Genomic DNA, 52,454 nt, shown 5'->3' with positions numbered 1-52,454 from the left:
GCAGCCTGCGTGTGGTGATCACCGCCACAGGTGGCGATGTGAAGATCGGTAACCTGAGTGGGGCTACTCAAATTCAAATTGGCTTCGATTACGCGACAACCGGCGGCGATGAGATCTGTATTGAAGGTACACAGGCACAGATCAATGCGGCACTGAAAACCTTGCAGACCAAGATCACCAGCGGTAACGAGAAGGTCGATATCTCGATTGATGTTCAGCCGGGTGGCATGGTTTACAACCCTGAGAATGACCATTTCTATGAGTACGTCGCGAGCTCAGGTATCACCTGGGATAACGCTAAAGCGGCGGCTGAAGGTCGAACATTCGAGGGTATGACAGGGTATCTGGCCACTCCAACTAGTGCGAATGAAAATGCGTTTATCGCGTCAAAAGTGAGTGCGCAAGCCTGGATTGGCGCCAGTGACGTGGCTAGTGAGGGCGTTTGGAAGTGGATGACCGGTCCTGAGGCTGGGACTCAATTTTGGCAAGGCGCCTCAGGCGGTTCAGCAGTCAATGGCGAGTACGCGAACTGGGCGAGTGGTGAACCGAACGATTCAGGTGGCGAGGACCATGCACACTACCTGAGCAGTGGGATGTGGAACGATTTCCGCTTTAACAATAGCTCAATTCAGGGCTACATGGTTGAATACGGCGGTATGCCAAACGACGTCCCGACCGTTAAAGCAGGTGTTAAAACACTGACCGTTTATGCCACCGAAGCACTCGGCAACGTCTCTATGACCGTTTCAGACTTCGAGCAAGCGGGCGTAACCGGCGTGACGACTGACAATCTAGCCTCTATCAACCAGGTGTTGAGTGGTAAGTCAGCAGCAGACGTAGATACCAACCCAGAGCTGCAGTCTGTGGTGAATGGTGTCATCTCCGCGATCGCGAAGATCGAAGATTTCAATAACGGCGCTAATGGTGTCACAACACTTGATGTGGCTGACTATGAAGCTGCGGGTATCGTGGGCGTTGCAGCCGGCAACAAAGATGCGTTTAACAGCGCTATCCAGGCTCTGAACACGGGTGGCGCGAACACGACCGCTGAAATTCAGGCTGCCGTGGCACAGGTGCGTATTGAAACCTATGCCGATGCGACTGACGCCACTGGCCTGGAAGTACCTACAGTTGCGGATTACCACGCGCTGGGCATCTATGCCGTAGATGCATCTAACCTTGCGTGGGTGAATAGCTTCGCCCTTGATGCAGCATCGGACCTTGCAGACAACACCGCTGAGATCGAGCTACTGGTACAAGAAGCGCTTGAGATGAAACCGTACTTCGATGCGGTCGCTAAGATCAGTGCTTACGCTGACTCTGACGGTAATGGCACGGTACCGACACTTGAAGATTACGTGGCGGCACAAGTTAAGGGTGTCAACGAGTACAACCTCGGCATGGCGAACGCACTCTTTGCTGATAGCGCAGTGGGTACTGGCGACACAACGCTGGCAGGCACTCAGTCTGAGCAGCAGTCGGTGATTAACGCCGCATCCACAGAGCTCTCGTCTTACGCGAAGATTGTCTCTTACGCAGCCAATAATGGTGGCGAAATTCCAACGGCGACTGACTACAGCAATATTGGCCTGGCAGCATTCCCGTCCGAGTATGTGGCTAAACTCAATGCGCTACTTCTCACTCAGCCAATTGGCCGTGCCGAAGTAGATGAGCTGTCTGAGATCGAGGCCTTGGCGTCTCGCATCAAGATTACCGAATACGCTAACGCCAATGGTTTTGCCATTGATGGTACAACCGACCTGGCTGGCGACTTCGTACCTTCTATTACCGATTACGAAAATCTGGGGATTACTCAGATATTCAACGGTACTCAGATGGTCGATATCGATGCCAATAACCTCGAGCAGGTCAACGACGTGATGCGTATGCGCTACGTTGGTGACGGCGCTCGTGTCGATGTGATCGACAACGCTACCGATGCTGCGAGCAACGAAACCAACCTGGCGTACGCAAATACTGTTGATACTGCAGCAGAGATTGAGGATGCCATCCGTCTAGCGATGGGTGAGACGGTCGATTCTGGCAACAGCAGTTTCGGCTTGCGTGCGGCGGCACTCGATAAGATCGCTGCATTCGCAGAAACGGTCAGCAACCTTGCTGATCAAGCGGCTTACGATGCCTATGTGGCTGACAGCGGTAATGCTGCCAGCATTCCATCAGCCGATGACTACAACAATGCCGGTGTACTAGGTATTACCAACAGTACCGCCGAAATCAATGAATCGCTCGCAGCAGCAATTAACACCAAACTCTTTACTGGTGGTGCCAACGGCACGGTGAACACGGTCGTTGAATTGCAGCCGTTTGTCGATTCTGCTAATGAGATCGTCAACAAAATTGGCGCTTGGGCTGAGCCTGACTTGTCTGGAATTATGGGCACGGTTCAGAACTTTATCTCTCTAATACCTGAATTTGAAAACGCAGGCTTTGATACTGTCTCGGGTAATGATATCAATGGTTGGACAACCTATATCGGAGAGGTGAACCTTGGTGTAACTGTTTTGGCAGGTTTTGTGTCACCTGTGGAGTCGAATGTTGGGGCAGATACAACTGCGATAGGTAAAAATGGCACTAACTACCTGACTGATTTGCCTTATGACTGGAACCAAGACGGTCCTGCGACGGTAAGCGTTGTAGATGATCCGGATGCCTCGGGTCGCGGTAATGTCTTGTCAGTAGATACTGGTGTACAGTCCTTGGGTACCAGCTTGGTTAGAAGCGGCTATGTAGGCTCGACACAATACACGACGGGCACGAACGGAAATTATCCTTACGGAATTATTCACGGCCCAGCGATCTACAGTAATGAAGCAATTGAGCTTACTGCAGGTGCGACAATATCGGTAGATTGGAAGGCGACTGCTGCAGGTGATGCCGCGGACGTTTTGGGTTATTTGGTGAACGTTAACGATGGTTCAACTATCAAGCTGCTTGATTACACCAGCCCGAACGATACGACTGAAACATCTTGGCAAACCAAAACTGTTACTGTTCCTGCTGATGCAACTGGTAGCTACAAGTTTGTGTTTGTTGGTGGTTCTTTCGACTACTCTGGAGGCCAAGGCGTAGGCGCAGAATTCCTTATTGATAACATTGATGTTCGTTACATCACCTCACCCTACGAATTTAATGGCCTGGTAAATTCAAACGGTGCAGATGATTGGCAGGCAGCACAGGCGCTATTCGATAAGCTGGCTTACAGTGATAACTCGGATGCACTTGTATATTCATCATCAGTAGATCCAAGCCAGGATAACCCGCTGCAGGTGGGTTGGTATGACATGGGTGATATGGGTGTTGAGCCATCAGTACTCGATCACTTCATAATTCATGCAGCGAACACTACGGGTGATTACAGCAAACTGCCTGCTGATTTCGATATTATGGGTTGGGATAACAACGCTGGTGAATGGGAAGTTATTAAGACCTTCAGCAGTGATCTGACCTCAGCGACGCAAACAACCGTAGGTAGCCTGTCTGCTGCCGAAATACAGCAGATTGTATTGCCCGCACTTAAAGCAAACACGATCTACGACCTGAATGTGGGCGGCGTTACGCTATCGATCACATCAGATACTGATCCGACCGTTGCTGAAATAGCTGCGGCGTTCAATAGCGCGGCGACTTCTGCCTCAGCGGCCTTTACGGTAACTGAGTCAGCGTCTGGAACAGGCTTAGATATCACATGGACAGCAGCAGGTGTCGTTACAGATACCGCACGCTTCATGATGTCTGCTGATAACTACGAAGCTTCAAATGGATCATCACTGACATTTGATGTTTCAGATGTCGACGCCAAGGCTTATACGGGCTTTAAGATCAATGTTCGAGAGGCCTTCGGTGGTGCTGGCATTGAGATGACCGAGCTAGAGTTGAAGGCTGCGGCGATAGACTATGCGGATCTTCCGTCTGGTTCTGAACCCACTTATCAGGACTATAACGCCATCGGCTTCACCGAGGTGGATGCTAATAATGTTGCCGATATCAACGCACTGGTCTTTGCCAAAGAGAGCGCGGCCGATGTGTCTACCTTGCCGCAGATCAAGCCGGTCATTGATACCTACTTGGATGCCATGGGCCGCATTGAGGCTTTCGCGAATGGCGATGGTGCAGCCGACACAGATGGCGATTTCACTGCTGATACAGGTGAAACAGGCGTACCGACCGTAGCGGATTATCAGGCTATTGGTATGCGCTTCGTTGTGAACAGCGATGGCCTCAATGTGCCAATCTCAAACGACAATATAGCAGCCATCAATGAGGTCATCGCTGGTGCGAGCTACGGCGACGATTCTGGCGATACCGCCATCACAACAGCTGCCGAACTGCGTGCCGTATTGAATTCAGGTGCTATTGCTGCTCGCTTAGCTGCGATTGCAAAAATCTCTGAGTTGGCGACGGTTATCCCTAACAGTGTTACCCTCGCAGACGACACGACTACACCAACTGTGGGCAATACTGATACGGTAAATCTGACGCTCACGGGTCCTTATGGGGCAGCCCAAGTTCTGACGGCAACGATGACCTCTGAGAGTGGCTGGGGTGGCATAGCTGCCGAGCTATCGGCAGACCTTGGTGCCAACTCAGGTTTTGTCATCACTGCTGCAGCAACCGGAGGTCTTACGATTACCCGGGCTGACGGCGCAACCTTCAGTGTTGCTGTCAACGACGGTACAGGCGATTGGTCGCTCAGTGACGGTAATTCGAACACGTTGAGTCTGTCCTCAGGCACGGCTGCGGGTATTGTTACGGTCAACGGCGATGGGTCGGCTCCGTCAGTAGCGGACTTCACTGCTGCTGGTGTCACAACTGTAAGCATTGCGAATATTGCTGAAGTTGTTGAATACATAGTTGCTGGTAGTGCTGATAGTGAGTTTGATACATCGAAGGAGATCAGCTCAGTTGTCACTGCACTTGATGCATTAAAACTCATTACTGATTACGCCGAAGCAGACGGCACAGGTACCGCACCAGATGCGAATGACTTCGCCTCTATAGGTGTTTCCAGCTATGACTCTGCCGGTACGGCTAAAACTATTGATGCTAGCAACATTGACGCGATCAGAGAGTTACTCAAAGAGACGTCAGTGGGTACGCAGGGATCGGATACTTATACTCTGACTGACGCAGCCAGCATTCAGTCAATGCTTAATTCTGCATCGATTGTCGCGAGGCTGGATGCCATCGCTAAGATCGCGGCCTATGCCGAGGATAGTATTACTAACGCAATCCCAGATGTGGCGGATTATGCAGCCTTGGGTATTACTTTGGATAGCAATGCGCTTAATTCTGCTAATGCTAGCATTGAAGTAGCGACCGCTGCGACGGCAGATACCTTGGCTGAAATCAGTGCGTTGATGCCGGCAGTCCCCTACATCGGAATGATCGGGAGTTTTGTTGACCCTAGCGAGACCGTAACGTTGAACGTTGGCGACAGCATTGAGTTCGTTGTCATGACTACAACACCGCTTGATCACACTGCAGGTGGTGTTGTGCAAGCAACACTAGACAACGGTGCGACTGTTTTGATGCGTCCCGAATACGACCAAGAATTCGGTAGGACAGCTCTATTTGGCGTTTACACAGTAGCGGTAGGTGATGGCACATCTACTGATCTTGATATTACTGGGTTTAGTGCTGTTAACGGACAATCACTCCCTGTCTCAAGTAATGGCACGCCGTTGGAGCTCGCTATTCCAGCAGGGGTTGCATCTCTTGCAAGCCGATTTGATATCGTTGTAACTGACTACGAGCCACCAAGAATTGAATCGCTCAGTTTCGCTTCAGATACAGGTCTGTTTAATGACGACCTTGTGACTGCAACGGCGTATCAAAGCGACACAACGAACGGCGCGCTCACGGGTAGCTTCAGCCCTGTATTGGACGCTGCGAATAAATTCGTAGCCATAAGTACAGTTTTCGACGGGCAGACGGTTTACGATGCTGACTCGAGTTTTAAGAACTCTCTAAGCGCGTTGGATAATGGAGATGATCAGCTTTTCTCGGATCCGCTGTTAGGGCAGTGGTTGTCCGACAGTAGCAGTTTTCAGATTGTTGTAGACAACGAGAATGCAACTATTGCTGACGGGACATATAGTCTGACATTCAGTGTTGGATCGGGTACGTCTCAAACTCTGTCCTACACTTCTTCTAGTGGCACTGTTGGCGACTTATTGGATGGTCTATTCGTAACCAATAATACGTTGAATACAGTCGGGTTTGAGACTACTCGTGGAAGTAGTGGCTTTAATGTTCAGCGCTTCTCTGGTGAAGACTTTACCGTGAGCCTGTCTCAAGACTTGCTTAATTTGGGGGTTTTGAAACAACGTGAGTTTGTTCAAAACACTGGTGAAGTTGACACACTGATTACTGGTTCAGTCTCGGTAACTAATGGAGCAACGGACTACAATGCGTCATTTACCACAGAGGTCAAACAAGGGGCATTGGCGACTGTGACCCAACATGGCGACGGCAGCAACCCGGAAATTCAAACAGTCAACTTCCAGGTTGACATTGGGGGGGATGGACGACGCCAGTTTACGGGGGACCTTCGTTTTGGTTCCACTATTGTGGAGCTGGCATGGGGATTCAATTCTACAAGCACAGATAGCGATATTGTCTCCGCGTTGCAAGGTTCACTGGATACAGCTTTTGGTGCTAACAATCCAGATCGACCTACGTTGACACTTGGGTCAATAGGGGCTGCTGATTCGAACGGTCATGCTTTGGTTGATATGACATTTACTTGGAATCATAACAGTAATGCAAACGTCGGCTATCAGCTGCTAGTTGACGATGGTAGATCAGAAGTGGTCGTTGAACAGAGCTTTGATTTCACCCTTGATCAAACTGCTGCTAATTCACCAGTTCTTAGTGGTGCGAGTTCAAATGCTTTGACAGCCAGCGAAGGCACAAGTATCGATATTACCGGCGTTGAAACCGGCGAATATCTGTACTTCATTGAGGCGAATGCATATGCAGGGCTCACTGATGTTTCAACAAACTCAGACCAACACATGCAAGACATATTTGCGCTTTCTTCAGAGAAGTGGACGCGTGTTCTAGTGGGTGAAAACGTCACGACAACTGATACGGTAAGCTTTACAGTGGATGGATTAATGGACGGTAGTTATAAGCTAGTTGCGATGGATCTGGCGGGTAATTTCAGTGCTGTATCGTCAGATACATTAACTGTCACTGGAAGCTCCGCTGTGAATACTGACCTTGATGTTGCTATGAACGCCATTACTGACACTAGTGATGGTGACGGCTCAACCGTCGAGCTATTGCTCGATATCAACGAAGCTGTCGCTGGTGATACTGTCGAGATATGGATCGATGGTGTTAAGGTTGACGAGCATGAATTGACAGCAGCAGAAGTGACCGTTGGATCAGCAAGCGTTGCTATTGATGTCGATGCTAACGGCGCTGATACAGGTACATTGAATGATGTTAATGTACAGATTGCAGTTCGACACGGTAGTTTTGATACACAAACTGAAACAGAGGACTCGACTGTTAATTACACTTGGAGTTGATGAGAAAAGACGGAGCTCTCGGATTAAAAGCCCACCTGAAAAGGTGGGCTTTTTTATTTATATCAATGACTTGATGGTAGTAATGGCGTTTTGATTACCGCGTGACAATCTGTCAAAATAATCTGTGACATATTTGACACAAATGACAAAAAGGAGTATTTTTTGTCACAATCGTGTCAATTTATATTGACTCAGTTAAACCCGCTTCGGCGGCCTAAACCGAGTGTTGGATATGTTTTTTAGAACTGTTTTGTCAGGTGTAACAGCGTCGCTGCTTTTGGTTGGTGCAACCCATGTCTCGGCGCAGACAATGGATGAGTTGCTCGCCGAACTGCGTTCATGCTCGCCGGAGCTGATTTCGAGAGATGCAGCGGTGAGTGTTGCTGCCGGTAATGTCGAGGCGGAAAAAGCTAAACGTCTGCCCAGTTTCTCGCTCTCCGCTAACGGCAAATACTTGGCTGACAGCTCCAATGACAACAGTTTGGATGCGTCAGCGCGCTACACGCTGATGTCTTTTGGTAAGTTTGAAGCGAACGAGGCTTTTGCCGAGCGTAAGTTGCAGGTTGAGCAGCTAAATAGCTATGAGACGGGTCTGCAGAAACTTGCAGAGCTGCTGCAACGCAAGTCCAGTTTCAACCGACTCTCGAACGATATATCTACGCTACAAACCATCGTCGGTATGCAGCAAGAGGTGTTAGATAGGGTAGAGCGTCGCTCCAACGTGGCACTCTCATCTGAGAGCGATAAGAATGCGGTGTTCTCCAAGGTTTGGCAGAACAAAAACCGAATCAATGAGAATCGTCTGCAGCAGCAGTTGGTAAAAACTGAACTGGATCTGCTGGCCTGCACCGAGAATCTGCAGCTGCTAACGCTGGATGTACTGCCCATGGAAGACGGGCTGGCAGACCCGTTGACGCAAGAGTTTGTAAACAGCTCTATCGCCGCGCTGGACGCTCGTTTAGAGAGCAAAGTAGCTGAGCTGGAAGCCAATAAACTGTCGCTACGACCCGACGTGGATCTCGTTGGGTCAGTACCTGTTGATGATACTGCCAAGGACAATTCCAGCCTCGGTATTGAGATGAATGTCTCATACGGCAACATGGGGCGGGTAGAAGCCGCACGTGCTGTGGCGTTGGAAGCGGAAGTGGAGGCGTTGCGCTTTGAACGTGAGGTGAGTAACGCACGTCGTATCCGCAACCTTGTAAGCCTAGAGCAGCGTATTATGGCGTTGCGTGACGAGGTCATCCCGAATCAGCAACTCGCGATTGATACCGTCGGCATGAAACTCGCCTCAAAAGAGCGTCTTTTCAAAGCGGGGCGTGTCTCCCTGTTTGAGTTGCTATCGGCCTATGATGAGCTGCTAAGCGCCCAGCTCGATCTCAATAAATTCCAAGCAGAGCTGCAGCAGGCGCAGATTGATCGTGCCAGCTCGCTGGACTTCATCTACCGCTAGGGTCTGATATGAAGCGCCTCTCTGCTCGCCTCAACCTTCTGCTAGCACTGCTGTTTTCAGCAGTGCCAAGTGCTGTGTGGGCACTGGAGCAGGGCTTTGCCGTAGAGGCGAACTCAGAGGTGCGTCTGAGTGTGAATGGCGAAACGCTGAGCGTTGAGCAACTCTCTGATATGTTCTCGATTGAGCGCGTCGGTGACTTTGATAAATATCTTGCCCTGGAGGGAGCCTTTAATGGCTCTGAAGTGCTCGAACTCCAGGCCTTTGCAGTTGACGCCGCCGGTAACCGATCTGCAGAGCCGTCTCGATTAGAGTTAGCCTCGCTAGACACCACAGCTCCGGAAGCGCCTGAAATCGCACAGATCGCAAACAACTTCTCTGAACGATACACCAACGGTTTTGAACTGCCGGCTGGTTCAGTACCGATTCTCAGTGTTAATGGACTTCTGGTTGAGCAGCAGCACCATAGCGATTGGTTTGAGATTACTCAGGGTGCTGAAGTAGAGCAGTATGTCGCGCGTCCGGGGCTGTTTGATGGCACCGAAGTGGTTGAAGTTGCAGCCTATCAAGTAGACACAATGGGCAATGAGAGCCCAGTCTCTGAGACGCTGACGTTGCTACCCATCGATACGCTATCGCCGGGTGCCCCCAGAATTTTGACGCTTGATCAACTGCTGGCTGAATCGGCGCCGGCTTTTGAATCGGAGCCGCTAGAGATCGTGGTTAGTGCCGATTTGCCGGTGCAGAAGCCGGTTGTTTCCGCTCAATCTGTTATTGCTGAGTCCGTGACAGAAGATGCTGTTGATCTTGCCCCACAGCTTAAGTCAGAAAAACAGTCTGTAATCGCGAAGATGCCACAGCCTGAAGCTGACACAGCTGAGGATCTGCAAGTGGTTGAATCGGCACCTGCTGGCGCGCCAACCAAGCAACTTGACGAACTCGAAGATATCGACGCGCTGGTCGCTCGAATTCTTGATGAGGCGCCAAAAGTTCAGAGCGAAGCCGCTCCAGCAGAGCCTATCGAACTGAATACTCAGGTGCACAAAGCACAGTTGACGGTGACTGCTGTAAGCGCAGTGAAACAGGCTGTTGACCTACCTGTTGAAGCCTTTCAGGCACAAGAGGGGAGGGGAGAGTCTGCAAGTGAAAATCTAGAGCTTATCGACGCCTCCACGACGATTCTGCCCGAGGCTAGGCTTGCAGCACCTGCAGAAACGCAGAACGAGCTCTCGATAACAACCCATACTCCACCAAGCGGTATCAGCCTTATTCAATCCGAGGTGCCCGGCGAAATGTTAGCCGCGACTAACGGCATCGATCCGTTTGAGGTATTGAACGTTCCATATACACCGCCTGAGGTTGATTTAAAGCCCAAACTACCGCCACTTAAACCTGCGCCGATAACTCGGGTGTTCGATCTTCGCACAGCTGACGATACCCAGCGCTTAATCGACTGGATGCGGCTTGAATCAGATGAAATCAGTTGCCCGATATTAGAGACGGCCGACGGTGGAACGCTTGACGAGATTCTTAGTTGCCTCGATCGTTTGGGTTACCCGCAAGCGCAGACGGTTGAGTTACCAGACGGAATACGGATCGATACCGGACAGAAGATGCGCATTGAATCGGTCGGCATCCATCAAGTGCTGGATGCCGAGATTGCGTTGAGTCCTGATTTTCTTGCTGACCTTAACGGTAAACCCCTCAGTAAAGCCGAGCATGTTAAGGCGATAGATCGCCTTGACTATCTCGGTTTTGTGCGTGACGGATCATTTGATTATTACGCGCGCATTCCGGGTGTCTACGATGCGGAAGTCGTCGGTGAGGCGGGGGAGAGCGACCTCAGCGTTGGGGCAAGTTTAACAACAGGCGGTAAGCTTTTTGGGGCGCTCGACGGGCGCCATTTTTTCGATTACCAAGGCTTACGCTACCTCGACTACCGAGTTGGCAGTAATATCGACGGGCAGTATGAGATTGATCTGGCCGTCCCTGTCTATTACAACCTGAACAACCAGCTTGATTTGGAGTTTAGTACCCGCCCACAAGAGTTCCGCTTTTTCGATTCACGAGCGACAGAGCTCAGTTCGCGATGGCGTGATTTTTCAGGTGGAGATGGCCTACATCTGACTGAGATAAAAGTTAGTGGCGAGGTCCATCAGACAGAGGTTAAATCGCAAGCAGCATCGGCAGGGCAATCCGTGGCCGACCAGATGCTGCTCAGCGCAAAAGCGGTCTTTGAGGCGCGGCCCGGTTGGACAGAGGGTGACGGACTGACACTGTCCATCGGGCTCGCCCAGAATTTGGATCGCGGTTCCGGATACGGGCGTACGGATATCGACTACGACACCGGATCTATCCCGCTTGCTGATACTGGCCTAGCTCTGAATGCACGAGTAGGGGCTTCGGCGATTAGCGGTGATATGGCTTCAGTGCCTCTGAGTCAGCGTCTCTATTTAGGGGGCGCTGATTCTGTACGTGGGGTGACCGCCTCATATCTGGGCGGGGAGACAAATCTAGCGTCGAGCGGCGGCTCTACGCGGGTTGTTTCGCAAGTTGAGCTCTCCAAACCGGTTACCCTCTTCGACCAGCAAGTTGACTTAGGCGTGCATCTGGACGCGGGCAGTGTAAGTGGTGGAAATCTATCGCGTGACCGTTCAGCAATCTCTGCAGGCTTATTCGGGCGGGTTAATATCAGTGAGGATACTTCGGTCTATGCTCATCTCAGTCGAGCGAACGTTGATCAGAACGAGCGCTCAGCTTTTGGGCTCGCAATTGTTAAAAAGTTCTAACCTCGCGGCTGTACAATTTCACTTCGGTCAAAATACTTTAGTGGTTCTTGAACGCTCTCTCGCTCATCCTTTGTCCCCCTGAAAACCTGAACTACCTCTACATACTCCAGTCGGTTATAGCTTACTCGCATGGCGAGTTTAGCGTAGGCATCGAAGGGGTTTAGCGCGGGCACATCATACTGAAATTTGCGTGCCTCTTTGCTCGGGGAGAGGGTGAATACATCAATCGAGAAGGACTTCGAGCGTGCCAGTTTTCTGCGCTGCTCGTTACTCTCTGGGAAGAGTTGTCGCTCTATCTCGTGCTGCGATTCCGCGCGTAGATGACCGGTGGCGACTAACGCGCTCACAAAGCCATTTAGCTCCCAGCGCCAATTCTGATCATCAAGTGAACGGGGACACTTATCCAACAGAGATCGAAGGATTTCAGACGATTCAACCCTAAGGTGTTGTCGGATCAATTTGACGATAGCAATCGGTGAAATCATGTAGCCCCCAGACGCACTACCTCCAGATTAGTACAGATTTTTAAAAAGCGCGTTGTGGTAATTACACGTTGATATTTTTCATGGGGTTGGGTCACACTATGGCCCTATCAATGAAGGATTGAGCCCACATGACCCAAGCTATAAAGATACTCGCTGTTGATGACGATGAACTCATCCTAAACTATATCAAGAGTACACTCTCTCCAAACTATCAAGTGATTACGACGCCTAGCGCTCACCAAGCGTTTGAGATGATCATCCGCTTCCGGCCAGATCTGCTCATTACGGACATTGTTATGGATGAGTTAGATGGACTTGCTCTTTCGTCCTTAGTTCGAGTGGCGCGGGGCAGCTCAGATATCCCTATCATTGTCTTGTCAGCGCATGACAATGACGAGATTCGTGCTGAGCTTGCTGAGAACGAGATCAATCTCTTCCTGCAGAAGCCTTGCCGTGCATCTGAGCTGCTTGAGTCTGTGAAAGCGCTTATAGAGGGATGAGCCTTTGAGTGCCGCTAAGTCTCCGCCAAGATCACAGATTACAAGCTACTTATACAAACATCCCTATCTCTTTGTACTGTTAATCGTCGCTGCCTCTATTGCTCTGTCTGTAGCACTCACCCTGCTGGTAGGTGTCGATATCGGCACAAAAACAATACTGTTGCCCGCGATCATTTCGTCGCTAGTAGGCGGGGTTTCTGTTGGATACTCGAGGAAATATATTGAGAAAACTGCACTTTTGTCGTCTCAAGTTGAACTTCTTGACCGGGTAGCGGACTCCCTTAATTTCGCGGTCGATATCATCAAGAATCCAAATGATTCAGCGGAGGTTCTCGGAGATCAGGTTCATCGTTTCCTCGGCGAGCCGGCAGAGTCGCAACTGACCTTTGCGGATTTGGTTGATCGTATTCACCCGAATGACATAGAGGCTTTTACTGTCCGGAATGAAGAGTTTTTCAACTCTGAGCTTCAGGAAGACGGAGTGTTAACGGACGAGTTGGAGTGTCGTATTCGTCGTGTCGACGGTGAGTACAGATGTACACGTATCAACCGTGTGTTGACTGTTCGGGTTGACACACGATTTTGTTACGTTCAGTACTCCGACATTGAGGAACTGAGGCAACGGGCAGCCGAACTTGAAAAGCTGGCCCACGATCGAGCAGATAACCTTGTAACCGTTAGCCACGAGATTCGAACACCGCTCAACGCAATTCTAGGGCTAACGGATCTGATGTTGGCTACACGGCTCACCAAAACACAACAAGAGTACCTCTCGAAGATATCGGGTGCGGCCGACACGCTGGAGTCATTAGTGCGCAACCTGCTGGACTTGCGTCGTTTAGAGAGTGGGCAGTTGCATGTAGAGCCGGAACCCGAGCTAGTTGAAAACTTGCTGGACAACTTTGTGGCGCTGCATCAACCGGTTGCTGAGAACAGCGGACTGCGATTTATGGTCGACTTTTCTCCCATGCTTCCGCGAAAAATCGAGATAGATGCCCAGCTTTTAGGCCAGATCGTCAATAACCTGCTGCGCAATGCGGTAAAGTTTACCGACGAGGGCTTGGTAATGCTCTCTGCCGGCTTCAAAAAGAGCTCAGCCTCTCAAGGAGACCTGGTTATCGAGGTAAGTGATACGGGTGTAGGTATAAAACCCTCGCGTCACGAATCTATTTTCGAGCAGTTTGAACGCGGCGGTGCTGGTAATACAACTGAGGGGGCTGGGCTTGGTTTGGCACTTGTAAAGAGACTCTGTAAGTTGATGGACGGGGAGGTAAGGCTGCAATCTGAATTGGGAGTAGGATCTAAATTCAGTATCAGCATCCCAGTTAAAGTCAGCTATGCCGAACCGATCGTGGATAAAGCTTATCTAAAGTCGATCAAGCGTGTGACGGTGTTATTGGTTGAGCGACGTGGGCTCGCCGCAGATCACATAAAAGCGGTGCTCAAACCTTGGGTTGCAGACGTGCAGGTTGTAGTTGACCTTGATGAAGCGACGGGTGCCCTGGCAAAGCAAGCATTTGATGTGGTTCTCTTTGGACATGTTCTCGGATTGGACCAGTTGGAGCAGTTTATCAACGATCTACAAAGGCAGTTTGGGAATAGGCTGCGTCTGGTTGCGATTTCCAAGCTCGAAGGCTTGAATCCCCGCTTATTCAGTCTAGTAACGGGTGTTGTTGTAGCCCCGTTCAGTCTAAAACAGTTCGCCTGTATTTTGGGCGATACGAGACAGGCTGGCCCACTTGTAGCAGAATGTCATGCCAATCTGGCTGCTGAGGTCAGTTCACTTATTTTGCTGAGAGATCTACGCATCCTTGTGGCTGAGGATAACGAGATCAATCAGCAAGTGATTAGCGAACATTTGCGTCAGCGCGGTGCAGAGGTCACTTTAGTTGGCGATGGTAAGCAAGCAATTGACGCGCTGACTCGCAGCGATTACGACCTTATATTGATGGATATCGAAATGCCTGTGCTCGATGGCTTTGAGGCGACTGAGCGCATCAAAGCAGAGCCGGGTTGGAAAAACATCCCCATTATCCCCGTATCTGCTGGAGTAACTGCCTCGCAGAAAGAGCGGGCCACCAGCGTTGGTATGCAAGGCTTTGTGGGTAAGCCCTACAAAATCGATGAGCTTCTGAGGGCTATTGAAACTGTGATGGTGGACAAAGATTTTGCACCGGTGCAGGCAGATTTGGGCTTTGAAGATGATTCAAACCTCTCTTCTCCTGAATCTAAGGTGTTCGAATTCGCTGAATTCGATTTCGAAGAGGCGCGAGATTACTGGCCGACGTCCGAATCACTAATCTCTAACTTACAACTCTTTATCGAGAAGTACCCTGTTGCTAATGATTTGTTTGATGGCGTGAGTGATGAAGAGTCTGGCAAGCTCGCACACACGTTGAAGGGTGCCGCCGGCTTTCTTGGTATGGCGCGCTACTCAAACCGGCTGAATGAACTGAGCTTGGCCTTCAAAAACGGATCTGCCACTGCTGACATGGTTTCGGATGTTAGGGCACAGCATAAGCGAGTTCTTTCAGAGGTTGAGTCGTTTTTGTCCATGCTTGAGTAGGCATTCGTGACTTTTGCTGTATGTGGTTAGCGACGTTGGCACAAAAGTACGCGAGATCCTCGCTTTTGGCATAAACTGTGCTAAGTTTGTCATATGTCCCTGAAATAGGGCGGCTTAACATGAAATATTGGGGGTTTTCATGTCAACTCAGTCATCACTCGATTACGTAGCAGTTCTTTCTAAAGTTGCTCAGACACCTGACCGAGTCCTCTTGTTGGGCGATCTCGGATCAGGACAAGCCGTAGCAGCCTTTACCCTACACCGCGGCAGCGCTCGCAAAGATCAAGCCTTTGAAGTCATCCGCTGTACTGGACTCACTGAAGAACAGTTTGCTGCAGAGCTCTGCGGTGTTGCCGATCGCTCTGGCGACATTGTTCGTTTGGGTGCTCTGGCAAAATCTGACGGTGGTACCCTTTGTTTGATCGGCGTGGACGATCTTTCCCAGCAGTCTCAAGCTGTGTTGGTACGCGCGCTGGAAGAGTCGACTTATTACCCTGTCGGGGGGGCGTAGCCTGAATTTTTTGACACGCGTATTGTTACCGCACCAACACACAACTTGCGTGCCAAGATCGAGAGTGGGCAGTTTCGCATGGATCTGTACCACCTCCTTAACGAGCAGATTATTCACATTCCAAGTCTTAATGACCGTCGCTCTGAGATGGCTACACTAGTTAGCCATCTGCTCTCAGAACTCGGTGCTGCTGGTCGTATGCTGAGCAGTGATGCGATCGAGCTTCTCAAAGCGCACAAATTTACTGGAGGTTTCCGTGAACTGCGCAACATCCTGAAGCGCGCAACTAGCTGGTTTGATGATGCAGAAATTGATGCAAACATGCTGAGTTACGTCATGTTTGATGGCAAGGATGAGAGCGCTGCGCGCACTGTCTCATCCAATGACTTCCGTCGTGAGCGTGTCGTTAAAAGCATCGAACCGACTGCCAACGCTGAACCGATCTCGGCCAGGCCTGTACCACCGCCTGCTACTGGATCACTGAGCTTGAAAGAGCAGGAGCGTCAGTACTGGGAGGGCTTGATGCACCAGGTGCAGGGCAATAAGCAGAAAGCTGCTGACATCGCCGGCATTAGTCTTCGGACGCTCTACCGTCGATTGGAGTCTGCGGGGCTTTAATTCATAGGGGTTAGACCCCGTTTTTCGCTAAACCAATTTCTTAGAAGCCGAATTAAGCGGATATTGAAGGTAATAAGGCTCTATAAATAGTTTTAAAGGTAATTAGGGGGATTACAAGTACCTTAGCCGCACACACTAAGCTAGCAAGAACGATAATAAAACTGCAAATAAAAATTGGAAGAAAGACTTTCCCGAGACCTCATAACAAGATTACCAACGCGGTGCCCGCTATAACGACATTAATGCCCGCAATGTGCCGACTCCAGTAGATCACACCTTCCGTCCGCTTTAGGGAAATCTCTCCGGTTGCGAAAGAGCTGCTATGTGCGCCTTGCAGCTCTCAGAAAAATGGCAGCTAATGTCCGGAATTTGCGCAGTCGTTCCCAAATTTATCGAGATCACTTGTTCACGCGGTTCCAGGGGTTAAAGCACGTTCTTCAATTCCGAGCAGCTAAATGCCAATCCCGATACTTGAAGTCATTTGTTTCGCTTCGTTCGTTAGCTGGGCTAACGTCCGCTTCTGAGGATTTTTTCAGTAGCCTTTGGGTCGCTGTTTACACTTTGCAACTATTCGTTGTTTTAGGATAGGGTCTGGAATGTGCCGGTTTCAGCCTTTTATTTAATGAAAAAATTTACTACTGAATCAGTGTCTAGTCTTACCAAAGAAAGCATAGCGAGCAGCTAATTCGCTAGGTTAATTACTTCTGCTTGGTTTCTGAGTCATTCTGATAGTAGCTATCTTCATAGTACCTCCCCTTGATGGCTAGTACCTTTTCTAACCAGCGGTTGTAGTGTTTCCATATGAAGAAACCAGGTGTCATTACCACCATGATAGCGACCATTAAGCCTGCGCCTTTATGAGATTCTGGGAACTGTTCTGTAATCAGACTGAATAGTGATAGTCGCTCAGCGACTAGGTACCAACAGCCCAAGCCAATCAGGCCAACGGCTATTCCAATGTGGTGAAGTTTTTTACTGTCGAGCATGTTTTTCAGAACCCCAAAGATAAGCTGTGCTGAGAATAGAGGTTTCAAGGGCGATTTTAAATGTTAATCGCGAAATACTCCCTGAATTAGGTTCACTCAAGCGGTCAGAATTGTTAACTTATGCTTCAATTCATTATCCAGGAAATCGCCAGTCGATGTTCAATCCCTTTTCTCTTTTTGTTGGCTGGCGCTACACCCGAGCAAACCGCTCGAACTACTTCATATCCTTTATCAGTTTAGTTTCTACGCTCGGACTGATGCTCGGTGTGGCCGCATTGATTCTAGTACTGAGTGTCATGAACGGCTTTGATCGTGAGTTGAAAGAGCGGATACTTGGTATGGTTCCACAGGCTACTATCAATGGTTACAACGCTCCGTTAGATAAATGGCAACCACTACGTGAAACGCTTTTGACTGCGTCTGACGTCGAGGGGGTGGCACCCTTTGTTCAGGCACAAGGGATGCTGACCGCCTCCGGTCGTGTCCAGCCTGTATTGGTATCGGGTATTGATCCAAAACTGGAAGAGAGTGTTTCGATAGCCGCCGGTCAGATGACTCTTGGTGACCTGAACTCACTTGAAGCTGGGAAATATCAGATTGTTTTGGGGGAGCTTCTTGCTAAGTTTTTAGGCGTATCGGTCGGTGATAAGGTCAATCTGGTTTTGCCTGAAGCGTCAGTGAGTGTGGCCGGTGTTATTCCGCGTTTAAAACGCTTTACTGTGTCCGGTATTTTCTCAGTCGGTGCTGAGTTAGATGCCAATTTTGCTTTTGTTCACCTTCAGGATGCAGCCCGCTTGAAACGAATTAAGGGTGACGCCGTTGAAGGGCTTAGGATTAAATTCAATGACCTGTTCAGTGCGCCTACACGAGTCTATGAACTTGCCCGAGAGTTGAACCATCCAGTCTACACCTCTGACTGGACTCGAACTCATGGCAATCTATTTCAAGCGATTCAGCTAGAGAAACGAATGATCGGACTGCTTCTGTTTCTGATCGTCTTTGTTGCCGGCTTTAACATCGTCTCGACGCTGGTTATGGTCGTTACCGATAAGCGCTCCGACATCGCAATATTGCGCACTCTGGGCGCGAAGCCAGGGATGATATTGAGGATCTTTATGATTCAAGGATCCCTTATAGGGTTGCTAGGGACTCTGCTTGGAGCCATTTTAGGCATTATTTTAGCGCTGACTGTCTCTGATCTGGTGGCTTGGATAGAGTCGGTGTTAGGTATTCAATTCCTCTCTTCGGAGGTCTACTTCATCAGCTATCTACCCTCTGAGCTTCAATTAGGGGATGTCTCGCTGGTGATTGGTGTGACTCTTGCGATGAGCTTCCTAGCCACGCTCTATCCTGCTTGGCGCGCGGCTAAGGTTGAACCTGCGGAGGCGCTTCGATATGAGTAATGTCTTGGTTGCAAACCAGCTATGCCGCTCTTTTGATGAAGCGGAGCGTCAATTGATCATCATTAATGATCTGAACCTGTCTGTAGCTGCCGGTGAGCGTCTGGCCATCATCGGCTCCTCGGGTAGTGGTAAGAGTACGTTGCTCAACCTATTGGCGGGGCTGGATACACCAACCGCTGGTGAGGTGGTTATCGCAGGTGAATCGATTGGTCGGCTTTCCGAGCATCGCCGCGCTGAACTGCGTAACTCGCAACTCGGTTTTGTGTTTCAGTTTCACCACCTGCTGCCGGAGTTTTCTGCGTTAGAGAACATTGCCATACCTCAACTGTTGGCGGGGGTATCTGTTGATGCCGCTCAGAAGCGTGCAGCTTATCTTCTTGATCAGGTAGGTCTCTCATCACGTGCTCAACATAAACCCGCCAAGTTGAGTGGGGGAGAGCGCCAACGCGTCGCGATTGCCCGTGCTTTGGCAAACACACCCGCCTGTGTTTTGATGGATGAACCTACCGGTAATCTTGATCCTCATACCGCCGAAGATGTTGAGCAGCATCTACTGAGACTCAATCAGGAGCAGGGCGTGGCACAGATTGTCGTCACTCATGATCATGCGTTGGCAAAACGGATGGATCGTGTGCTTGAATTGAAAGAGGGGCGTTTAGTCGAGACTAGTGTTTGCTAGCACGAGCCTTTAGTAAACGTTTCTGCCAACGGCGTCGCACTTGCCAAATCCACAAGCGGTTGATGGCTATATAACTGATCCCAGACAATAGCAATCCACAGATAAGAGAGCCCGTCAGCAGGGGCCACCAGATCGTTGCGAGCTCTGAGTGGATGGTGTGTAACTCCCAACTGATGTTGACCGGCGGCGTTCCTAAAATCCAAGCCCCAATCTTATAGGTCGTATAAAAAATAGGTGGCATGGTGATAGGGTTGGTTAACCAAACGAGCCCGATCGAAATGGGTAGGTTTGAGCCAATCCAGAGTGCCAAAAAAGCGGCCACAAGCATCTGACCAGGAATGGGAAGAAAAGCACAGAAAATACCCACCAAGAACGCTTTAGCGGCGGACTTTCGAGTCAAATGGAATAGGTCTGGGTTGTGCAGATGTTCACCAAGCCATTTAAGATGCTTATGACTTTTTAAAGCATCCTGTTTCGGCATGTAACGCTTTAACAGCTTACGTGGCATCCCTGAACAACCTATGAAATTATTTGGAAGTCAGATTATGCCCTTCGATTATTAATAAACCAACCTGCTATTACTGAAACTTCTGCTAGATTGAATAAATAATTTGGCTTGGATCAAGGATGATCAGTTTTCTCTTAGCAGTGCTCGGGCACGCCTATCTACCCTCTATCAGTTGGGGATCCTATTTTTTTATTATCTTAACCCTAGGAACGGTTGGCCTGTGGTGGGGCTCTACTACACTTAGATCTCATCTGCTGTTTGCTCTAATAGGTTTTGTGGTGGCCCAGTGGCATGCAGTCGATGGGCTCTCTAAAACCTTACCAATAAGCGTTGAGCCAGAAGAGTTTGAGATTGAAGGGACAGTCATCAACTTACAGCCTCAGGGTTCAGGGGGCTTTCAATCGCTGCTATTGGATATAGAGAGTGCACCTGTTCAATTGATGAGAGTCGAGCGTGTGCGACTTGGGCTATACGACTCTGAGGTGAGAATAGCGGCTGGCGATCGCATTAAAGTGCTGGCCAAGGTGGGTCCACTGAATGCCTACCAAAATGAGTTCAGTCCGGATCGACGCAGAAGAGAGTTTGCACAGGGGATCGGCGGGTCAGGGTATGTCAAACAGCTGATAAAACATGAGCAGAATAGTTCCATTCGGCAACGGGTACATGATTGGCTACATCATAATATGAGCCAATCGACATCCGCTCTGATGTCCGCCCTTGTTTTGGGTTACAGAGGAGATCTAGATGACAGTCAGTGGGAGCTTCTTAGGGTCAGTGGAACCGTCCATTTAGCGGTTGTTAGCGGATTACATCTAGGGGTGATGTGTTTAACAGGCCTTCTATTGGGTAGGTTGGTTGTGGTGACGATCCAGTACTTGGGTGTTAGGCCCAACTCGATAATACAAACCCTGCCCGTTTTATGTGCGATCAGTTTAGCCTCTTTTTATCTCTGGTTTGGTGGCTTTGGTGTGCCGCTTCAGAGAGCTTGGATCATGGCGATCTGCTTGTTGCTGCCGCAGTTGTTTGCAAGGCGAATAGACCCCATGAAACGACTTAAAATTGCACTTTTTTTGGTACTGGTTTATGAGCCTCTATCGATTTTAGAGATCGGCTTTTGGCTTTCGTTCAGTCTGGTAGGGTTGTTGATTCAGTTCGCCAATTGGCGCAATGGCTACTCAAGGCTGATACAGATCTTCGCAGTACAGCTCTTTTTAACCCTATTAATGTTGCCAATTCTGCTCTTTGGCTTAGGGCAGTTTAACTTGGGTGGTGCACTGTCCAACCTTTGGGCGATCCCCTATGTCTCACTCTTTGTTGCACTGTTACCCCTAACGCTAGCGCTGGTTGGAATCTTTGAGCCGATCTTGGCGTTCTATGAAATTTGGGCTTCAGGGTTTTGGCATGGACTCTCTTTCCATTCGCTAGTTGGTTTGCATGCTCAGTGGCAAACTCCCGCGATATTTGGACTCTTCGTGAGTTTGCTTGCTCTGGTTTTGCTGTTTCTACCTGGACGTCTCAAAGTGTTGAGTCTACTGCTTCTGCTGCCGTTGCTCACTCCCAAACAGAATCGGCCCGATGCGAGTGAGTTTGTCGTTCGTCTACTGGATGTGGGACAGGGTCTATCAATCTTAATTGAGACCCGAGAGGGAGTGACGGTCTATGATTTAGCGGCTAAAAGTCGAAGCGGTTGGATCGCAGCTCAAGCTACTCTCTTTCCAACTCTCAGGGCTCTAGGCTACAGAGAGTTAGACCTGATTGTTAGTCATTCAGACGTTGATCACAGTGGAGGCTTAGAGAGAACCTTGAAGCAGTTTTCAGTACCACGATTCTATTCAGGCCAGCCCGCTTTAACGGGAGGCACTGCCTGTGCATCACAAAACTGGAAAAAGGGGGAGGTTCGTTTTCAGCTCTATGCCCTAAAGAACCAGCAATCCGATAATGATCAAAGTTGTGTTCTGCACATCGAAAATGGTCGTTGCTCAATATTGATTGCAGGAGATATGTCCAGCCGTGCAGAAATCGAGTTGCTCAATCAGCATCGATTAGCCCCTGTGACTTGGTTGGTCTTATCCCACCACGGTAGCCATAGCTCTTCTTCAGGTGTCTGGTTGGATCAACTTTTGCCGGAGGCTGCGATCGCATCGCGAGGCAAACACAATCGTTTTGGGCATCCTAATGAGTCAGTAAAACAGCGATTGGCCGATCGAGGCATCACCCTTTTGGATACAGCGGAGCAGGGTGAAATAGTATTAACAGCGACCCAAGATCAGTGTCTAAGTGACTCTTTTGCAAACTTATATCCCCGTTATTGGCGAACTCATTAATGCTGCGATACTATGGGATTTTTATAGGCCGTCTAGGCTGGTCAATCTGTCTTTTTGAGGTTTTTCGTTGTTAGAGTTAATTTCCGCTGGTGGTTGGTTGATGCTACCGATTTTAGCCTGTTCAATTCTTGCACTTGCTATCACGGTTGAGCGTTTGATGGCCTTAAGGGCTGATAGGATTTTACCACCGGGTCTGCTAGCCGATGTCTGGGGGCTCTATAAAGGTGGGCAGCTGACTAATGATCGTCTCAAAGAGATCAGAGAGGCGAGTGCATTAGGATCACTGATTGTCGCTGGATTGATTAACGCGGGCTCCGGTCGCGATGTGATGAAAGAGTCCATTACCGATGCAGCCAGTGACGCCATTCATCAGATGGATAGATTTTTAAACAGTCTAGGTACTGTCGCGGTCATTACCCCTCTGTTGGGTCTGTTAGGGACTGTGATCGGCATGATTAAAGTCTTCTCCCAGATCATGATTTCCGGCACGGGTAACGCTAACCTTTTGGCCGGAGGTATCTCCGAAGCCCTGATCACAACAGCAGCCGGTTTGACAGTTGCCATCCCTGCGTTGGTAGCGCACCGCTTCTTGCAACGTCGTGTATCGACGCTGGTGTTGGCAATGGAGCAGGAGTCGGTCAAGTTGGTCGATATTATCCATGGTGATCGCAAAGTGGATCTTAAATAGGGCGCTCTGTGAATTTTCCAAGACCTCAATCGGAAGAGATATCCATCAACCTAACCCCATTGATTGATGTGGTCTTCCTGCTGCTGATCTTTTTTATGGTGTCGACCACCTTTACTAAAGAGACCCAGCTTAAAGTGGACCTCCCTCAAGCAACGACAGACCAGATGGCTCAGGTCGATATGCTTGAGATCATCATCAAGGCCGATGGTAGCTTCGCAATCAACGATAAAGCATTGGTCAATGCGCAGCCTAAAACTCTTAGGGCGGCAGTGCTAAAAGAGAGTGGTGGTGATCTTACAACCCCTCTAAAGATTTCCGCCGATGCATCGACTCCTCACCAAGCGGTCATTACCGCCATGGATGTAGCAGCAAACTTAGGGTTTTCTCAATTGAGTCTTACGACCAGAGAGATCGACTAAGTTGATTGAGAATGCTTGGTATCAGAAAGCAGGCTGGCTAGTTCTACTGCGTCCCTTATCACTGCTCTATCGTTTCATCTCTAAACGCCGCCGTGTGCGTCTGACCGAGCAGGCGGTCACAATGGATGTGCCGGTTGTCGTGGTCGGTAATATCAGTGTCGGTGGTACCGGTAAAACTCCCCTCTTAATCTATTTGGTAACCCTAGCAAAATCCTTGGGGTTCAACCCCGGTGTGGTCAGTCGTGGATACGGTGGTCAGGCAACAAGTTATCCTATGCAAGTGTCTGACCAGACCTCGCCAGAGTTGGTGGGGGATGAGCCGCAGATGATCTTCGAGAAGACAGGCGTGCCTGTCGTCGTTGATCCGAATCGAGTCTCTGCATGCCAGCATCTTCTTGACCAACACTCGGTCGATATCATCTTCAGTGATGATGGTCTGCAGCATTATCTAATGGGACGCCAGTTCGAAATTGCGGTGATCGACTCTGTGCGAGGGTTAGGTAACCAACAGTTGATGCCGGAAGGGCCTTTAAGAGAAGAGCTGTCGCGCTTAAATGAAGTTGATCTGGTTGTGTTGAATGGTGAAGGCCCTTTTAGCTATCCAGGTGCGCTTACCTATCGTCTAAGCCCTACTGCGTTTAGACATCTAGCATCGGGTGAACAAAAATCGCTTCAGATCGATCAATTTGGTAGCAAAACAGTCTATGCATTAGCGGGTATCGGTAACCCTTCACGGTTTTTTGATACCCTAATGGGGCTGGGCTTAGAGCTTAAAACCATCCCTTTAAGGGATCACGCACCGATTACTCAAGAGCTGCTCGATCAATACCGCTCATTGCCATTGGTGATGACCGATAAAGATGCAGTAAAATGTCACTCTATCGCCCCAGATAATTGTTGGGCGCTTTCAGTAGAGGCGGAATTTGCACCCAAAGAGGCGGAGCACTTGGCCCAATTACTGAAACGTGTTGTTAACCCTAACGGAGAATAAAATGGATCCTAAACTTCTCGATATCCTTGTTTGCCCTGTCAGCAAAGCCCCTTTGGAGTGGGATAAGGAGAGTGATGAGTTAGTCTGTCGCACCAGTGGTTTAGCTTATCCTATCCGTGATGGCATTCCGGTGATGCTTGAGAGCGAAGCTCGCACTCTAAGCAGCGAAGAGCGTCTTCCGGAGTAGCCTTAATGAGTTTCACTGTCGTTATTCCGGCGCGCTATGCATCTACCCGTTTTCCAGGTAAGCCTTTGGTTGAGCTGGCCGGTAAAACGATGGTGCAACACGTCTATGAACGGTCACTGGAGAGTGGTGCTAGCCGTGTCATCGTCGCAACCGATGACCCAAGAATTGAGTCGGTAGCCAAAGGCTTTGGTGCTGAGGTCTGTATGACCTCGGCGGATCACCCTTCAGGCACCGATAGACTTCAAGAGGTCGTTAATAAAATTGGTTTGGCGGATCATGAAATTGTCGTCAATGTTCAGGGTGATGAGCCTCTAATTCCAGCAAAGTTGATCGATCAAGTTGCGGATAACCTTGCGGCACATCAAGATGCAGGCATCTCAACATTAGCAGAACCTATCGAGACGAAAACCGACCTTTTGAATCCTAATGTGGTCAAGGTTGTGACGGACATTCGCGGCATGGCGCTCTATTTTTCGCGAGCTCCGATCGCTTGGCCGCGAGATAGGATGGCCAATGATGAGCTACCTGAAACTCTGCCTTCTCTATTTGCTTGGCGCCGTCATATTGGTATCTACGCCTACCGTGTAGGATTTCTTAATGCTTATGTTCAATGGTCACCTGCACCCATTGAAAAGACAGAATCCCTTGAGCAATTGCGTGCTCTATTCAATGGTGTTTCGATTCATGTAGCCAACGCCGTCGAGGCTCCACCAGCGGGCGTTGATACCCCTGAGGACCTTGAAAGACTTAAGCGGATAATGGAAGGCCAGTAGGTTATTTGCATCAGTAAGGGTGGTGTTTGCAATGATTAGAGTGTTGTTTGTCTGTTTAGGTAATATTTGCCGCTCCCCATCAGCTGACGCTATTTTTCGTAAAAAATTGGATGATCACCCTTGGTTAGCCAATCGAGTTGAAGTCGATTCAGCGGGAACCGCTGCATGGCATGTGGGCAACCCGCCAGACCCTCGCTCTGTCAAAGTGGGGGCTGAGCGTGGATACGATTTAACGCCTTTGCGTGCAAGGCAAGCGACACCTGCTGACTTTGAACGCTTTGACTACATCCTGGCAATGGATGAGACCAATCTGGATAACTTGCAGGCTATTGCGCCGAATCACTACTCTGGCCACCTGAGCCTGTTTCTCGATTTTGCAGGGAAGAGTGGGGCAGAAGTACCAGACCCCTATTATGGTGAGGGTGACTCAGGTTTTCATGAGGTGGTTGATCTGATTGAAGCGGCATCCGATGGCTTAATCAAGCAGTTAGAGGTGAGACTCGCCTAATGCTCACCATACACTCCTGGCATGATTTAACGGCGTTCAACACTTTGGCGATGCCGGCTAAAGCTCAATTTTTTGCTGAGTTATCTGACTTAAATGACCTCCCTGAACTGCTCGATTTTATTGCTCAGCAGGATCTTCCCACTCTGTGGATAGGCGGTGGCAGTAACCTGGTGTTGGCAGATAAAGTGCCGGGTTGCGTTGTTCATATTTCAACGAAAGGCATTGAGATACTATCAGACTCAGAAGAGTCGGTTTTAATTAAAGTGGCCGCTGGAGAGAGCTGGCATAGCCTAGTGACTCACTGTCTGGAAAATGAGTGGTATGGTCTAGAGAATCTTGCACTGATTCCAGGTTCGGTCGGTGCATCTCCTGTGCAAAACATCGGAGCCTATGGTGTTGAAGTAGCGGATTTGATCGATCAGGTAGAGGTGTTTGATACGCTATCCAACTCCTTTAAAGTCATGCAGAAAGCGGACTGTCAGTTTGCCTACCGTGACTCGCTGTTCAAGCGAAACCCAGGCCGTTTCATTATCACTTCAGTGCTTTTCAGCCTATCTAAACAATTTGAAGCTAAATGTTCTTATGCGGCACTTCAAGGTTGGTTAGATGCCCAAGGGGTTAAAAAGCTGAGCGCTCATGCGATTTTTGACGCAGTGGTTGCTGTGCGCCAATCTAAACTGCCGAATCCTGAAGAGCTCCCTAATGCGGGCAGTTTCTTTAAGAATCCTGTTGTCTCAATTGAGTGCTTTGAGAGTTTGCGTCAAATCTATCCAGAGATTCCAAACTACCCAGATGCTTCTGGAGTTAAGCTTGCTGCGGGTTGGTTGATCGATCAGTGCGGTTGGAAAGGTCTCTATCGTGAACGAGTGGGTGTTCATAAGGATCAGGCCCTCGTGATCGTAAATCATGCGGGTGGGTCGCGTCAGGATATTGATGAACTAGCCGATGATATTAAACAGAGCGTGTTGGATCGTTTCTCTGTGCGCCTAGAGCAAGAGCCGATCGCCTATCCCTAGCGTGAGCAGAAATTAAACCCAAAAAAAAGCAGCCCATGGGCTGCTTTTCTATTGGAATTGTGCGGTTATTCAGCGGCCTCTGCTTGACGACGCTTCAATCGAGGATCGTTTGCAGCGCGACGGCGGCGACGAGGTTTTTCCTCCTCTTCGCTCGCTTCTGCTTCAGCAGGTGCTTCTTCAACCGCTTCTTCTACTGCTGCTGCGGGCTCTTCATTAGCTGAAGGCTCTTCATTGGCTGAGGGCTCTTCATTGGCTGAGGGCTCTTCATTGGCTGAAGGCTCTACAGCAGGAGTAAGATCCAACTCAACCTGTGTCTCAGTGACTGTTTCAGTCGTAGCTTCAACTTCATTGGCTGCGTTTTCAGCTGGCTCGTCAGCAGTTACTTCCGGATCTTGTTCACCTGCCGTTGTATTTTCTGCAGGCTCTTCAACAGCAGTTTCAGTAGCTTGGCTCTCTGTCTCAGTAGCAGCTGTTTGCTCTACAGTGGTTTCTGGCACTTCTTTAGCGGCTGGCGCTTCAGTAGAGATCGCTGTTTCAGATGCTTTTGGGGTTTCAGCTGAGGCTTCCACAGTAACTTCTTCTGATACGGCTTCTAGCGGTGCATTGAGTAACTCCTCTGGGATAGGGTTGCTACGTTCAGCACTGCGCTCTTCATTCGCGCGGCGACGACGGCCACGGTTTTTACTGCGTGGTGGCAGTTCCGTTTCGCTATTGTTGTTAGAGTTGAACTCTTCATTGCCATTTTCTGAACGACGATCACGATCACGATCACGGCCACCGCGACGGCGACGGCGTGAACGGCCAGAGCGCTGCTCGTCACTCGATGAACTTTTGTCGTTATCACCGATGGTCGGCAGGTTGTTCTCCGTCTCAACCGTAATGACTTCGTCCGAATCACGACGCTCACGACGATCGTTACGGCGATTGTTGCCACGGCGGCGATCGTTACGGTTGTTGTTGCGACGACGGTTGTTGCGGTTGCCATCGCGGTCAGAACCTTTCTTGTCATCACGGCGAGTGCTCTTTTTATCGTCCTCTTTGTCAGAATCGGATAGACCAAACAGATCTTTAATCGCTGCAATAATACGCTCGCCCAATGACTTGTTAGCGACGGGCTTGCGACTAGTCTGCTGACGTTTCTGTTGGCGAGCTGGCTCCGCTTTTACTTCAGAGCTTTCGCTCTTCGGTGCTGGTGGGGCAGACGAGTTTAAAACGCCTTGCACAGCGGCTTGCTCACGCGGAACGACCGGAAGTGGTTTGTCGGTAGGATCTTCGACTGGCTGTTCTGGTTGCAGCGTGTAGCTTGCATCATTCACGGTAGTAATGGTGTGATCATCGCGCAAACGAACTACTTCGTAGTGTGGTGTTTCCATATTTGGATTAGGGACCACAACGATGCGAACATTTTGACGCAATTCAACAGCGTGCACTTGATGACGCTTCTCGTTAAGTAGGAAGGTCGCTACGCTGACTGGAAGAATCGCGCGAATCTGAGAGGTGCGATCTTTAGACGCTTCCTCTTCAAGAATACGCAGAATAGAGAGTGCCAGAGATTCAATATCACGGATGTAGCCTTGACCATTACAGCGAGGGCAGACGTGACCGCGACTCTCTGCCAGCGATGGGCGCAGGCGTTGACGTGACATCTCTAAAAGACCAAAGCGTGAGATGCGACCCATCTGAACGCGTGCGCGGTCTAGCTTGAGTGCATCGTTAAGGCGTTTTTCAACTTCGCGCTGGTTTTTGATTGGCGTCATATCGATGAAGTCGATAACCACTAGACCACCCATGTCGCGAAGACGGAGCTGGCGAGCAATCTCATCAGCCGCTTCAAGGTTGGTGTTCAGAGCAGTCTCTTCAATATCACCACCCTTAGTTGCGCGAGCGGAGTTGATATCGATTGAAACCAGAGCTTCTGTCGGATCGATAACAATCGAACCGCCAGAGGGGAGCTTCACTTCACGTTCAAATGCTGATTCGATCTGTGTCTCGATCTGGAATCGGTTGAACAGTGGTACAGACTCTTTGTAAAGCTTGATACGATTTTCGTAAGTTGGCATTACCTGACGAACGAACAGCTGAGCTTGTTCAAATACTTTCGGCTCGTCGATCAGCACTTCACCGATGTCATCGCGTAGATAGTCGCGAATAGCACGAATAACGACGTTGCTCTCTTGATAGATCAGGAATGGAGCAGGGCGATCATCAACTTCAGTAATCGCAGTCCAAACCGTAGCAAGGTAGTTAAGATCCCACTGCAGCTCTTCAGTCGAACGACCAATGCCGGCGGTGCGAACGATGACGCCCATGCCTTTAGGAATGTCCAGGCCGTTCATAGCCGCTTTAAGTTCAGAGCGTTCATCACCTTCAATGCGGCGCGAAATACCACCTGCACGAGGGTTGTTAGGCATTAGAACCATGTAACGACCGGCAAGGCTAATAAAGGTTGTCAGAGCGGCACCTTTATTGCCGCGCTCCTCTTTATCCACCTGGACGATGACTTCGGTACCCTCTTTGACAAGATCTTTGATGCTTGGACGCTGGCCGCGTTCAGGCGATGAAACAAAGTACTCTTTAGCGATCTCTTTTAGGGGTAGGAAACCGTGACGTTCGGCACCGTAATCGACAAATGCAGCTTCCAGGCTGGCTTCTACGCGGCTGATACGGCCTTTGTAGATGTTTGCCTTCTTCTGCACGCGGGAGTTGGATTCAATATCCAAATCGAACATGCGCTGTCCATCGACAAGCGCAACACGCAACTCTTCTTGTTGAGTCGCGTTGATTAACATGCGTTTCATTTTAGCGTTCTCTTAACGCAACGCATCTTTGACGGGCAACAAACCTGTGTCCTGGCTTTATAGAAGCAATAGCTAATCTCCAGTACGCTCTGCACCGGATAATTAGGTTATCTTCAGCGATGGAGGAAACATCAACCAATATCGTTATCGATTCTAGCTGTGGCTGCTGCTCTGCCCAATTTACTCAACGTGGAGTGGGAGGCTGCAGGTTCCTGGTTGATGTGCGTCTCCATCCTTCAGCCGAGGGCTGTTGTTCAGCACTCGTGAAAAATACGTCGCTATTTATAAATTTTTTCAGCCATTACATGGCTATTCAAGCTGGGTAACTACCGCCACATTGTGAGTGAATCACTGTTCGCTCTAGTGGGGTGTGAATAAAAATGAAGCCTTCTTCATCCAGCAGCGGTAGAATATAGCAACTTACTGGTTTTTCAGCAATTTATTTTACCCACACATCATGCCTTCAAATCCCCCTAAGTCCGGCTTTTTGAATAAAGTTCAGTTTGTTGATATCGATGCCGATCAAGCGGGTCAACGTATCGACAACTTCTTGCGAACCTTTCTTAAAGGGGCGCCAAAAACGCTGATCTACAGGCTGTTGCGCAAGGGTGAGATTCGAGTTAACAAAAAACGCACCAAACCTGATTATAAGCTTCAAGCGATGGATCAAATACGCATCGCTCCGATTCGCCTTCCAGAAAAAGGGGAGAGTGCCCCTGTCAGTGATCAGTTACTCGAATTGCTAGAACGTTCAGTGGTCTATGAGACTGACTCTCTGCTGATCATCAATAAACCCTCGGGCATAGCGGTGCATGGTGGTAGCGGCGTCTCTTTAGGGCTGATTGAGGCGGTTAGAAAATTGCGCCCAGATGCGCGTTTTTTAGAGCTGATTCACCGAATCGATCGTGACACCTCGGGTTGCATCATGATTGCTAAAAAACGCTCGATGTTGCGTTACATGCACGATGCGTTTAGGGAGCGTCGCGTGCATAAGATCTATCAGGCACTGGTTGTGGGTCGTTGGGATGCTAAGCACAAACAGATCAATGCACCCCTGCTGCGAGATGAGCACCGATCAGGTGAACGAACCGTTCGTGTCTCCCTTGAGGGTAAACCATCGGTTACAAATTTTTCAGTGCTGCGTCGATTTGGTGATGTTGCAACGCTGGTGGAAGCTCGACCTAAAACCGGTCGTACTCACCAGATTAGAGTGCACACCCAATATACGGGTCATCCGATTGTGGGTGATGTTAAGTACACGTCAGATGAGAACAACGCTGAATTTAAAAAGCTGGGTTTTAAACGATTGATGCTTCATGCCGCCGGCCTCAGGTTCACTCTGCCTGATGGCGAAGAATTAGAAGTGCGTGCTCCATTAGATGATAGTTTGTTAAGATTGTTGGACAATTTATAGTTCGTTGCAGTTGAACGATAAGGTAAAGATGAGCGAGTTGGATCTTAAAGTAGTTGAGTTAGCAGAAGAGTTGTTGGCCGAAGGTCAATTGCCGACGGATGTTGTAATTTCTGAACGACTGGGTCTCTCCAGGGACGAGGCTAATGCGGCATTAAGTCATTGGGCGCAGAGCTTGAGTTATGCTCGTCTGCCAGAGGTGCGTGCCAGTGCAAAGTTACACAACTCGGTACCTGACTCACTGAGCAAAGGCATTGAGCAGATTTGGGATCTTGCACTGCAAGAGGCGATGGCCGAGCTGCGAGTCGAGTTGCAGAGTGAACGAGCGGGTGATGAAGAGGATCGCAAGGCGACCCGCGACATGGTTCGTGATGCGGAGGCGCTCTATCGTGATTTGGAAGTAAAGTACCGCGCACAAACTCAGCAGATGGATAAGAGTGAACAGGCCCTTCGAGCGATTGAAGCTGAAATGGGCGTGCTTAAAGCCAACATTGCCAGTGAGATCAATCAACGTAAAAAGGCTGAACAGGTTCGTACTAACCTAGAGACCGAATTGAACCAGCTTCGTAAGATGCACGAAGATGCCAAGAAAACCTTTGATGCACGTATCAAAGCGGAGCAGCAGCAGGCATTGGAGAACGTTACCCGTGCTGAGGTTGAAGCTCGTCACTATCGTAATGCGCTTGAAAAGCTTCGTGATGAGGGCACTCGAACAGAGTCAGAGCTGACGCGTTCAGTTCATGAAAACCAGGCTCAGATAGCGAAGAAAGATGCACGTCTTGAGATGCAAGAGAAGACCATCAGCGATCTGGAACGTGATCTGAACGAACTAAAAGAGAACATGACATCGGCCAGTCGTGATATCTCGAATATCAACTCTAAGCTGCTGCGTGAAACTAACGCCAACCGTCGTTTGGAAGCTCAGATTAAAGAGCGCGATGATCAGGTTCGTGTACTGAATCAGAAGTTGACGGTCGCAGCAACGGAAGCTGCAAAGCGCGAAAGCGTGCTTCGTCAGCAGCTCAAAGAGAAAGATGAATCGCTGACGCGCGCTACCGCTCGAGTGAACTCACTGGAGAAGCGTATTACTCAGCAGGAAGATCAGATTCGCCGACTCAATGCTCGCCTTTAGTCGTGTATAAGGATATAGCCTTTTGCTTTAGCTTATTCTCTAGTGTTATATTTGGCTTATTAATAGATATCAACGCCGACTAAGGGCGATTGGCTAATAATTGGCTAATAATTGGCTATAAATTGGAGCAATAGATGAAACTTCAGCAGCTGCGTTACATTTGGGAAGTCTCTAAACACGACCTCAATGTCTCTGCTACGGCACAAAGCCTATACACATCGCAACCAGGTATCTCTAAGCAGATCCGTCTACTAGAAGATGAACTGGGTGTTGAAGTGTTCGCTCGTAGTGGTAAGCACCTGACGCGCGTTACACCTGCTGGTAAAGCGATTCTTGAGATCTCAGGAGAGATTCTCCAGAAAGTGGACTCTATTCGCCAGATTGCTCAAGAGTTCAGCGATGAGCGTAAAGGCAGCCTATCGGTAGCCACCACTCACACACAGGCACGTTACGCTCTGCCTCCTGTGATTAATGAATTCATCAAAATGTATCCTGAAGTTGCGCTTCATATGCACCAGGGTACACCTACTCAAATTTCTGAGATGGCCGCCGATGGTACTGTCGATTTCGCGATTGCGACGGAAGCGATGGGCAGCTACTCAGATCTAATTATGATGCCTTGCTACAGCTGGAACCGTTCAGTGGTCGTACCTAAAGATCACCCGCTTGCGCAAGGTGGCGAGTTAACTCTAGAGAAGTTAGCTTCTTATCCAATTGTTACCTATACCTTTGGTTTTACCGGTCGTGGCAAGTTGGATGAAGCGTTTAAAGAGCAAGGTCTCGATCCTAAAGTGGTCTTCACTGCGGTGGATTCGGACGTTATCAAAACCTACGTTCGCCTAGGGTTGGGTGTAGGTATCATTGCCAGCATGGCGGTCGATCAGCAGCTAGATCAGGATCTGGTAGCGATCGATGCATCTCATCTGTTTGAGCCCTCTATCACTCGAATCGGTTTCCGTCGTGGCACCTTCCTTCGCGGTTACATGTTCGACTTCATTCAGAAGTTTGCTCCACACATTACTCACGACGTTCTTGAAAAAGTTCAAGCCTGTAGCGGTCGTGCTGAAGTGGATGAGCTGTTCCAGGATATACAGATCCCTTCGATGTAAGGCCATAGGTCTAATGAACCTCTAATATTGTCGTCTTTCGTTTGAAAGGCGGCGACTAAATCGCTAGAGTAGCCTCTCAATTTTTAAAGGAGAGCCTAGCGTGGAACTAGCATGTCTTGATCTTGAAGGGGTCCTAATCCCTGAAATCTGGATCGCATTTGCCGAAGAGACTGGTATCGAGGAGTTAAAAGCAACGACTCGTGATATCCCTGATTACGATGTGTTGATGAAGCAGCGCCTTCGTATTCTTGATGAGCACGGTCTAACCCTTCCTCAGATCCAAGAGACCATTGCTAAGCTGAGCCCACTTCCAGGCGCTAAAGAGTTCACCGATTGGTTGCGTGAGCGTTTCCAGCTGGTGATTCTTTCCGATACCTTCTATGAGTTTGCAGCACCGTTGATGGCTCAATTGGGTTACCCAACGCTGCTTTGTCACCGACTTGAGACAGACGAAAACGGTCGTATAACTGACTACACGCTTCGTCAGCGCGACCCTAAGCGTCAATCAGTGCGTGCTTTCCAGCTGCTTAATTACCGTGTTATCGCTGCAGGCGACTCTTACAACGACACGACTATGTTGGCTCAAGCTGAGCAGGGCATTCTTTTCCATGCTCCGCAGAACGTCATTGAAGAGTTCCCGCAATTCCCAGCGGTACACACCTACGAAGATCTTAAGAAAGAGTTTCTAGCGGCAAGTAACCGCAATCTCTCCCTTTAAACCTGCCTATTGGGGGTAGCATTAGCTGCCCCTACTTATCCCGAGTAGTGCTTACCATGAGTCGACTATCAGATAGTCACTGTCATTCAGACACTCTAGCCCATGCAGGTTATCAGCACGCTTATCGCATTTATCGTCACCCAGAATCTGAAGGTGGTCGCCGACTGCTGTTAATCCACGGCGCTGGTGTGGCGGGTCGATATACTTGGGAAGCGATGCAGCACTTTCTTGAAGGCTGGGGTGAAATCCTTGTACCTGATTTACGAGGGGCAGGTGAGACCGTCAGTGATGATGGAGTAGAGCACCCCTTCAGTGTCAATGACCTGGTGTCGGATATGACCCACCTAGTGGATCATTTAGGCTGGCATGAGTTCGATCTAGCGGGCTATTCTCTTGGGGGCTTGGTGTCACTGTTGTTAAAACAGAACCTCAGAGATCGGGTGCGCAAACAGTTCCTGCTTGAGAGTGCGCTGCTCGATCGTCATGATTGGCAAGAGACCGTCTCCATTCGTCAATCCTTCTCTGCCGCGGCTAAAAGCCTACGCAATACAGAGGGTGATGAAGGGATTCGAACCTTTCTTGATACCATTTCGCCCAATCGTAAGGTGAGTGAAGCGGTTGAAAAAATGACTTTGCAGCGTTTGGGCGAGCGTCGACTGGGTTTTGCTAACTCTCTAGACGCCGTTACCAATGCGGCCCTGTTCATCGATCGAGAGAGACTGCTAGCGGCTCAAGGGGATGTCAGCAGTTTTATAGGTGGATTGAGTGTCGAGCCGATGCATCAACTGCATCAGCACCTGTCAGACAGTATGCGTAATTGGCACTACCATTTTGTGGCAGGGACAGATCACTCCCTACCTTATCAAAAGCCTCGTCAGATCGCCCGTATCATGAATGATGAGTTAAAGCGCTATTTAAAAGGCTACTGAATTGCTAAAAATCCATTGATTAGCATCTGAACAGCGATCGAGATCAATATCATACCCATCAGACGTTCTATCGCTTTCAAGCCACGTTTGCCGAGTATTCTATAGAGTGATTGTCCTGCGATTAAAATAATAGCGGTCGCCACCCAGCTGATCAGAAGGGCGATTAACCAGTCTATACTGCGACTCGGTTCGCTCTCTGCTAAAAGTACCAGAGTGGCCAGTATTGAAGGGCCTGCGATCATTGGCGTAGCCAAGGGGACCACTAGCGGTTCGCTATCATCCTCATCATCGCCCATAACGCCACCACGGGATGGGAAGATCATTCGGATTGCAATAATCAGTAGTACTAAACCGCCAGAGATAGAGACCGCCTCTTTAGAGAGCGATAACAGTTTTAACAGTGCCGAGCCGCTGTATAAGAAGATCAGCATTAGGATTAAGGCGATCACTAACTCCCTGAGTAGTACCTTGATACGTCTGGCGGGGTCGACCTTTTTAAGAATGGATAACACCACAGGGATATTGCCCAACGGATCCATGATTAAGAAGAGCATCAATGCTGCAGCGTAGGTATCCATATTTCACTCCTGCTTATATCCGACTGATCAGTCGAGATAACAAAATTGTCGACAATGTTAGCCTTTTGGTTGATTGTCAGCCTATATAAAGCGGGTTATTCTACATTGCACAATCAGATTGTCGACAATATTTATGACCATTGAACCGCTTTACGCTTCAGAATCACAACAGAGTAGCACGCTTGCAGACCGAGTGTGTCATGAAATTATTACTGCGATTGTGAAGGGTGAAATTCCAGCGGGCGCTAAAATTTCTGAACCAGAACTGGCTAAAACCTACGGTATTTCGCGAGGCCCACTTCGTGAAGCGATACGTCGTTTAGAGGGGCTGCGTCTGGTTGAGCGAAAGCCTCATATTGGCGCGCGTGTTGTTCAGTTAAGTGTCAAAGAGCTGTTGGAAATCTATCGCGTTCGTGAAGCGCTAGAGGGTATGGCGTGCCGTTTAGCCGCGACCGTTATGCCGCAAGAGGAGATCAACCAGCTTCGTGCTCTGCTAGATCAGCATCAGTCAGGTATCGAAGAGCAAGAGGGACAGGCCTACTTTCAGAAAGAGGGCGATCTCGATTTTCACTACCGAATTGTGATGGCGTCTGGTAACTCAAAACTTCAAGAGTTATTAGCGGCCGATCTATACCACTTGGTGCGAATGTATCGTTTCCAATTCAGTCTTTCCAGTTCTCGTCCCACCATGGCTTTACGTGAGCACCATCAAATATTGGATGCCATTGAAGCGCGTGATGAAGAGCTGGCCGAACTTTTAATGCGTCGTCACATCAGTGCATCAAGACGCAATATCGAATCTAAATTAAATCAACCCTAAGGAGAGATAGAGATGACTCAGTCGATGTCCCCAGGCGCTAAGTTCCGTAAGGCACTAGCCGATAACAAGCCACTTCAAGTTGTGGGTACTTTCAACGCATACAACGCAATGATGGCAACACGTGTTGGTCACCAAGCGATCTATCTCTCTGGTGGTGGTATTGCAAACGCCTCTTACGGCCTACCTGATCTAGGTATGACCTCATTGAACGATGTGATGGAAGATGTACGTCGTGTAACAGCAGCCTGTGATACGCCTCTGATGGTTGATATCGATACAGGTTGGGGTGGTGCATTCAACATCGCACGTACGGTTAAAGAGATGATTCGTGGTGGCGCAGCGGCGTGTCACCTGGAAGACCAGGTTGCTCAGAAGCGTTGTGGTCACCGTCCAAACAAAGAGATCGTCTCTCTAGAAGAGATGGTTGATCGTGTTAAAGCGGCCGTTGATGCTAAAACAGACGATGACTTCTTTATCATTGCCCGTACCGATGCATTCCAGATGGAAGGTCTTAACGCAGCCGTTGAACGTGCACAAGCCTGTTTAGAAGCGGGTGCTGACGGTATCTTCGCTGAAGCGGTTCATACGCTTGAAGACTATAAAGCCTTCTCTCAGGGTATTAACGGTGGACACCTACTTGCGAACATCACTGAATTTGGTGCGACACCTCTATTCAATAAAGAGGAGTTGGCAGAGAACGGTTGTACGATGGTTCTTTACCCACTGTCTGGTTTCCGTGCAGCAAACAAAGCCTCTTTGAACGTTTACGAAGCGCTACTGCGTGATGGCGATCAGAAAGCCGTTGTGGATACGATGCAGACTCGCATGGATCTTTACGATTTCTTGAACTACCACGACTTTGAACAGAAGCTAGATGCTCTGTTCCAAGAAGGTAAAAACAAGTAACTAATCCCTAACTCTCGGATCTGTTGTTCTGTCGCAGGTCCATGTCATTCAAGGAGAAAGAGATGGCTGAAGCAAAAAAATTAAGTGGTGCAGGTCTGCGTGGTCAATCTGCGGGTGAAACGGCACTCTGTACGGTTGGTAAATCGGGCGCTGGTCTTACTTACCGCGGCTACGATATTAAAGAGTTGGCTGACAATGCGCAGTTTGAGGAGGTTGCCTACCTTCTTCTATACGGCAAACTGCCTAACCAAGCGGAACTGGATGCTTATAAAGCACGTCTGAAAGGCATGCGCGCACTTCCAGCAGCGCTTAAAACGGTTCTAGAGAACATCCCTAAAAATGCTCATCCAATGGATGTGATGCGTACCGGTGTCTCTATGTTGGGTAACCTTGAGACAGAGATGGACTTTAGCGAACAGCACGATCACATCGATCGCATGCTGGCGGTATTCCCTGGCATCATCAACTACTGGTACAACTTTGCTCACAAAGGCATCCGAGTTGAGACAGAGACAGACGCAGACTCTATTGCAGAGCAGTTCCTATGGACGCTTCACAATAAAAAACCAGAGCCGCTGCACGTCGATGTTATGCACGCCTCTTTGATCCTTTACGCAGAGCATGAGTTCAATGCCTCAACCTTTACGGCTCGTGTCTGTGCGTCAACGCTGTCTGACATTCACAGCTGTGTGACCGGTGCCATCGGTTCACTGCGTGGTCCTTTGCATGGCGGCGCTAACGAAGCGGCGATGGCGATGATCGAAAACTGGAAATCTGCTGACGAAGCAGAGGAAGCGATCATGGGTATGTTGGCTCGTAAAGATAAGATCATGGGCTTTGGTCACGCGATCTACCGCGAGTCAGATCCACGTAACGCGATCATCAAAGAGTGGTCTGAAAAACTCTCTAAACAGGTAGGTGATACGCACCTTTACGCTGTTTCTGAGCGTGTTGAAGCGGTCATGTGGCGTGAGAAGAAACTCTTCTGTAACGCGGACTTCTTCCACGCATCGGCTTACCACTTCATGGGTATCCCTACTGAACTGTTCACGCCGATCTTTGTCTGTTCGCGCGTAGCGGGTTGGACTGCTCACGTCATCGAACAGCGTGCAAACAACCGTATTATCCGTCCTTCTGCAGACTACACTGGCCCTGAGTCGGCTGAGTGGGTTGCGATTGAAGACCGTGCCTAATTAAGAGTAGGAACTTGAAATGATGAATACTCAATACCGTAAATCTTTAACTGGCACGACGCTCGACTACTTCGATACTCGTGCAGCGGTTGAAGCAATTGAAGCTGGCGCTTATGCGAAGCTTCCCTACACATCGCGTGTATTGGCAGAACAGTTGGTTCGCCGTTGTGAGCCGGACGCTCTAACTGATTCGCTAAAACAGCTAATCGAGCGTAAGCGTGACCTCGATTTCCCTTGGTACCCAGCGCGTGTTGTCTGTCATGACATTCTTGGTCAAACAGCACTGGTTGACCTAGCAGGTCTGCGTGATGCGATTGCGAATCAGGGTGGTGACCCATCTAAGGTTAACCCTGTCGTGCCAACTCAGCTGATTGTTGACCACTCGTTGGCAGTAGAGGCACCAGGCTTTGATCCAGAAGCGTTCGATAAGAACCGTGCGATTGAAGATCGTCGTAACGAAGACCGTTTCCACTTTATCGACTGGACCAAGACTGCGTTTGAAAACGTTGATGTAATTCCAGCCGGTAACGGCATCATGCACCAGATCAACCTTGAGAAGATGTCTCCGGTTATTCAGGCGCGTGATGGGGTTGCCTACCCTGATACCTGTGTCGGTACTGACTCGCACACGCCTCACGTTGATGCACTGGGTGTTATCGCGATCGGTGTCGGTGGTCTTGAAGCTGAAACTGTTATGCTGGGTCACCCATCAATGATGCGTCTTCCAGACATCGTGGGTGTGAAGCTAACGGGTAAACGTAATCCAGGAATCACTGCGACTGATATCGTATTGGCTCTGACTGAGTTCCTACGTCAGGAGCGTGTCGTTGGTGCATACCTTGAGTTCTTCGGCGAAGGCGCTGATTCACTATCGATTGGTGACCGTGCGACTATCTCGAACATGACTCCAGAGTTTGGTGCAACGGCTGCGATGTTCTACATCGATGGCCAGACGATCGACTACCTAAAACTGACGGGTCGTGAACCAGAGCAGGTTGCACTGGTTGAGCAGTACGCTAAAGAGACTGGCCTATGGGCGACCGATCTTGTTACGGCTGAATACGAGCGAGTTCTTGAGTTTGATCTATCAACTGTTGTCCGTAACATGGCAGGTCCATCAAACCCACACCGTCGTCTACCAACTTCGGATCTAACCAATCGCGGTATCGCTGACGAAGCGAAATTGGCTGCAGCGAAAGCGGAAGAGGCTGATGGCCTGCTACCAGATGGCGCAGTGATCATCGCAGCGATCACTTCATGTACCAACACCTCTAACCCCCGCAACGTTGTTGCTGCAGGTCTTGTTGCTAAACGTGCTAACGAGCTTGGCCTTGTGCGCAAGCCTTGGGTTAAATCGTCATTTGCTCCAGGTTCAAAAGTTGCAAAACTTTACCTAGAAGAGGCGGGTCTTCTTCCAGAACTTGAGAAGATGGGCTTCGGTATCGTGGCATACGCTTGTACAACCTGTAACGGTATGTCGGGTGCGCTTGATCCTGTGATTCAGCAAGAGATTATTGATCGTGACCTCTACGCGACAGCTGTACTATCGGGTAACCGTAACTTCGACGGCCGTATCCACCCATACGCTAAGCAGGCATTCCTAGCATCACCACCACTTGTCGTTGCTTACGCGATTGCCGGTACGATGCGTTTTGATATCGAAAACGATGTATTGGGTACGGATACCAACGGTAACCCAGTAACGCTTAAAGATATCTGGCCATCAGATGAAGAGATCGATGCGATTGTCGCTAAGGCCGTTAAGCCAGAGCAGTTCCAGCAGATCTACATCCCTATGTTTGACCTAGGTGAAGCTGAGAAAGCGCCAAGCCCACTTTACGACTGGCGTGAAATGTCGACCTACATTCGTCGCCCTCCATACTGGGAAGGTGCGTTGGCAGGTGAGCGTACGCTAAAAGGTATGCTTCCATTGGCAGTGTTAGGTGACAACATCACAACTGACCACCTATCGCCATCGAATGCGATTCTTGCGTCGTCTGCAGCGGGTGAATACCTTGCTAAGATGGGTCTTCCAGAAGAGGACTTCAACTCATACGCAACTCACCGTGGTGACCACCTAACAGCACAGCGCGCAACCTTCGCTAACCCGAAACTGTTGAATGAGATGTGTCGTGATGAGAACGGCGAGATCATTCAGGGTTCTCTAGCTCGTCTAGAACCTCAGGGTGAACAGATGCGCATGTGGGAAGTGATTGAGACTTACATGGAGCGCAAGCAGAACCTAATCATCGTTGCTGGCGCTGACTACGGTCAGGGCTCATCACGTGACTGGGCGGCTAAAGGTGTTCGCCTAGCGGGTGTTGAAGCGATCGTTGCTGAAGGTTTCGAGCGTATTCACCGTACTAACCTAGTCGGTATGGGCGTACTACCTCTTCAATTCAAAGAGGGCGAAACACGTCATACTTACGGTATTGATGGTACTGAGTCGTACGATGTGGAAGGTGAGATCGCGCCACGTGCAGATCTAACGCTGATCATCAATCGTCGTAACGGTGAACAGGTTCGCGTACCAGTGACCTGTCGTCTTGATACGGCTGCAGAAGTTCGTGTCTATAAAGCTGGTGGTGTGTTGCAACGCTTTGCTCAAGATTTTCTTGAGGGCAATGCATAAGCAATTGGCTAACTACAAGGGGTCGCATCGCGGCCCTTTTTTAAATTAAGGGAGATGTTTGAAATGGCATTTGTTCCTCAAATTCAGGTTCGCGCTACCTACATGCGTGGCGGTACATCTAAGGGTGTTTTCTTCAATCTGAAGGATTTACCAGATGCGTGTCAGGTTCCAGGTGAAGCGCGCGATAAGTTGTTAATGCGTGTCATTGGTAGCCCAGATCCATACGGTGCTCAAATTGATGGTATGGGTGGTGCGACTTCATCGACATCGAAGACGGTTATCGTCTCAAAAAGCACCATGCCAGATCATGATGTTGACTACCTTTTTGGTCAGGTCGCGATCGATCGTCCATTTATGGATTGGTCAGGTAACTGCGGTAACCTATCGGCGGCTATTGGCCCTTTTGCTATTCATGAAGGGCTAATCGACCCAGCTAAGATTCCTGAAAACGGCATCTGCGAAGTCAAAATTTGGCAGGCCAACATCAAGAAGACCATCATCGGTAAAGTCCAGATCACTAATGGTCAGGTACAAGAGACAGGTGACTTCGAGCTTGATGGTGTCACTTTCCCCGCAGCTGAGATTGAAGTGTCGTTCATGGATCCAGCCGATGGCGAAGGTTCTATGTTCCCAACAGGTAATCTTGTCGATGATCTTGAAGTTCCTGGTGTGGGTACTTTTAAAGCGACAATGATCAACTCAGGTATCCCAACCATCTTCCTCAATGCAGAAGAGATTGGTTACCAAGGTACTGAGCTTCGTGAAGCGATCAATAATGATCCTGAAGCGCTAGCGCGTTTTGAAACCATGCGTGCCCACGGTGCGCTAAAGATGGGTCTAATCACGGATCTTAAAGAGGCTGAGACGCGTCAACATACCCCTAAAATTGCTTTTGTCTCACCACCAAAGAACTACACAGCGTCTAGTGGTAAAGAGATCACAACGGATGATGTAGATGTTCTAGTTCGTGCACTGTCTATGGGTAAACTTCATCACGCGATGATGGGTACAGCGGCAGTTGCTATCGCAACGGCAGCAGCAGTACCGGGTACGCTGGTTAACCTCGCTGCCGGTGGCGGAGAGCGCGATGCCGTTCGCTTTGGTCACCCATCGGGTACCTTGCGTGTCGGTGCAAAAGCGGAAGAGGTGAATGGTGAGTGGACTGCTAAAGCCGCCATCATGAGCCGAAGTGCGCGTCTTCTAATGACGGGTTCTGTGCATGTTCCAGGGGATACCTTTTAGTCTCTGGAAAATGCTGAAAGTGCCGATGTCAGGCTGAAGGCCTGGCACGGTAACTGCGTAGTGGGTTAGTACCCAGGTGACAGGCCTTCAGCCTGTCATCCGCCCTTTCTTCATTCACCACTAAACAAGTGAATTTCACTCCGCAAAACAGCATATAATTGATCCTTTCCATCGGGTTAACGTATTGTTTATATTGAATAACGTTTATAACCAGACCACAGGATCTTTTGATCATGCCACTTCAACTTAGCGACACCTCTCTTCTTATCTCTAAAGCGTTTATTAATGGTCAGTGGGTAGACTCACATTCCGGCGAAACATTCGCCGTGACCAATCCAGCTACTGGAGAGTTACTTGCTGAAGTTCCCGATATGGATGAGGTCGATACTCAACGAGCTATCGACGCGGCCGATGCTGCTTGGGCCGATTGGAAAGCCGTTCCGTGCAAACAGAAAGCTAATCTTATCCGTCGTTGGTTTGATTTGGTCATGGAGAATCAGGAAGATCTAGCGCGTTTGATGACAGCAGAACAGGGTAAGCCTCTTGCAGAAGCGCGTGGTGAGGTCGCTTACGGCGCGAGCTACATCGAGTGGTTCGCTGAAGAGGCCAAGCGTGTTTATGGTGATACCATTCCTGCAGCTACGGGTGATAAGCGTTTAGTTGTTATCAAGCAGCCAGTCGGTGTAGTGGGTGCAATCACTCCTTGGAACTTCCCGAATGCCATGATTGCGCGCAAGATTGCACCAGCGCTAGCAGCGGGATGTCCAGTGGTTGCTAAACCGGCAGAAGATACACCGCTTTCATCTCTCGCACTGGCAGAACTTGCAGCACGAGCAGGTATCCCTACGGGTCTTATCAACATTGTGACAAGCTCGAGAGCTAAAGCGGCTGCCGTAGGCAGTGCGCTTACGAGTTCAGATAAAGTTCGTAAAATTTCCTTCACTGGTTCGACGCAGGTCGGCAAGATTCTAATGAAACAAGCCGCCGACAGCGTCAAAAAAGTCAGTATGGAGCTGGGAGGAAATGCCCCCTTCGTCGTTTTTGATGATGCTGATTTGGATGCGGCTATCGAAGGTGTGATTGCATCTAAGTATCGAAACACTGGCCAAACCTGTGTCTGCGCCAACCGTATTATTGTCCAAAGCGGTATCTATGAGTCATTCCTTCAAAAGCTCGCTGAGCGTGTTTCAGCCTTTAAAGTGGGTAACGGTCTTGAAGTGGACGACGCTGTTCAAGGTCCTCTGATCAACCAAGCTGCGGTCGACAAGGTTGAACGACACATCAAAGACGCGGTAGAGAAGGGGGCTCGGATTGTATTAGGTGGAAAGCCCCATGCACTGGGTGGCACCTTCTTTGAGCCGACCATACTGGCTGACATCACAACCGATATGTGTGTGACTTACGAAGAGACCTTTGGTCCTGTGGCACCTATCTACAAGTTTGAAACAGAAGAGGAGGCCATCGCACTGGCAAATGACACAGAATTCGGCTTGGCAGCCTATTTCTACAGTCGCGATATTGGCCGTGTCTGGCGTGTTGCTGAAGCACTGGATGTTGGGATTGTGGGCATCAATGAAGGGATTATCTCTTCAGAAATGGCACCCTTTGGTGGGGTTAAACAGAGTGGCCAAGGTCGAGAAGGGTCTAAGTACGGTCTGGATGACTACCTAGAGATTAAATACCTCTGTATGGGTGGCATATAATTGATGCCCACTAAAAAGCCCTCTTGTCAGAGGGCTTTTTCTTTTACAGTTTCCAGCTAGGATCTTTCTGATCGATCAAACGGATCAACGCCGGCCACTCAGGGTGTCTAACTTTTGCATTGGCTTGAGCTTCGCCGCCTTCGAACTGATGACGAGTTTTTCGAATGATCTCTTCATCAATTGGGTTCAGGTTGCCTGCTGCCATAGCAGCCAATTGCACCTCTGCATTTCTAATGAAAGCAAAGTGTCTTACAAAGGCCCAGGTACAAGTTGGGCCTGCTGTGAGAAGACCGTGGTTCTTGAGAACAAGCGTGTGGTTGGTTTCACCCATTGCCGCCGCTAGTCGCGGCCCCTCAGAGCCATCCAGAACGATCCCTTCAAAGTCATGATAGCCAGTGCGTTCGAAGAACTGACAACCCTCTTGGGTAACAGGAATTAATGGTGAATCCAGCGCGCACAGTGACTGCGAAACTGGCTCGTGTGTATGTAATATACAGTGCAGATCAGGGCGGGCTTTATGAATCGTTGAGTGAATGGTGTAGCCTGCTTTGTTGACGTTCCACTCACTTTCAGAAAGGGCGTTACCATCAATATCGATCTTAATCAGGTCTGATGCGCGCATTTCATCATAACGAACCCCGAACGGGTTGATTAAAAACTCATCAGTTCCAGGAATACGCAGGCTGATATGGTTGTAGACAATGAATGTCCAGCCAAAGTGATCAACCATTCTGTAGGTCGCTGCGAGTTGAAGGCGGGCTTGCCATTCAGTGTCACTCATTCCTTCAGGTGCATCGGGTAGATCTACCTGAAATCTTGGATCGTTACTCATGTTCTGTCCTTTTATTTATTCGGTGTCGAGCGTTTCAATATTGTTAATCAATTTGTGAAGAGTCCCAACAAATTGAACTAATTCACTCTCATCAATCTCTTTTACGACTCTCTCATGACGATCAAGCACCACGTCCAAGAAGCGTTGATGTAGTGCCCAACCCTTATCACTAAGTGACCAGCGTTTTTGCTTGCCTTTGGGTGTGGCTGTTTCGCCAATAAGCAGGTTTTGTGAGTCCAGTTTAGCCATGGCTCGACTGGCCGCTGCCTTATCTATGCTGATCAGGGAGCAGACTTCAGCAGCCTTTTGGTTTGGCTGATAAGCCAGAGATGCGAGAACCCGCATCTCAACTGAGCCCAAACCAAATTGCGAGAGGTACTGGCTTGATGAGTAGCTTGTCAGCCTATTGGCGATCACAGAGATAAGGTGTTGAAGGTATCGATCATAGTCGAGAACTTCATGCCCCTCTCTGTGTCGAATAATGTCCAATTTATCTGACATTAACTTTCAAACGCAGCCTGAGGTTTTTCGCCCATGACTGTTGTGCGATGCAGTTCACGACGGAACCCATCGTAATCATTAAACGCGCGGTGAAGACAGATGCGGTTGTCCCAAATGGCGACAGTATCCTCTTCCCAGCGTAAACGACAACAGAAGAACTCTTGCGTTGCGTGCTCGTGTAGGAATTTAAGCAGAGGTTCTGACTCGCGGCGCTCCATTCCCTCGATATTGACTGAGTAGACACCATCAACATAGAGTGACACTTGACCAGATTCTGGATGCTTGCGAACCATCGGATGGAAGTTTCCGCGCATCATCGCGTCGATATCAATTTCTAACTCGATATCGGTCATTGAAGTCATATTCTTTGTCTGTTCAACCACTTTTTTCATAGAGCCTATAACGCGGTCAGCAGCCATATGAACCTTTAGCGGCGCTAGCATCTTTTTCATGCCAGCAGACAGGCTCTCATACGCCATCACTGAGTTGTACCAGATGGTATCACCACCATAGGGTGGAATTTCGATGCCGTGAAGTACACTGATTGATGGTGGTCTTTCTAGAAAGGCTGAATCGGTATGGTGACCACCGCCAAAGATGATTTTAGATTTGGTATCAGCCTCTTTGATAACAGGTTGTACATCTGGGAAGCCAGGAAGACCTGTGGTGTAAGCATCGGTACCTAACTCGCCAAAGCGCTTTGTAAACTCCAACTGATCAGCAGGGGAGAGGTTCTGCTTACGCAAGAAGATCATCTTGTGGTGCCAGAGTGCCTCTTTGAGCTCCTCAAAGGCTTCGTCATCAAGATCTTTTAGTTGAACATCCAGCACCTCGGCGCCCATTGATGAAGCCAGTGGTAGTGTTTTGATCTGTTTACCTTGATATGGATGGTTTTTGTAAGGCTGATCGTCATGAATTAGATCGGTATCCATTGAACTCATTGCTTCTCTCCGATGGTGTTATTTATTGTGAAATGAACAATAGATCCAAAAAGTTGATATGTCAACTTTTTGGTTTTTACAGAATGAGGGCAGATAAAAGTGATCTCTTTTATTGTGCATTGCGAAAGCTAAATTTAATTCCCCGCAGGATCCGCTATAATCCGCATCTGATTTCAAGATAGAGGCTTTGAATAATGTCGACTCAGGCACTTATTTCGCAGTTACAAACCATTGTTGGTAAGAAGTACGCAATAACCGAATCTGATCGTGTGGCGCCTTACGCTACCGGTTTTCGTCTGGGTGGTGGTAGTGCATTAGCTGTCGTTCGTCCTGGAACCTTGGTTGAGGTTTGGCACTGTCTGCAAGCCTGTGTCAAAGCAGATGTGATTGTCATTATGCAGGCCGCGAATACCGGTCTGACCGGTGGCTCTACTCCCAATGGTGACGATTACGATCGTCCTATCGTGATTATCAGTACCATGCGCATCGACTCTATTCACTTGATCGATCAAGGTAAGCAGATTGTGGGTCTTGCGGGTTCTACGCTGTTTGGTTTGGAAGATCGCCTACGTCCATACGGTCGTGAGCCTCACTCTGTCATCGGTTCCTCTTGTATCGGTGCGTCTATTGTTGGCGGTATCTGTAACAACTCTGGCGGTGCGCTGGTTCAGCGTGGTCCTGCTTACACTGAGATGTCTATCTTTGCTCAGATCAATGCCGACGGTGAGTTGGAGTTGGTGAACAATCTAGGTATCAACTTGGGTGATACACCTGAGGAGATGCTTGAAAATCTTCAGTACGAGCGATACCGCGCTGATGATGTTCAGTACCCAGATCTGCTGGGTTCCGATAACGAGTACAATGATCGTATTCGTGATATTGATGCTGAGACACCCTCTCGCTACAACAATGATGGTCGTCGTCTGCACGAAGCGTCTGGTTGTGCAGGTAAATTGGCTGTCTTTGCTGTGCGTATGGATACCTTCGAGATTCCAAAGAAACAGCAGGTGTTCTACGTTGGCACTAATGACCCTGCGGTTATGGAGCAGATGCGTCGCGATATCTTGTCGACCTTTAAGAACCTGCCTATCGCCGGTGAGTACATTCACCGTACCTGTTATGACGTCTCTAAGAAGTACGGTAAAGATTCGTTCATCGTGATCGATAAACTCGGTGCTTCCTACATGCCTAAGATGTTCGCGATTAAACGCACCGTTGATCGTTGGACCAATAAGCTAGGCTTTTTACCGAAAAACTTCTCGGACAAGATGCTGCAGTGGATGAGCTACCTATGGCCCAATCATCTGCCGGCTAGCATGGAAGAGTATCGTGATCGCTTTGAACACCACTGGATTCTCGAGACGGGGAATGAGTGTGTTGATGAGATGCGCGCTTACCTTAATGAGTTCTTTAAAACGAACGAGGGTGAGTATTTCGAGTGTACTGAGCGCGAAGCTGAGCAGGCGATTCTGCACCGTTTTGTCGCCGGTGGTGCGATTGGACGTAACAAGATTATGGAAGGCGATAAGCTAGGTGCGGTCATGACCATCGATGTGGCCTTTCCACGTAATGAACGTGATTGGTTTGAAACGCTGCCACAAGAGCTGGCGGATCAAATTGCCGTTAAGGTCTACTATGGTCACTTTTTCTGCCACGTCATGCACCAGAACTACATCATGAAGCCAGGTGTTGATGCCAAAGCGGTTAAGAATCAGATTTTAGATACCTTTGATGCGCGTGGTGCTGAATACCCAGCGGAACATAACGTTGGTCATGAATACGCTGCGAAAGAGGCTCTGAAAGAGTTCTACCGCAGTCTGGATCCAACCAATGGATTCAATGCAGGTATTGGTCAAACCAGTAAATTGAAGTACTGGGGTGAGTCATCCTGTGGTTGTGGCAGTGATCATCACTGATCCGCTGAAATGAAAAAGGGAAGCTTAATGGCTTCCCTTTTTTGTATCCGATCGATGCTTATCGAGTTTTTAGAATCTCAGCAAGCTGATCATTCATCTCAATCAGTGAGCTTTCGGTCGTCTCCCAGTTGATACAGGCATCCGTCACCGAGACACCGTATTTCAATTCACTGAGATCTGAAGGGATCGACTGGTTGCCCTCATTAATGTGCGACTCGATCATTAGACCGATGATCGAGCGGTTACCCTGAACGATCTGATGCATTGCATCCTTAGCCACTAGCGGCTGGCGGTTGTGATCTTTGTTTGAGTTAGCATGGCTACAGTCGATCATAATGTTCTGTGGCAGCTTCGCTTTCTCTAACGCTTGCTCTGTTAGATTGACGCTGACGGTGTCGTAGTTGGCACGTCCCGCACCACCACGAAGTACGACATGACTGTATTGGTTACCACGAGTACGGACAATGGATACCTGACCTTCTGAGTTGATTCCCAAGAAACTGTGAGGGTGGCTGACAGATTGCATCGCATTAATAGCAACATCTAAGCTTCCGTCGGTCCCGTTTTTAAAGCCAACGGCGCCAGATAGGCCTGAGGACATTTCACGGTGGGTTTGCGATTCAGTGGTACGCGCACCAATGGCTGACCAAGTAATAAGATCCTGCATGTACTGTGGTGAGATTGGATCCAATGCTTCAGTCGCCAGAGGAAGGCCCATCTCAGCTAGATCAAGCAGTAACTTACGACCAATGCGAAGACCCTCTTCAATCTCAAAGCTGTCGTTCATATGAGGATCGTTGATCAACCCTTTCCAACCGACGGTGGTACGTGGTTTTTCAAAGTAGACTCGCATCACTAGGTAGAGTGAATCTTTTACTTGCTCTTGCAGCTTCAACAGGCGACGACCATATTCGATCGCGGCTTCTGGATCGTGAATAGAGCAAGGGCCTACCACGATGAACAGGCGCTTATCTTCGCGCTTAAGAATCTGTTTGATGGTGTTGCGGCCGGCCATCACGCTCGCGGCAGCTTTATCAGACAGAGGTAACTCTTTTTTAAGCTGGTTGGGGGTGACCAGTGGGTCATTTGATTCGACGTTTAAATCGTCAATACGAGTATCGGTCATGGGTTAAATCCGAATAATCCTTTGAAAGAAGAGCGTTTGTAACACAGTCATTGGTCAGGTTTAAGGGCTCTGTCAGTATAAAATACGAATTTTAGTGATCTATGACCGACAAAACGGAATAATAGCTCTAACTGTGTAATTTAAATCTTCGTTATTGCGATAGATAAGTTTTAATGCGAGGACTTTGTGCGTTCTATCAAATTCACACTCAGCCTGTTAATGGCATTCATATTGTCACTGTCAGGCGCTAACGCGTCTCTGTTTGGTGGTAACAGTGATGAGCCTTTAGAGGTTGAACAGGCGTTTAAATTCAGTGCTCAGCAACTGGATGCTAACCGCTTTCTATTGGCATGGGATATTGAGCCTCGTTACTACCTCTACCAAGATCGAATCGAGTTAACCCTTCCAGAAGGGGTTAGCCAAGTTAGCCGTACGGATTCAGCGACTGATACTAAAGAGGATCCTGTCTTTGGTGTTGTAGAGGTCTTTCATGATCGCGCTGAGGTAACCGTCGAGCTGGCGCGTCAAACCGCTGCATCGGCTGACGGTCAATTTGATGTGAGCTACCAAGGTTGCTGGGAAGGGGGGATCTGTTATCCACCAGTGACTGGTGAGGTAATCTTTACCGGCCTAGCGGAAGCTTCACAGGCTGCAAAAACGGCTCCTGCTGACGCAATCACGACTGAGATTGTCAGTGAGCAAGATCAGTTCTTACAAACCCTATCAGGTAACTCTACTTGGACTTTGATTGGAGTCTTCTTTTTAGCGGGTTTGGCTCTGTCGTTGACTCCCTGTGTATTCCCGATGATTCCCATTCTGTCTGGCATTATTGCCGGTCATGGTCACAACACTAATGCCAAGCATGGTTTAGCCTTGTCGATCATCTATGTGCTGGCTATGGCGGTGACCTACACAATCGCTGGGGTGCTGGCAGGACTGTTTGGAGCGAATCTGCAAGCAGCACTTCAGGCTCCTGCCGTAATTGCTGTATTCAGTCTTCTGTTTGTTCTGTTAGCAGGCTCTATGTTTGGCTTTTACGAGCTGCAGATGCCGTCCTCTGTTCAAACCTGGTTGAGTCGCAATTCTGATAAACAGAAAGGTGGCAGTTATGTTGGTGTGGCTGTTATGGGCTTCCTCTCTGCACTGATTGTGGGTCCCTGTATGGCTGCTCCGTTGGCGGGCGCTTTGATCTATATTGGTCAAACGGGTGATCCTGTTATTGGCGGGTTAGCACTATTCTCACTGTCGATTGGTATGGGTATTCCTCAGATATTGATCGGCACCTCTGCAGCCAAGTACATGCCACGTGCGGGTCTTTGGATGGAGAGTGTCAAAGCCGGTTTTGGTGTCGTTCTTCTTTTGATGGCGGTTTGGATGTTAGATCGCATCGTGCCGGTTGAGGTGACGATGGGGTTAGTCGCGTTGATCCTTATCATCACCTCTGTCTTTATGGGGGTCTTTGAAAGTCACGCCTCGGAAGTTCATGGTGTTAAGAAGATCGCCAAAGGGGTAGGGGTTATCCTGCTCGTTTACGGTGCCTCTTTAACCCTAGGGCTTCTGTCCGGTGGTAAGAGTTTGATCTACCCATTGAAAGGCCTCGTATCGACAAGTGAAGCCACGACTGCAGCGAAGATTGAGTTTGTAACCGTGACCAATCCAACCGATTTAGACGCTCAATTGAGCCTGGCTAAATCGAGAGGACAGGCTGTTTTACTGGATTACTACGCGGATTGGTGTGTCTCCTGTAAGGAGCTGGATTACGTCACTTTCGCTGACTCAGCCGTTCAGAACAGGATGGCGCAAATGTTGCTGGTAAAAGTAGATGTGACGGCTAATGATGAAGCGTCGAAGCAGCTTACAAAGCGCTATGAAGTACTTGGTCCGCCAACGCTTATCTTTTATGATGGACTTGGTCAGTATCGAAAAGAGTTAACTCTGGTGGGTGTACCCTCGCCAGAACAGTTTTTACAAATGAGCAATCAACTTTAAGCAATAACTGAGCTTAGGCAAGCCAATTGTCCTGCTCTTTGGAGTGATGAAAATGAAAAAAAGTACTCTGTTTGCAGCCCTTCTGTTGACCCCTGTCGTAGCACTTGCTGCCGACGCGGATAACGGCAAGGAGCTTTATGATGAAACCTATTTTGAGCGAGAGATTAACGGCGAAATGCGTGATGATGTGACCTGCGCAACCTGTCACGAACCTGCCTTTTACACTCGTTCAGACCGTATGGCTTCCAGCTATAAAAATCTTGAACAGGCCTGGGTTCAGGGCTGTAACGACAAGATGAATGTCGGCTGGTTCCCGGAAGAGGTTGCCGATGTTACGGCTTACCTCAACAAGACCTACTACAAGTTCCCACAAGAGTAGTCATTAATTTTAGTTGCTAAAGAGCCAGCAAATAGCTGGCTCTTCTGTTTCTAGCTATCTATCGAATGAACTCTCTACTGATCTCTTTAAACTTAGGATGATCGGCACGCTTTAACCACTCAAACATCACCATCTCTTTTGAAACCAGGGTCACTTGGTTTTGTTGAATTCGCTTAAGAGCCAGCACTTTATCCTCGGCCTTTCGTGAACTGACAGCGTCTTCGACCACAAAAACCTGAAATCCCATTTCACTAAGTTCTAAGACTGTTTGAAGAACACAGACATGTGTCTCCATGCCTGCAATGATGATCTGTTTGCGCTCCCACTGATTCAACGCGGTTTTTATCTGTGGTTCACTTACGCATGAAAAGCTCTGTTTTTCGAACCGCTCAGCCTTACCTTCAAGAAGCGATAGTAGCGACTCTTCAGTGGCTCCAAGACCTTGTGGATACTGTTCAGAGTAGGCGATGGGTATCTCAAGAAGTTGCGCCACCTCAACCAGTGCGACGGTATTAGCGAGGGTCTGTTCTGGTGATTGCACAGCCGGTAGCAACCTCCCCTGAACATCAATTACGAATAGCGTGCAGTTATCTCTGTCGATCAGTGCCATACTGGTTAACCTTTATAGAGTTCGGGCCA

42 protein-coding genes (1 of these 42 only partly in view) are annotated in these 52,454 nt (G+C 49.1%); 31 read left to right on the top strand and 11 right to left on the bottom strand.

Going from position 1 to position 52,454, the window contains the following annotated elements; genetic code table 11:
* The first annotated feature begins 38 nt into the window (after positions 1-38).
* The 3 genes from XMG59_RS02385 (at position 39) to XMG59_RS02375 (ending at position 11,798) form a co-directional block, all read left to right on the top strand.
* The gene (locus tag XMG59_RS02385; protein WP_217363658.1) at positions 39-7,559 is read left to right on the top strand and encodes a C-type lectin domain-containing protein; all 7,521 of its coding nucleotides are present in this window, start codon (positions 39-41) and stop codon (positions 7,557-7,559) included.
* Positions 7,560-7,791: 232 nt separating this feature from the next.
* The gene (locus XMG59_RS02380; RefSeq protein ID WP_173481649.1) at positions 7,792-9,012 is read left to right on the top strand and encodes a TolC family protein; all 1,221 of its coding nucleotides are present in this window, start codon (positions 7,792-7,794) and stop codon (positions 9,010-9,012) included.
* A gap of 8 nt (positions 9,013-9,020) precedes the next feature.
* Positions 9,021-11,798: a BamA/TamA family outer membrane protein gene (locus XMG59_RS02375; protein ID WP_173481648.1), complete on the top strand. Its 2,778-nt coding sequence runs from the start codon at positions 9,021-9,023 to the stop codon at positions 11,796-11,798.
* Here XMG59_RS02375 and XMG59_RS02370 read toward each other — a convergent pair.
* Positions 11,795-12,283, bottom strand: a complete 489-nt coding sequence (locus tag XMG59_RS02370; RefSeq protein ID WP_173481647.1) for a hypothetical protein — start codon at positions 12,281-12,283, stop codon at positions 11,795-11,797. The two genes, XMG59_RS02375 and XMG59_RS02370, sit on opposite strands and share 4 nt — an antisense overlap.
* A 128-nt stretch (positions 12,284-12,411) precedes the next feature.
* Between XMG59_RS02370 and XMG59_RS02365 the strand changes: the two genes are divergently transcribed.
* The 4 genes from XMG59_RS02365 to XMG59_RS02350 all read left to right on the top strand — a co-directional run bounded on the left by XMG59_RS02365 (position 12,412) and on the right by XMG59_RS02350 (position 16,478).
* A complete protein-coding gene (locus tag XMG59_RS02365; RefSeq protein WP_173481646.1) occupies positions 12,412-12,783 on the top strand; it encodes a response regulator in 372 nt (123 codons plus the stop codon).
* 4 nt (positions 12,784-12,787) lie between these two features.
* Entirely contained in the window at positions 12,788-15,349 is a 2,562-nt protein-coding gene (locus XMG59_RS02360; protein WP_173481645.1) for a response regulator, read from the top strand.
* A 139-nt stretch (positions 15,350-15,488) separates the two neighbouring features.
* On the top strand, positions 15,489-15,860 hold the full coding sequence (locus XMG59_RS02355) for a sigma 54-interacting transcriptional regulator (protein WP_173481644.1): 372 nt from the start codon (positions 15,489-15,491) through the stop codon (positions 15,858-15,860).
* 78 nt (positions 15,861-15,938) lie between these two features.
* Entirely contained in the window at positions 15,939-16,478 is a 540-nt protein-coding gene (locus XMG59_RS02350; RefSeq protein ID WP_173481643.1) for a helix-turn-helix domain-containing protein, read from the top strand.
* Between the two features lie 698 nt (positions 16,479-17,176).
* On the opposite strand, the gene XMG59_RS02345 is transcribed toward XMG59_RS02350, so the two are convergent.
* Complete coding sequence (locus tag XMG59_RS02345) at positions 17,177-17,464, bottom strand: hypothetical protein (RefSeq protein ID WP_173481482.1); 288 nt, start codon at positions 17,462-17,464, stop codon at positions 17,177-17,179.
* A gap of 155 nt (positions 17,465-17,619) precedes the next feature.
* Here XMG59_RS02345 and XMG59_RS02340 point away from each other — a divergent pair, with 155 nt between their 5' ends.
* Both XMG59_RS02340 and XMG59_RS02335 read left to right on the top strand, forming a co-directional pair.
* Entirely contained in the window at positions 17,620-18,867 is a 1,248-nt protein-coding gene (locus tag XMG59_RS02340) for a lipoprotein-releasing ABC transporter permease subunit (RefSeq protein ID WP_173481642.1), read from the top strand.
* A complete protein-coding gene (locus XMG59_RS02335; RefSeq protein WP_173481641.1) occupies positions 18,860-19,546 on the top strand; it encodes an ABC transporter ATP-binding protein in 687 nt (228 codons plus the stop codon). The genes XMG59_RS02340 and XMG59_RS02335 overlap by 8 nt, the downstream gene beginning before the upstream one ends.
* Here XMG59_RS02335 and XMG59_RS02330 read toward each other — a convergent pair.
* On the bottom strand, positions 19,533-20,054 hold the full coding sequence (locus XMG59_RS02330; protein WP_173481640.1) for a DUF2062 domain-containing protein: 522 nt from the start codon (positions 20,052-20,054) through the stop codon (positions 19,533-19,535). The genes XMG59_RS02335 and XMG59_RS02330 overlap by 14 nt on opposite strands.
* 119 nt (positions 20,055-20,173) lie before the next feature.
* Here XMG59_RS02330 and XMG59_RS02325 point away from each other — a divergent pair, with 119 nt between their 5' ends.
* From XMG59_RS02325 to murB, 8 genes are all read left to right on the top strand, one after another.
* Positions 20,174-22,378 carry a DNA internalization-related competence protein ComEC/Rec2 gene (locus XMG59_RS02325; protein ID WP_173481639.1) on the top strand — a complete coding sequence of 735 codons (2,205 nt, stop codon included), beginning with the start codon at positions 20,174-20,176 and terminating at the stop codon, positions 22,376-22,378.
* A 67-nt stretch (positions 22,379-22,445) separates the two neighbouring features.
* Entirely contained in the window at positions 22,446-23,066 is a 621-nt protein-coding gene (locus tag XMG59_RS02320) for a MotA/TolQ/ExbB proton channel family protein (RefSeq protein ID WP_173481638.1), read from the top strand.
* An 8-nt stretch (positions 23,067-23,074) separates the two neighbouring features.
* A complete protein-coding gene (locus XMG59_RS02315) occupies positions 23,075-23,485 on the top strand; it encodes a biopolymer transporter ExbD (protein ID WP_173481637.1) in 411 nt (136 codons plus the stop codon).
* 1 nt (position 23,486) lies between these two features.
* Positions 23,487-24,476 carry a tetraacyldisaccharide 4'-kinase gene (lpxK, locus tag XMG59_RS02310; protein WP_173481636.1) on the top strand — a complete coding sequence of 330 codons (990 nt, stop codon included), beginning with the start codon at positions 23,487-23,489 and terminating at the stop codon, positions 24,474-24,476.
* A gap of 1 nt (position 24,477) precedes the next feature.
* A complete protein-coding gene (locus XMG59_RS02305) occupies positions 24,478-24,663 on the top strand; it encodes a Trm112 family protein (RefSeq protein WP_173481635.1) in 186 nt (61 codons plus the stop codon).
* 5 nt (positions 24,664-24,668) lie between these two features.
* Positions 24,669-25,436: a 3-deoxy-manno-octulosonate cytidylyltransferase gene (gene kdsB / locus XMG59_RS02300; protein ID WP_173481634.1), complete on the top strand. Its 768-nt coding sequence runs from the start codon at positions 24,669-24,671 to the stop codon at positions 25,434-25,436.
* Between the two features lie 31 nt (positions 25,437-25,467).
* Positions 25,468-25,944, top strand: a complete 477-nt coding sequence (locus tag XMG59_RS02295; RefSeq protein WP_173481633.1) for a low molecular weight protein-tyrosine-phosphatase — start codon at positions 25,468-25,470, stop codon at positions 25,942-25,944.
* The gene (murB, locus tag XMG59_RS02290; RefSeq protein WP_173481632.1) at positions 25,944-26,960 is read left to right on the top strand and encodes a UDP-N-acetylmuramate dehydrogenase; all 1,017 of its coding nucleotides are present in this window, start codon (positions 25,944-25,946) and stop codon (positions 26,958-26,960) included. The genes XMG59_RS02295 and murB overlap by 1 nt, the downstream gene beginning before the upstream one ends.
* A gap of 65 nt (positions 26,961-27,025) precedes the next feature.
* On the opposite strand, the gene rne is transcribed toward murB, so the two are convergent.
* A complete protein-coding gene (rne, locus tag XMG59_RS02285; protein ID WP_173481631.1) occupies positions 27,026-29,758 on the bottom strand; it encodes a ribonuclease E in 2,733 nt (910 codons plus the stop codon).
* A 487-nt stretch (positions 29,759-30,245) separates the two neighbouring features.
* Here rne and rluC point away from each other — a divergent pair, with 487 nt between their 5' ends.
* The 5 genes from rluC (at position 30,246) to XMG59_RS02260 (ending at position 35,057) form a co-directional block, all read left to right on the top strand.
* Positions 30,246-31,172, top strand: coding sequence for a 23S rRNA pseudouridine(955/2504/2580) synthase RluC (gene rluC / locus XMG59_RS02280; RefSeq protein WP_254443612.1), 927 nt, complete (start codon positions 30,246-30,248; stop codon positions 31,170-31,172).
* 28 nt (positions 31,173-31,200) lie between these two features.
* Positions 31,201-32,301: a DNA-binding protein gene (locus tag XMG59_RS02275; protein ID WP_173481629.1), complete on the top strand. Its 1,101-nt coding sequence runs from the start codon at positions 31,201-31,203 to the stop codon at positions 32,299-32,301.
* 134 nt (positions 32,302-32,435) lie between these two features.
* On the top strand, positions 32,436-33,410 hold the full coding sequence (gene cysB / locus XMG59_RS02270; protein WP_173481628.1) for an HTH-type transcriptional regulator CysB: 975 nt from the start codon (positions 32,436-32,438) through the stop codon (positions 33,408-33,410).
* A 100-nt stretch (positions 33,411-33,510) separates the two neighbouring features.
* The gene (gene thrH, locus XMG59_RS02265; RefSeq protein WP_173481627.1) at positions 33,511-34,128 is read left to right on the top strand and encodes a bifunctional phosphoserine phosphatase/homoserine phosphotransferase ThrH; all 618 of its coding nucleotides are present in this window, start codon (positions 33,511-33,513) and stop codon (positions 34,126-34,128) included.
* A gap of 56 nt (positions 34,129-34,184) precedes the next feature.
* Positions 34,185-35,057 (top strand): alpha/beta fold hydrolase, encoded by an 873-nt coding sequence (locus XMG59_RS02260; RefSeq protein WP_173483208.1) that lies wholly within the window; start codon positions 34,185-34,187, stop codon positions 35,055-35,057.
* On the opposite strand, the gene XMG59_RS02255 is transcribed toward XMG59_RS02260, so the two are convergent.
* A complete protein-coding gene (locus XMG59_RS02255; protein WP_173483207.1) occupies positions 35,051-35,635 on the bottom strand; it encodes a MarC family protein in 585 nt (194 codons plus the stop codon). The genes XMG59_RS02260 and XMG59_RS02255 overlap by 7 nt on opposite strands.
* Positions 35,636-35,768: 133 nt before the next feature.
* On the opposite strand from XMG59_RS02255, the gene XMG59_RS02250 reads away from it, so the two are divergent.
* The 6 genes from XMG59_RS02250 (at position 35,769) to XMG59_RS02225 (ending at position 44,131) form a co-directional block, all read left to right on the top strand.
* Positions 35,769-36,455 carry a GntR family transcriptional regulator gene (locus XMG59_RS02250; RefSeq protein ID WP_173481624.1) on the top strand — a complete coding sequence of 229 codons (687 nt, stop codon included), beginning with the start codon at positions 35,769-35,771 and terminating at the stop codon, positions 36,453-36,455.
* A 12-nt stretch (positions 36,456-36,467) separates the two neighbouring features.
* The gene (gene prpB / locus XMG59_RS02245; protein ID WP_173481623.1) at positions 36,468-37,361 is read left to right on the top strand and encodes a methylisocitrate lyase; all 894 of its coding nucleotides are present in this window, start codon (positions 36,468-36,470) and stop codon (positions 37,359-37,361) included.
* 62 nt (positions 37,362-37,423) lie between these two features.
* Complete coding sequence (prpC, locus tag XMG59_RS02240) at positions 37,424-38,554, top strand: 2-methylcitrate synthase (RefSeq protein ID WP_173481622.1); 1,131 nt, start codon at positions 37,424-37,426, stop codon at positions 38,552-38,554.
* Between the two features lie 22 nt (positions 38,555-38,576).
* Positions 38,577-41,186, top strand: a complete 2,610-nt coding sequence (gene acnD / locus XMG59_RS02235; RefSeq protein WP_173498156.1) for a Fe/S-dependent 2-methylisocitrate dehydratase AcnD — start codon at positions 38,577-38,579, stop codon at positions 41,184-41,186.
* Between the two features lie 63 nt (positions 41,187-41,249).
* On the top strand, positions 41,250-42,428 hold the full coding sequence (gene prpF, locus XMG59_RS02230; protein WP_173481621.1) for a 2-methylaconitate cis-trans isomerase PrpF: 1,179 nt from the start codon (positions 41,250-41,252) through the stop codon (positions 42,426-42,428).
* A 233-nt stretch (positions 42,429-42,661) separates the two neighbouring features.
* A complete protein-coding gene (locus XMG59_RS02225) occupies positions 42,662-44,131 on the top strand; it encodes an NAD-dependent succinate-semialdehyde dehydrogenase (RefSeq protein WP_173481620.1) in 1,470 nt (489 codons plus the stop codon).
* 43 nt (positions 44,132-44,174) lie between these two features.
* Here XMG59_RS02225 and XMG59_RS02220 read toward each other — a convergent pair whose 3' ends face one another.
* The 3 genes from XMG59_RS02220 to XMG59_RS02210 are packed head-to-tail and all read right to left on the bottom strand — an operon-like array spanning position 44,175 to position 46,405.
* Positions 44,175-44,963 carry a class II aldolase/adducin family protein gene (locus tag XMG59_RS02220; protein WP_173483206.1) on the bottom strand — a complete coding sequence of 263 codons (789 nt, stop codon included), beginning with the start codon at positions 44,961-44,963 and terminating at the stop codon, positions 44,175-44,177.
* Positions 44,964-44,978: 15 nt separating this feature from the next.
* Positions 44,979-45,464, bottom strand: a complete 486-nt coding sequence (locus XMG59_RS02215; RefSeq protein WP_173498148.1) for a MarR family winged helix-turn-helix transcriptional regulator — start codon at positions 45,462-45,464, stop codon at positions 44,979-44,981.
* Positions 45,464-46,405 (bottom strand): TauD/TfdA family dioxygenase, encoded by a 942-nt coding sequence (locus tag XMG59_RS02210; RefSeq protein ID WP_173481617.1) that lies wholly within the window; start codon positions 46,403-46,405, stop codon positions 45,464-45,466. Before XMG59_RS02210 ends, XMG59_RS02215 begins: the two co-directional genes overlap by 1 nt.
* A gap of 194 nt (positions 46,406-46,599) precedes the next feature.
* Between XMG59_RS02210 and dld the strand changes: the two genes are divergently transcribed.
* The gene (gene dld, locus XMG59_RS02205) at positions 46,600-48,321 is read left to right on the top strand and encodes a D-lactate dehydrogenase (protein WP_173481616.1); all 1,722 of its coding nucleotides are present in this window, start codon (positions 46,600-46,602) and stop codon (positions 48,319-48,321) included.
* A 58-nt stretch (positions 48,322-48,379) separates the two neighbouring features.
* Here dld and XMG59_RS02200 read toward each other — a convergent pair whose 3' ends face one another.
* Positions 48,380-49,447, bottom strand: coding sequence for a 3-deoxy-7-phosphoheptulonate synthase (locus XMG59_RS02200; RefSeq protein WP_173483204.1), 1,068 nt, complete (start codon positions 49,445-49,447; stop codon positions 48,380-48,382).
* Between the two features lie 186 nt (positions 49,448-49,633).
* Here XMG59_RS02200 and dsbD point away from each other — a divergent pair, with 186 nt between their 5' ends.
* Together dsbD and XMG59_RS02190 are read left to right on the top strand one after the other, a co-directional pair.
* Positions 49,634-51,436 carry a protein-disulfide reductase DsbD gene (gene dsbD / locus XMG59_RS02195; RefSeq protein WP_371743714.1) on the top strand — a complete coding sequence of 601 codons (1,803 nt, stop codon included), beginning with the start codon at positions 49,634-49,636 and terminating at the stop codon, positions 51,434-51,436.
* Positions 51,437-51,488: 52 nt separating this feature from the next.
* Complete coding sequence (locus XMG59_RS02190; RefSeq protein ID WP_173481614.1) at positions 51,489-51,815, top strand: hypothetical protein; 327 nt, start codon at positions 51,489-51,491, stop codon at positions 51,813-51,815.
* Positions 51,816-51,873: 58 nt separating this feature from the next.
* Here the strand turns inward: XMG59_RS02190 and XMG59_RS02185 are convergent, their stop codons facing one another.
* Complete coding sequence (locus XMG59_RS02185) at positions 51,874-52,425, bottom strand: hydrolase (RefSeq protein WP_173483203.1); 552 nt, start codon at positions 52,423-52,425, stop codon at positions 51,874-51,876.
* Between the two features lie 5 nt (positions 52,426-52,430).
* On the bottom strand, positions 52,431-52,454 hold the 3' portion of the coding sequence (locus tag XMG59_RS02180) for a DUF2889 domain-containing protein (protein ID WP_173481612.1). 519 nt of this gene lie beyond the right edge of the window; 24 of the gene's 543 nt are visible here — the last part of the coding sequence; its start codon lies beyond the right edge, outside the window — the gene reads right to left on this strand; it ends in the stop codon at positions 52,431-52,433.

This window comes from Marinobacterium sp. xm-g-59 (assembly GCF_013283315.1).
Taxonomy (GTDB): Bacteria; Pseudomonadota; Gammaproteobacteria; order Pseudomonadales; family Balneatricaceae; genus Marinobacterium_E.
This window is presented reverse-complemented; position numbering and strand designations above follow the sequence as displayed.

Excerpts from the sequence above, each read along its gene's own strand:
- XMG59_RS02335 (WP_173481641.1), top strand. The coding sequence starts at position 18,860 with ATGAGTAATGTCTTGGTTGCAAACCAGCTATGCCGCTCTTTTGATGAA.
- prpB (WP_173481623.1), top strand. The coding sequence starts at position 36,468 with ATGACTCAGTCGATGTCCCCAGGCGCTAAGTTCCGTAAGGCACTAGCC.
- XMG59_RS02260 (WP_173483208.1), top strand. The coding sequence starts at position 34,185 with ATGAGTCGACTATCAGATAGTCACTGTCATTCAGACACTCTAGCCCAT.
- rne (WP_173481631.1), bottom strand. The coding sequence starts at position 29,758 with ATGAAACGCATGTTAATCAACGCGACTCAACAAGAAGAGTTGCGTGTT.
- XMG59_RS02350 (WP_173481643.1), top strand. The coding sequence starts at position 15,939 with ATGGATCTGTACCACCTCCTTAACGAGCAGATTATTCACATTCCAAGT.
- prpF (WP_173481621.1), top strand. The coding sequence starts at position 41,250 with ATGGCATTTGTTCCTCAAATTCAGGTTCGCGCTACCTACATGCGTGGC.
- XMG59_RS02295 (WP_173481633.1), top strand. The coding sequence starts at position 25,468 with ATGATTAGAGTGTTGTTTGTCTGTTTAGGTAATATTTGCCGCTCCCCA.
- XMG59_RS02200 (WP_173483204.1), bottom strand. The coding sequence starts at position 49,447 with ATGACCGATACTCGTATTGACGATTTAAACGTCGAATCAAATGACCCA.
- XMG59_RS02380 (WP_173481649.1), top strand. The coding sequence starts at position 7,792 with ATGTTTTTTAGAACTGTTTTGTCAGGTGTAACAGCGTCGCTGCTTTTG.
- cysB (WP_173481628.1), top strand. The coding sequence starts at position 32,436 with ATGAAACTTCAGCAGCTGCGTTACATTTGGGAAGTCTCTAAACACGAC.
- murB (WP_173481632.1), top strand. The coding sequence starts at position 25,944 with ATGCTCACCATACACTCCTGGCATGATTTAACGGCGTTCAACACTTTG.
- kdsB (WP_173481634.1), top strand. The coding sequence starts at position 24,669 with ATGAGTTTCACTGTCGTTATTCCGGCGCGCTATGCATCTACCCGTTTT.
- prpC (WP_173481622.1), top strand. The coding sequence starts at position 37,424 with ATGGCTGAAGCAAAAAAATTAAGTGGTGCAGGTCTGCGTGGTCAATCT.
- XMG59_RS02345 (WP_173481482.1), bottom strand. The coding sequence starts at position 17,464 with ATGCTCGACAGTAAAAAACTTCACCACATTGGAATAGCCGTTGGCCTG.
- XMG59_RS02355 (WP_173481644.1), top strand. The coding sequence starts at position 15,489 with ATGTCAACTCAGTCATCACTCGATTACGTAGCAGTTCTTTCTAAAGTT.
- XMG59_RS02375 (WP_173481648.1), top strand. The coding sequence starts at position 9,021 with ATGAAGCGCCTCTCTGCTCGCCTCAACCTTCTGCTAGCACTGCTGTTT.
- XMG59_RS02370 (WP_173481647.1), bottom strand. The coding sequence starts at position 12,283 with ATGATTTCACCGATTGCTATCGTCAAATTGATCCGACAACACCTTAGG.
- XMG59_RS02215 (WP_173498148.1), bottom strand. The coding sequence starts at position 45,464 with ATGTCAGATAAATTGGACATTATTCGACACAGAGAGGGGCATGAAGTT.
- XMG59_RS02325 (WP_173481639.1), top strand. The coding sequence starts at position 20,174 with ATGATCAGTTTTCTCTTAGCAGTGCTCGGGCACGCCTATCTACCCTCT.
- XMG59_RS02185 (WP_173483203.1), bottom strand. The coding sequence starts at position 52,425 with ATGGCACTGATCGACAGAGATAACTGCACGCTATTCGTAATTGATGTT.
- acnD (WP_173498156.1), top strand. The coding sequence starts at position 38,577 with ATGAATACTCAATACCGTAAATCTTTAACTGGCACGACGCTCGACTAC.
- XMG59_RS02330 (WP_173481640.1), bottom strand. The coding sequence starts at position 20,054 with ATGCCACGTAAGCTGTTAAAGCGTTACATGCCGAAACAGGATGCTTTA.
- XMG59_RS02305 (WP_173481635.1), top strand. The coding sequence starts at position 24,478 with ATGGATCCTAAACTTCTCGATATCCTTGTTTGCCCTGTCAGCAAAGCC.
- XMG59_RS02220 (WP_173483206.1), bottom strand. The coding sequence starts at position 44,963 with ATGAGTAACGATCCAAGATTTCAGGTAGATCTACCCGATGCACCTGAA.
- XMG59_RS02275 (WP_173481629.1), top strand. The coding sequence starts at position 31,201 with ATGAGCGAGTTGGATCTTAAAGTAGTTGAGTTAGCAGAAGAGTTGTTG.
- XMG59_RS02365 (WP_173481646.1), top strand. The coding sequence starts at position 12,412 with ATGACCCAAGCTATAAAGATACTCGCTGTTGATGACGATGAACTCATC.
- XMG59_RS02225 (WP_173481620.1), top strand. The coding sequence starts at position 42,662 with ATGCCACTTCAACTTAGCGACACCTCTCTTCTTATCTCTAAAGCGTTT.
- XMG59_RS02210 (WP_173481617.1), bottom strand. The coding sequence starts at position 46,405 with ATGAGTTCAATGGATACCGATCTAATTCATGACGATCAGCCTTACAAA.
- dld (WP_173481616.1), top strand. The coding sequence starts at position 46,600 with ATGTCGACTCAGGCACTTATTTCGCAGTTACAAACCATTGTTGGTAAG.
- XMG59_RS02340 (WP_173481642.1), top strand. The coding sequence starts at position 17,620 with ATGTTCAATCCCTTTTCTCTTTTTGTTGGCTGGCGCTACACCCGAGCA.
- XMG59_RS02250 (WP_173481624.1), top strand. The coding sequence starts at position 35,769 with ATGACCATTGAACCGCTTTACGCTTCAGAATCACAACAGAGTAGCACG.
- XMG59_RS02255 (WP_173483207.1), bottom strand. The coding sequence starts at position 35,635 with ATGGATACCTACGCTGCAGCATTGATGCTCTTCTTAATCATGGATCCG.
- XMG59_RS02190 (WP_173481614.1), top strand. The coding sequence starts at position 51,489 with ATGAAAAAAAGTACTCTGTTTGCAGCCCTTCTGTTGACCCCTGTCGTA.